The sequence below is a fragment of the Pelagihabitans pacificus genome (assembly GCF_009371985.2).
Taxonomy (GTDB): Bacteria; Bacteroidota; Bacteroidia; order Flavobacteriales; family Flavobacteriaceae; genus Pelagihabitans; species Pelagihabitans pacificus.
On record NZ_VIKU02000010.1, the window covers coordinates 1 to 57,671 of the forward strand.

General features: G+C 42.5%; 45 protein-coding genes (1 of these 45 running past the window's edge). 15 read left to right on the forward strand and 30 right to left on the reverse strand.

Annotation, left to right across the window (positions count from 1 at the left end):
• The 6 genes from FK220_RS19420 to FK220_RS19445 form a co-directional block, all read right to left on the reverse strand.
• Nucleotides 1–464, reverse strand: a 464-nt coding sequence (locus tag FK220_RS19420; protein WP_152576029.1) for a glycosyltransferase, incomplete at its 3' end; no start/stop codon positions are given.
• Between the two features lie 419 nt (nt 465–883).
• Entirely contained in the window at nt 884–2,731 is a 1,848-nt protein-coding gene (gene asnB / locus FK220_RS19425; RefSeq protein ID WP_152576030.1) for an asparagine synthase (glutamine-hydrolyzing), read from the reverse strand.
• Nucleotides 2,732–2,782: 51 nt separating this feature from the next.
• On the reverse strand, nt 2,783–3,901 hold the full coding sequence (locus FK220_RS19430; protein ID WP_152576031.1) for a glycosyltransferase: 1,119 nt from the start codon (nt 3,899–3,901) through the stop codon (nt 2,783–2,785).
• Nucleotides 3,902–3,926: 25 nt separating this feature from the next.
• Nucleotides 3,927–5,009 (reverse strand): glycosyltransferase family 4 protein, encoded by a 1,083-nt coding sequence (locus FK220_RS19435; RefSeq protein WP_152576032.1) that lies wholly within the window; start codon nt 5,007–5,009, stop codon nt 3,927–3,929.
• A gap of 13 nt (nt 5,010–5,022) precedes the next feature.
• The gene (locus tag FK220_RS19440) at nt 5,023–5,958 is read right to left on the reverse strand and encodes an ATP-grasp fold amidoligase family protein (protein ID WP_152576033.1); all 936 of its coding nucleotides are present in this window, start codon (nt 5,956–5,958) and stop codon (nt 5,023–5,025) included.
• Nucleotides 5,959–5,991: 33 nt separating this feature from the next.
• Complete coding sequence (locus FK220_RS19445) at nt 5,992–7,149, reverse strand: O-antigen ligase family protein (protein WP_152576034.1); 1,158 nt, start codon at nt 7,147–7,149, stop codon at nt 5,992–5,994.
• A gap of 94 nt (nt 7,150–7,243) precedes the next feature.
• Here FK220_RS19445 and FK220_RS19450 point away from each other — a divergent pair, with 94 nt between their 5' ends.
• The gene (locus FK220_RS19450; protein WP_152576035.1) at nt 7,244–8,314 is read left to right on the forward strand and encodes a sugar-transfer associated ATP-grasp domain-containing protein; all 1,071 of its coding nucleotides are present in this window, start codon (nt 7,244–7,246) and stop codon (nt 8,312–8,314) included.
• Nucleotides 8,315–8,346: 32 nt separating this feature from the next.
• Here FK220_RS19450 and murJ read toward each other — a convergent pair whose 3' ends face one another.
• The 6 genes from murJ to FK220_RS19480 form a co-directional block, all read right to left on the reverse strand.
• A complete protein-coding gene (gene murJ / locus FK220_RS19455; protein WP_152576036.1) occupies nt 8,347–9,681 on the reverse strand; it encodes a murein biosynthesis integral membrane protein MurJ in 1,335 nt (444 codons plus the stop codon).
• A gap of 12 nt (nt 9,682–9,693) precedes the next feature.
• Nucleotides 9,694–10,788: a glycosyltransferase family 4 protein gene (locus FK220_RS19460; protein ID WP_152576037.1), complete on the reverse strand. Its 1,095-nt coding sequence runs from the start codon at nt 10,786–10,788 to the stop codon at nt 9,694–9,696.
• 19 nt (nt 10,789–10,807) lie between these two features.
• The gene (locus FK220_RS19465; protein WP_152576038.1) at nt 10,808–12,091 is read right to left on the reverse strand and encodes a nucleotide sugar dehydrogenase; all 1,284 of its coding nucleotides are present in this window, start codon (nt 12,089–12,091) and stop codon (nt 10,808–10,810) included.
• Nucleotides 12,092–12,102: 11 nt separating this feature from the next.
• Nucleotides 12,103–13,431 (reverse strand): UDP-glucose dehydrogenase family protein, encoded by a 1,329-nt coding sequence (locus FK220_RS19470; protein WP_152576039.1) that lies wholly within the window; start codon nt 13,429–13,431, stop codon nt 12,103–12,105.
• 2 nt (nt 13,432–13,433) lie between these two features.
• Nucleotides 13,434–14,432, reverse strand: coding sequence for an SDR family oxidoreductase (locus tag FK220_RS19475; protein WP_152576040.1), 999 nt, complete (start codon nt 14,430–14,432; stop codon nt 13,434–13,436).
• A gap of 137 nt (nt 14,433–14,569) precedes the next feature.
• The gene (locus FK220_RS19480; RefSeq protein WP_152576041.1) at nt 14,570–15,598 is read right to left on the reverse strand and encodes an NAD-dependent epimerase; all 1,029 of its coding nucleotides are present in this window, start codon (nt 15,596–15,598) and stop codon (nt 14,570–14,572) included.
• A gap of 403 nt (nt 15,599–16,001) precedes the next feature.
• Here FK220_RS19480 and FK220_RS19485 point away from each other — a divergent pair, with 403 nt between their 5' ends.
• Nucleotides 16,002–17,738: an Ig-like domain-containing protein gene (locus FK220_RS19485; RefSeq protein WP_152576042.1), complete on the forward strand. Its 1,737-nt coding sequence runs from the start codon at nt 16,002–16,004 to the stop codon at nt 17,736–17,738.
• A gap of 73 nt (nt 17,739–17,811) precedes the next feature.
• Here FK220_RS19485 and FK220_RS19490 read toward each other — a convergent pair whose 3' ends face one another.
• Nucleotides 17,812–23,286 carry a galactose oxidase-like domain-containing protein gene (locus tag FK220_RS19490; protein ID WP_152576043.1) on the reverse strand — a complete coding sequence of 1,825 codons (5,475 nt, stop codon included), beginning with the start codon at nt 23,284–23,286 and terminating at the stop codon, nt 17,812–17,814.
• Between the two features lie 981 nt (nt 23,287–24,267).
• Here FK220_RS19490 and FK220_RS19495 point away from each other — a divergent pair.
• From FK220_RS19495 to FK220_RS19510, 4 genes are read left to right on the forward strand one after another with little or no spacing between them, the layout of a single operon-like run.
• Complete coding sequence (locus FK220_RS19495) at nt 24,268–25,356, forward strand: DegT/DnrJ/EryC1/StrS family aminotransferase (RefSeq protein WP_152576085.1); 1,089 nt, start codon at nt 24,268–24,270, stop codon at nt 25,354–25,356.
• Nucleotides 25,353–27,290, forward strand: a complete 1,938-nt coding sequence (locus FK220_RS19500; protein ID WP_152576044.1) for a polysaccharide biosynthesis protein — start codon at nt 25,353–25,355, stop codon at nt 27,288–27,290. The genes FK220_RS19495 and FK220_RS19500 overlap by 4 nt, the downstream gene beginning before the upstream one ends.
• Nucleotides 27,291–27,335: 45 nt before the next feature.
• The gene (locus tag FK220_RS19505; RefSeq protein ID WP_152576045.1) at nt 27,336–28,109 is read left to right on the forward strand and encodes a polysaccharide biosynthesis/export family protein; all 774 of its coding nucleotides are present in this window, start codon (nt 27,336–27,338) and stop codon (nt 28,107–28,109) included.
• A gap of 43 nt (nt 28,110–28,152) precedes the next feature.
• Nucleotides 28,153–30,525 carry a GumC family protein gene (locus FK220_RS19510; protein ID WP_152576046.1) on the forward strand — a complete coding sequence of 791 codons (2,373 nt, stop codon included), beginning with the start codon at nt 28,153–28,155 and terminating at the stop codon, nt 30,523–30,525.
• A gap of 1 nt (nt 30,526) precedes the next feature.
• On the opposite strand, the gene FK220_RS19515 is transcribed toward FK220_RS19510, so the two are convergent.
• Nucleotides 30,527–31,267, reverse strand: a complete 741-nt coding sequence (locus tag FK220_RS19515; RefSeq protein ID WP_152576047.1) for a tyrosine-protein phosphatase — start codon at nt 31,265–31,267, stop codon at nt 30,527–30,529.
• Nucleotides 31,268–31,561: 294 nt separating this feature from the next.
• Between FK220_RS19515 and FK220_RS19520 the strand changes: the two genes are divergently transcribed.
• The 5 genes from FK220_RS19520 (at nt 31,562) to FK220_RS19535 (ending at nt 34,444) form a co-directional block, all read left to right on the forward strand.
• Nucleotides 31,562–33,139, forward strand: a complete 1,578-nt coding sequence (locus tag FK220_RS19520) for a protein adenylyltransferase SelO (protein ID WP_238719123.1) — start codon at nt 31,562–31,564, stop codon at nt 33,137–33,139.
• 6 nt (nt 33,140–33,145) lie between these two features.
• Nucleotides 33,146–33,439 (forward strand): peptide methionine sulfoxide reductase, encoded by a 294-nt coding sequence (locus tag FK220_RS19525; protein WP_238719124.1) that lies wholly within the window; start codon nt 33,146–33,148, stop codon nt 33,437–33,439.
• Between the two features lie 7 nt (nt 33,440–33,446).
• Entirely contained in the window at nt 33,447–33,938 is a 492-nt protein-coding gene (gene msrA / locus FK220_RS19530; RefSeq protein WP_152576048.1) for a peptide-methionine (S)-S-oxide reductase MsrA, read from the forward strand.
• 46 nt (nt 33,939–33,984) lie between these two features.
• Nucleotides 33,985–34,116: a hypothetical protein gene (locus tag FK220_RS20225; protein WP_262887917.1), complete on the forward strand. Its 132-nt coding sequence runs from the start codon at nt 33,985–33,987 to the stop codon at nt 34,114–34,116.
• A gap of 73 nt (nt 34,117–34,189) precedes the next feature.
• Entirely contained in the window at nt 34,190–34,444 is a 255-nt protein-coding gene (locus FK220_RS19535) for a hypothetical protein (RefSeq protein ID WP_152576049.1), read from the forward strand.
• Here FK220_RS19535 and FK220_RS19540 read toward each other — a convergent pair.
• Both FK220_RS19540 and mnmE read right to left on the reverse strand, forming a co-directional pair.
• Nucleotides 34,436–35,818, reverse strand: coding sequence for a transglutaminase-like domain-containing protein (locus tag FK220_RS19540; protein WP_152576050.1), 1,383 nt, complete (start codon nt 35,816–35,818; stop codon nt 34,436–34,438). The two genes, FK220_RS19535 and FK220_RS19540, sit on opposite strands and share 9 nt — an antisense overlap.
• A gap of 213 nt (nt 35,819–36,031) precedes the next feature.
• Entirely contained in the window at nt 36,032–37,420 is a 1,389-nt protein-coding gene (gene mnmE / locus FK220_RS19545) for a tRNA uridine-5-carboxymethylaminomethyl(34) synthesis GTPase MnmE (RefSeq protein WP_152576051.1), read from the reverse strand.
• A 129-nt stretch (nt 37,421–37,549) separates the two neighbouring features.
• Between mnmE and FK220_RS19550 the strand changes: the two genes are divergently transcribed.
• Together FK220_RS19550 and FK220_RS19555 are read left to right on the forward strand one after the other, a co-directional pair.
• On the forward strand, nt 37,550–37,996 hold the full coding sequence (locus tag FK220_RS19550; protein WP_166205014.1) for a hypothetical protein: 447 nt from the start codon (nt 37,550–37,552) through the stop codon (nt 37,994–37,996).
• Between the two features lie 76 nt (nt 37,997–38,072).
• Nucleotides 38,073–38,444 (forward strand): DUF4870 domain-containing protein, encoded by a 372-nt coding sequence (locus tag FK220_RS19555; RefSeq protein WP_152576052.1) that lies wholly within the window; start codon nt 38,073–38,075, stop codon nt 38,442–38,444.
• Nucleotides 38,445–38,526: 82 nt separating this feature from the next.
• On the opposite strand, the gene FK220_RS19560 is transcribed toward FK220_RS19555, so the two are convergent.
• From FK220_RS19560 to FK220_RS19585, 6 genes are all read right to left on the reverse strand, one after another.
• Nucleotides 38,527–39,615, reverse strand: a complete 1,089-nt coding sequence (locus FK220_RS19560) for a hypothetical protein (protein ID WP_152576053.1) — start codon at nt 39,613–39,615, stop codon at nt 38,527–38,529.
• Between the two features lie 348 nt (nt 39,616–39,963).
• Complete coding sequence (gene dnaN, locus FK220_RS19565; protein WP_152576054.1) at nt 39,964–41,082, reverse strand: DNA polymerase III subunit beta; 1,119 nt, start codon at nt 41,080–41,082, stop codon at nt 39,964–39,966.
• 134 nt (nt 41,083–41,216) lie between these two features.
• Entirely contained in the window at nt 41,217–42,881 is a 1,665-nt protein-coding gene (gldG, locus tag FK220_RS19570) for a gliding motility-associated ABC transporter substrate-binding protein GldG (RefSeq protein WP_152576055.1), read from the reverse strand.
• Nucleotides 42,878–43,612: a gliding motility-associated ABC transporter permease subunit GldF gene (gldF, locus tag FK220_RS19575; protein WP_152576056.1), complete on the reverse strand. Its 735-nt coding sequence runs from the start codon at nt 43,610–43,612 to the stop codon at nt 42,878–42,880. The genes gldG and gldF overlap by 4 nt, the downstream gene beginning before the upstream one ends.
• Nucleotides 43,613–43,620: 8 nt before the next feature.
• Nucleotides 43,621–43,917, reverse strand: a complete 297-nt coding sequence (locus FK220_RS19580; RefSeq protein WP_152576057.1) for a putative quinol monooxygenase — start codon at nt 43,915–43,917, stop codon at nt 43,621–43,623.
• Nucleotides 43,918–44,748, reverse strand: a complete 831-nt coding sequence (locus tag FK220_RS19585) for an SAM hydrolase/SAM-dependent halogenase family protein (RefSeq protein ID WP_152576058.1) — start codon at nt 44,746–44,748, stop codon at nt 43,918–43,920.
• Between the two features lie 142 nt (nt 44,749–44,890).
• Here FK220_RS19585 and FK220_RS19590 point away from each other — a divergent pair, with 142 nt between their 5' ends.
• Both FK220_RS19590 and FK220_RS19595 read left to right on the forward strand, forming a co-directional pair.
• Entirely contained in the window at nt 44,891–45,844 is a 954-nt protein-coding gene (locus FK220_RS19590) for a PhoH family protein (RefSeq protein ID WP_152576059.1), read from the forward strand.
• Between the two features lie 225 nt (nt 45,845–46,069).
• On the forward strand, nt 46,070–47,038 hold the full coding sequence (locus tag FK220_RS19595) for a phosphoribosylaminoimidazolesuccinocarboxamide synthase (protein ID WP_152576060.1): 969 nt from the start codon (nt 46,070–46,072) through the stop codon (nt 47,036–47,038).
• Here FK220_RS19595 and FK220_RS19600 read toward each other — a convergent pair.
• The 8 genes from FK220_RS19600 to FK220_RS19635 form a co-directional block, all read right to left on the reverse strand.
• Nucleotides 47,035–47,688 carry a 3'-5' exonuclease gene (locus FK220_RS19600; RefSeq protein ID WP_152576061.1) on the reverse strand — a complete coding sequence of 218 codons (654 nt, stop codon included), beginning with the start codon at nt 47,686–47,688 and terminating at the stop codon, nt 47,035–47,037. The two genes, FK220_RS19595 and FK220_RS19600, sit on opposite strands and share 4 nt — an antisense overlap.
• Entirely contained in the window at nt 47,688–49,607 is a 1,920-nt protein-coding gene (locus tag FK220_RS19605; protein WP_152576062.1) for a DUF294 nucleotidyltransferase-like domain-containing protein, read from the reverse strand. The genes FK220_RS19600 and FK220_RS19605 overlap by 1 nt, the downstream gene beginning before the upstream one ends.
• A 131-nt stretch (nt 49,608–49,738) precedes the next feature.
• Entirely contained in the window at nt 49,739–51,163 is a 1,425-nt protein-coding gene (locus FK220_RS19610; RefSeq protein WP_152576063.1) for a purine-cytosine permease family protein, read from the reverse strand.
• Nucleotides 51,164–51,175: 12 nt separating this feature from the next.
• Nucleotides 51,176–52,321, reverse strand: coding sequence for an alpha-hydroxy acid oxidase (locus FK220_RS19615; RefSeq protein WP_152576064.1), 1,146 nt, complete (start codon nt 52,319–52,321; stop codon nt 51,176–51,178).
• 6 nt (nt 52,322–52,327) lie between these two features.
• A complete protein-coding gene (locus FK220_RS19620) occupies nt 52,328–53,698 on the reverse strand; it encodes an FGGY-family carbohydrate kinase (protein ID WP_152576065.1) in 1,371 nt (456 codons plus the stop codon).
• A gap of 7 nt (nt 53,699–53,705) precedes the next feature.
• Nucleotides 53,706–54,986, reverse strand: coding sequence for a TIM barrel protein (locus tag FK220_RS19625; RefSeq protein WP_152576066.1), 1,281 nt, complete (start codon nt 54,984–54,986; stop codon nt 53,706–53,708).
• A gap of 67 nt (nt 54,987–55,053) precedes the next feature.
• A complete protein-coding gene (locus FK220_RS19630; RefSeq protein WP_152576067.1) occupies nt 55,054–57,153 on the reverse strand; it encodes a bifunctional aldolase/short-chain dehydrogenase in 2,100 nt (699 codons plus the stop codon).
• Between the two features lie 123 nt (nt 57,154–57,276).
• Nucleotides 57,277–57,671, reverse strand: partial view of a GntR family transcriptional regulator gene (locus tag FK220_RS19635; protein ID WP_152576068.1) — the 3' end only. The gene runs 628 nt beyond the window's last position; only the last 395 of its 1,023 coding nucleotides appear in the window; its start codon lies beyond the right edge, outside the window — the gene reads right to left on this strand; the stop codon is at nt 57,277–57,279.

Below are 57,671 nucleotides of genomic sequence, written 5' to 3' on the forward strand. Positions count from 1 at the left end.
TTCAAAAAATGCTCTTTATCGAACTCGGTGAGTATGGTCACCATATCGGCTTTGGGATAAAGATAGTTCCAACAGAAGCTTTGTGCCCGGTTGTTATAGGCAAGATGGTTGTTGTGTTCCGATACGATGACTTTAATGTTGTAAATTTTTCCTATTGGTATGGAAATATAACCATAAAGGTCTATATGAGAACTAAGGATATCCGGACGATTGCTTTTTTTCCGATAAAATGACAAAAAGTTTGAGAAACCATTAATCAATTTTGATTTGAAAAGAGGATGCTTATGCAACCTAACCCGTTCGATGGTATCGTTCAATTCATAGTGGTCGGGTCCCCAAAGTGAAATTATCCTTACCGAGTATCCCTTATCGGCCAGATAATTTGCAAGGATACTGATTACCCTTTGGGCGCCTCCCGCCTCCATGGAACCAGTTAAAAAGTCTATTTTCAAAATAGGGGTCATAATTACGTTTTTCGGAAATTTACAGGTGATCTTTCTACTATAAAAATGTTTTTGTAGTGCTAAAGGCTTTTTTCCAATGCGTCCAAGCGAAACAATCAAGATTAGTTGCTTTCAGTGAAAACCTTATAGGTGTCAAACCGCTACTAGGTTTGTTGGTAGTAGTATTTCTTTTTGTTGTTTTCATAGCTGTTGATTCAAAGAGTGGTTTTTTTGATATAGAGGTAATTATAAAGATTTAATTTAGTCCTATTTGGGGATTTCATAGCCGGTCATCAATTTTAATATCCTTTTGCTATTCCAGTCTTTCTTTAACAAACGCCTCACCACTAGTAAAAGAGCTTTATAGAACAATGGCAATTCAGGAGTGAGTGCTTTGATCGGTCTGTTATGAAATCAGCGTTTTTTAATATGGACACGTATTATTTTAGTGCGAATCTTGCATTATTTTTCAACCATTGTTTTAGGATGAGAAGCCTCCAAATTATAGGATAATTGTTCGCTTTTGCCGTCATATGCATATTGATGATTGATTTTACTTCTTGTTGGTCTATAGAGGGGATTTGACGTAAACCCGTATCATTCAATTCTGATAAGACGTAATCTTTCAATTCGTTTCGAAACCATTCTTTAAAAGGCATCGTAAATCCGGATTTGGGCCGCTCAAAAAAGGTCTTGGGTACATGGCGGTAAAGAACATCCTTTAATATCCGTTTTTGATTTCCCTTTTGAAATTTGAAATCGGTAGGTAACATTCGGGAAAATTCAATGATTCTATAATCCATCAAGGGAGACCTTATCTCCAAAGAGTACGCCATAGAAGCCCTGTCCACTTTTGTATTAATATCCGAGTTTAAGTATGTTTTAATATCAAAATCAGAAACTCTTTCATAAATATTCTTGCAGGTGTGGTATAAATATTTGGCTTCAACTAAATTGGCAGTATCAGTATTACCGTTCGCCCATGTACTGTTAAGACCGGAAACGGTCGATAAATAGGCCAGATTTATATCTTTCATTCCCATGATACTTCCAATAAATTGTAATTTGTAATAAGGAACTTTTTTTAACAGATATGCAAATGCCAATCGTATGCGAGAAGGTGCCCTAAATGCTTTTTCGATATACGACATCCAATTATATCTGTGATATCCTATAAATGCTTCGTCCCCAGCATCGCCAGAGAGCGCAACCGTGACATGGTTTTTGGTGTATTTTGAAAGTAACATTGACGGGATGGCTGAAGCATCGGCAAACGGCTCGTCATAATAATAGCTGAAACTGTCGATTAAATTTAAACCCTCTCCGTAGTCACACTCAATAACATGATGTTCGGTATTTAGATAATCGGCAACCTTACTCGCGAATTGACTCTCATCAAAGCCCTGTTTATTAAACTTAACCGAGAAAGTCTTTACCTTTTCCGCCGTCGTTTTTGTCGCCAAGGCTGTAACCAAAGAAGAGTCTATGCCACCGGATAAAAATACACCTACGGGAACGTCTGCAAAAAGCCTTAATTTGACAGAGTCGCTAATGAGCCTTTCGAGTTCTGTTTGTGCTTCTTCATATGTGCCAGGGAATGTAGAGGTAGCCTTATAGTCAATGTCCCAAAATCCATTTGACTCAAATTCTCCGGTTTTAATCCTGAATGTGAATACATGTCCCGCTCTTAGTTTTTTAACTTCATTGAAAATAGTAAAAGGATCCGGTACGTATCCCCAGGAAAGATACTGCGAAATGGAATCTTTGGAGATACTAAGCTTGTCGTTGAATTGTTGAATACTCGAAACCTGACTGGCAAATTCAAAATTTTTACCCGCGTGATAGTAGTAAAAAGGTTTTTGACCGAGTCTGTCGCGAGCACCGAACAATATTTGTTGAGCCTGGTCAAAAATGACGAAGGCGAACATGCCATTTAGATGGCTCACACAGTCTTTTCCATATTCTAGATACGCTGCACAAATAACTTCTGTATCGCTAGTAGTTTTAAAGAGATATCCTTTTTGCTCCAGGATTTTCTTTAGATATCTGAAATTGTAGATTTCTCCATTAAAGACGATATGAATATTGTCATTGTAAGTAAATGGTTGATTGGATCGTTTATCTAAGTCAATGATGGAAAGACGGTTATGCCCCAAAATTACCTGACCGTTGTCTAGCTCAAAAAGTTGGGACCCGGATTGATCAGGTCCCCTGAAAGCGATTCTTTCTAATTTTGATTTTACTTCCTCCGCGCTATATGGGATCGTAGTTCCGTAAATTCCACACATAAAGTACTTTTTTAAAGATTAAAGATTTTTCGGGGAAAATCATCATAACAATCAATTTGTCATTTTTGATGAAATTTCATTCATAAATCCAGGAATATTCCGATTTTTTAGAAAATCATCAAAAATTTGCCTACTGAAACCATCATCCCTTCTTAAACACTCTTTCAAGGCAGAAGCCAGAGATTTGATATCGTCGGGTTTGCATTTGACAACGCCTTCTATTTTATCAATTCCTCCAGCGCAAATCGTGCTCACCACATTTGAGTTTTGCGACATCATTTGCAATAAAACATTGGGAAAACCTTCTATTCTAGAAGATACTACACACGCTTTGGCCAGTCTAAAATATGGATAAACATTTTTCACATGACCCAAGAGGACAACTCTTTCCTTCATATTGAGATCGTTAGCCAATTCTTCAAGCTTATTTCTTTCGGGGCCTTCTCCCAGAATCAATAGATTTAGATTTGGAAAATCAGACCGTATTTCATTAAGTGCTTTAATTAATACATCAAATCCTTTCAAAGAAATTAATCGCCCCGCAGTTACCAAAAAATCATGATTGTTAATTTCAGGAATTTTTTCCATTTCCTTTTTTGCCATTTGGTCTACCATTGTAAGATTGATGGGATTATGCAATACGACAATCTTAACTTTTTTCTGAATCCATGGAAGGGCCTGAATAAGTTGGGTTTTCATAAAATCGGTTTGGCAAATAACCAGATCTGCCTTGGAATACCCTAAATTATAGGAAGCCTTGTACATCTTTAATTTAAGACCTTTTAGTCTATGGAAGATAGAGGTTGATTCTCTGACCACTAAACGGGTTTTTTTTAAAAATCCAATTTTTTTCGTGAATCCGAGCAGTCCATTAATTAAAGTTTGTGAAGCTAGGATATGTACTATTTTATGTTGCCGAGAATATTTGATTAAAACAGAAATTAGGTTGATGTAGCCACGATATAGATTTTTAAAGGGAAGATATGTTATGGCACACCTTGTTTCCAAATTACCCCAAAGACCTGTATTTTTTTTCGTTAATATAATTATCGCGCAGCTTAAGCCATTAGCTGATAAATAGTCGGCTAGATTATATAAAAGCTGTTCCGATCCCCCTAAATAGTCCGAAGGTAGGACTATGAGCCAGTCAATATTACTTTTCTCTACCATTTAAAAGTGGTGCATGTCTAAAAATTTAATTTTGCATGAGCAAAATGTCCTGAAAAAGATTGTTCCATTTCTGACCTACTCTCTCAATCGAGAACTTATCCAATGCAGTAGAAGACCTTTCACGTAGGCCATTCCTTAAATTGTCATCCAATATTAATCTTTCTAATCCTTTCGCCATAGCGTCCTTATCCTGATCTGCTATTAAAAGCCCGGTAACGTTGTTCTCTAAAATTTCAGAAGGCCCCGATATACAATCGTAGGATATACAGGCCAGTCCTTGTGACAAGGCCTCCAAAAGCACCATAGGCAAACCTTCATACCTTGATGAAAGAATAAAAATTTCAGCATTGGATAAGATTTCCTTAATATCACTTCTAAAACCGGTGAAAATCACTTGATCATAAATTCCGTATTCGTTTGCCATGTTTTTTAAAATCTCCATGCCGTAATTGCCACCACCAACAATTTTCAACTTCCAATCCACATGATTTTTTAGTACTCTAGAGGCTATTTCAATAAGATTGTCAAAACCTTTGTGCTCATATCTGTCGAGATTTCCAACTGCTACAATAACTTTTTCACGAATATTTGTGGGGCTTTTGCCTATGTCGAAAGAACAAGGATTTTCCATTACTACTACCTTTTTGTTTCTTGATTTAAAAAATGCCAAATCAAATTTTGTCAGAATCGTGATGGCATCTGCATATTTGTACAAATTGTTCCACAAAAATTTCATCGGAAAATCTACATTCTGATGCAGGTGGTTCATATGCTCCGAGTTAATTACCTTGATGTTATACATGCGGCCTACAGGAATAGATGTATACCCCATCAATCCTATATGGGAGTTTATGATATCCGGCCTATTCTTTGACTTGAAGTAAAACTTGAGTAAACTAAAAAAACCTCGTATGATGGCAGGTTTAATCAATCCTTTTTTGTGAAATCTAATTCGCTCAACGCGTGGGTCGAGTTCATAGGCGTCACCATCAATGAAAGTTATTATTCTAACGGTATGATTGTGCTCGGCAAAGTAATTGGCGACAATGCTCACTACTCTCTCAGCTCCACCGGCCTTTAATCTGCCGATCACAAAATCTATTTTCATTGCGAATGCTTTTCTAAGACTTAGAGAGAGTTAATTTTTGACCGAGTATCAAATCCCATTTTTTCGGTAAAATGGGTTGATACCCGCCATCGTGGTGAAAAGTCAATTCTCCAAAATAAATCTTACCGTCAACATCATACAGATCTACCCGTACATAGTCAAATCCCTTGGATAGTTCTTCTGAAAGTGCTATCATCTTTTCTAATGTCTTCGGTTTGGGTACATCCTCTTCACTGGGATCGGTATATACGCCTCCCCCCTTGGGGGAAGACCATCGATAGGGTTCACGTTTCCAATCTTTAGAGTACCAATTTCTGTAATGATTTTTAGTGCCCCTGCCAATATCGACCTGTATCATCTCAACCTTTGCGTTGAAACAGTGAAGTTTATAATCCAAAGGGATATCACCGTTCCTGTCCTGCAATAATTTTTCAACGATTATCCTGGGTTTTATATTCTTGTATTGCCATTCCTTAGATGCTTTGTAGTAATTGGTTTTTAACCTTGCCTCAAGTTTCTTTTGAATTTCGGCCCAATTTGCCTTTGATTTTTCCTTTAGAATAATGCCGCCGCCACTATCATGGTTCGTTTTGATAATGAAGGGAACATCGGGGAGGTTCTCAGGCACTAAATCATTTACGTTTTTCGTATGAAAATATAAGGGAACCAAGTACTCACTCCCGATTCGGGATGATACGTAATCGCGCACGGCATATTTATCGGCGCACTGTGTATGCAGCGGAGAACGGTCATTGATTTTCAGCCATTGAATTTTTTCATTTAAGGTTTTGGGATTTTTTAGATTTGGTTTCTGTCCGAAATTTTTTTTGTAGTTGATGGCAATATTGATGCTATCGGGTAAAAAAATATTCTTAAAATTGTGGTAACAAAAAATCAATATTTTACCCAGTTGTGTATGGTGGTAAATTCTTTTTAGGAGTCCTGTCATTCTCTATTTGGTGTTTGAGATAAATAGTTTTAATTACTCATGAAGAAAAATTTCATTAAGAGGTTTTTTCTCAATCACCTTTTTTTTGTCCTTGTTTAAGCGTAATTGTAGGTAAAGGAACATCGATATCAAAATATTAAAATAGTTGGTAAAATATCCGTGCCCTACCATTAGGGCTATAGTTACAACGCAGGCGATGTAAAAATATTCTGGATGAGTTTTGAAAAGCAAGAGGCTTTTAAACATCAAATAACCATAAAGACCTATAAGCAATAGGAAAGGAAAAATACCAGCTTCCCCTAGGGTCATCAAATAGGAGTTGTGCACCCCGGGTAGTCCCGCTTTTTTTATCTGTAGTTCTTTATAGCCGTTGCCAAGAATTGGTTTGTCGATAATCATATCGGTGTAGATAGCCCACGTCTCTGTCCTCGCATCTTTTTTTATAGTTTTGGTTTGTACCTTATCGGAAATGAAAATACTTTCTAATGCTCGAAATCGCTCGGTATTTAGGGTTAGTTTGTTGGAAAAGATAAAAAATAAGGCCAATACGGCAAATCCAATAAGCGGAGTCTTAATATTGCTTTTATCCCTGTAAATGGCAACAATACTAATGATTAACCATATCACAATAAAAGTTCTCGAAAAAGTAAGTATCCCCGCCAAAGTAAAGAGTAGCTGGCCTGCTATTCGCAGCCATTTGGTTGTTATCACATAACTAAGGGCGTACCCTACCGAACATATAGTCCCAGCGAAATTGGGATTCAGATAAAAACCACTAAATCTACCGTACGTCGGATAGAAATTGGCATTGGCAAAAGGGAAAACTACCGCATTTATAACGATACTGATAGCGCCGAGCAGTAGAATTATATAAATCTCAGTTTTGGTGGTCCTGTACAGAACTTCTCCGGCACATATGACGACGATTAAAAATTTAATAAATTCCTTTAAAAATTCCGATACACCGGGTCCGGTAAAATGAATGCTACAGATAGTAAAATATAGAAGCCCTAACAAAATGAACGGGAAAAAAAGTTTATGTTTGTTTTTTACCAACAAGAAAAACACTAACAATAAGAACAAGGAAGCATAGCTGCTTAGAGAGCCATAACTCGCACCAAAATAAGCAAGAAAATAGCCTGGAAGATTCCAAAGAAATAACACTAGAATGGTAAGTCTAAGAATGTTCATTTATTCGTTCTTCTGCTAATCACTAATTTTTAAACCCAACCCAATGACCAAATAGGAAAAGAGTCAAACACTTCAACAAAAAAGCTAGGTTCTCATGAAAATATTATCCCTTTTACTTTACCTGTCCTTAAGGATTTATAAAAAAACAACTAGAATATCACACAATATTACATGGAAAAACAAAATAAAAAAACTAATAGCGGCAAAAGGGACCAAAAAACTGACTAACACTGAAATAGAAGAGATTCACTTGTATTTTAACGGTTATGACTTGCAAAATATCAGCACACAATGGCATCAGTTTTATTCAAATTGTAACGGGAAGTTTTCTGCTGCTTATCTTCCTGAAAATATCTTCTATATCGAAATGGAACCAAGGCTTAACAGAGTTTCTTATTTTCCTTCCCTAACTGATAAGAATTTATTGGAAAAGCTGTTTCCCACTGTTCAGCAACCAGAGACTGTCGTTAAAAATATTAATGGTTGTTTTTATGGAAATGGTCAAGTAATTGAATTGGAAACAGCACTCTCGTTGTGTGATATTGGCAAAAGACTAATCATAAAACCCACTTTAGAGTCCGGTGGAGGTAAGAATGTCTCACTTTTCACCAGTGACAACGGAATCACCGATGCCGGTCAACGTCTAAAACAGCTTTTTGCTGAATACGGAAAAGACTTTATTGTACAAAAGGTAGTGCCACAACATGAGGTATTAAAGGCACTTAATCCTAGTTCCCTTAATACCCTCCGAATAATGACCTATCTGGAAGATGGAGCGGTTCATATTCTATCTACGATCGTTCGTATTGGAAGAAAAGGTTCTTACACCGATAACGGCACCACCGGGGGGATTTCATGTGGTATTCAAAACAACGGACAATTCAATGATGTGGGATATCAACTATCAGGCGATAGGTTTTACGAAACAGATAGTGGAATTAGGTTTAAGGATATGAAACTGTCGTTCATGAAAAAGATTTCAAGTACAGTGGTCAAGTTGCATCATGAAGCCCCTTTTTTTAAACTTATTTCGTGGGATTTGGCCATTGATGAATCTGAGCAAATAGTTCTTATTGAGTACAACGTAATGGGACAAGGGATAAACTCACATCAGCTAAACAATGGCCCCGTCCTAGCCCCTCTTTTAAAGACGTTACGAACTTAATTTCTCTCGACTCAGGATATAAGGTTGGGAGTTTAAATCCTTGATTGCTTGTAGGTATAGTAAAAAAGAATGATATTTTTCAAAATGATTACAATAGTAGTACATAAGGCAATCCCAAAAACACCGTAATATTGCATTAAGATATAATCCAGGATTATATTTAGAATCAAAGCCCCTAAGGAAACGTAGGCCATGAAGGCATTTTTATTGATACTGGTTAAAAAGTTGACGACCACCATTCCACAAATTGAGAAGGGCAGGTAGATAAGAAAGATTTTTTGAATGTTCGAAACAACCTCTGTGTCGTCTGATGTGAACTCTTTCCTTTCAAAAAAAAGCGCTACCATAAAATCGGTCGCAAGGATACCCAAAACTATACAGACTACTACTCCGACAAATATTAATTTAAGCATTTTGAACAAGGTCTTAAAGGTCTTTTCCTTGTTTTTAGCTAATGATTTTGAAAAATAGGGTAGCAATACATTAGTAAGGGCTATGACTAGAAGTCCACTTAAAAAAGCGGGTATTTTCCGTCCGTAGTTAATTGCGGCAATAGAACCAATTACCAACTGTGCCGCAAAGTATTGATCAACAACAACGTTCATCCCGGTTAAAAGACCAGATGATACCTTTGCCGGTACTTGCGCAAACATAATTCTTGCGTTTGCATTATTTAAATCGGGCCATGAAATATTTATAATTTTCTTTTGAAAGCAAACTATTATTAAAAAAAGAAAACTCACTATTGCACCTGCTAGAGTGCCCACAGCCAGCACTTTGTCTCCGAGAGGTTCCTTAAAGAAGAAAAGACAGACTATAATTGTTATTGGAAGAAATAGACTTTCAAAAGAGGAATATTTAAATTCATCATTTATGTTTAAAAGACCACTCAATAAAGACGAGAACCCCCATAACGCAATGCATGGGAGCAAATAATAAAACTGGGATTTTATAAGATTATAGTATTCGGTAGTGTGTCCTGGAAAAAAGAAATCCAAATAAGTATCCGTGAATAAAAAAGCAATCAACATGAAAGCAGCTGATATAAATGCCGTGACAAAAAAACCCGTGCCCTGGAAAGAACTTATGTTGTTCTTTGTATTTAGCTCTGCAATATAATTTGGGATAAAAACACTTTTGAATGCTCCTAAGAAAACATTGTTTATGAAACCGGGAACAATAATGGCGATAAAAAACGTATCTAGAAAAACCGATAATCCGAAACTGGATGCGATGAGGGTTTCTTTGTAAAAACCGATACCCTTAATTAAAAGTGTAATGCTACCGACAAGAAGAATGTTCTTTACAACAACGTTGTTTCTAAGAGATTTTAGAGATTCTTTAGCCTTTAGAAACTGCGTCTTCAAAAGAAATTGGTTTTATTTCGCTAATGTAAGCAAGTCTTCCCATTTTGAAACAATGCGATCTGCCTGGTACTTTTGGGTATAAATGCTGGCAGCATTCCCGATGCGCTTTATTTCCTGTTCATTATTCATTAGAAATATCAACTTGTTTTCGAGTGCTTTAATATCGTTCACCGGAATTAGATATCCGTTCTCACCATCGGTTATCAGCTCGCGCGGTCCGGTAGGGCAGTCGGTGGAAATACAGGCCAAACCGAAATGCATAGCCTCGAGCAATGCATTGGGGAATCCTTCAAAAATGGAGGTAAACGCAAAAATCTTACTGTTACCATATAGCTCTTCAATATTTTCAGAGGTGCCCAATAACTCAATTTGACCAGACATGTTTAAATCATCAATGAGGCTTTCCAAAATTTCTTTCTTTTCTCCCTCACCAACAATATGAAGTTTCCAATCCTTAGGGCGAATATTTGCGAAAGCTCTTATAAGAATGTCTTGAGCTTTTTGATCGGAAAGGCGACCTACGTTTAAAATGATGTTTTCCCTACCAATCCCATCGGTCTTTTTAAATGAGGGATTGATGGGGTTGGGGATAATTTTTAGACGATTTTGACGTATAAATTTTTTATAGAACTCCTTAATACCATCAGTTTGAACAATTAGAAAATTGGCTTTTGGATAAGCAAATCTCCTGAAAATTTTCCAGTACCTAGGTATGGAGTTATCTTCTAAATAGGGGTTGTTTCTTTCGCTTATTAGTACCGGAATGTTGCGCGTTTTGGAAGCGATGACCGCAAGAATATTAGCGGTGGTCATAAAACCGATGCATACATCAACCCTATCTTTTTTTAGGAAATAACCTATCTTTCTAATTAATAATAAGTTTGAGGAAATCGCCTGAAAGGGATTTTTACTAGGTTCTATTTTCGCGGTACAATTCCTTATTTTTATTTCTTTGTCAAGGTCATAAAAAATAGGCGCATCAATAAATGTAATTATGATGACATTGTAAGTTCGGACCAACGAGTTAGCAAGAATCGAAACCACCCTTTCAGCCCCTCCGGAGGATAGCGAGTTTATTACAAAGGCAATTGTTTTGTTATTTTTCACTAACTCAATTTGAGTCCATTTATAATCTTCCCGAGACAGATTGTTTTAGAATTCCTTTCACGTCATATAGAATTCCATTTTTCAATAGCAGCTCATCAAAATCAAGGCCTATAAATTCTTTGTGTGCAACGGCAAGGACAATGGCATCAAATTTTATCGAGTCGGGCAATTCTTTTGTAGTGGTCAGCCCGTATTCATGTTGTACCTCAACGGGTGAAGCCCAAGGGTCATAAATTGTTAAGGCGGTGCCGTAACTCTTTAGATTCGAAATCACATCAACGGCTTTTGTGTTACGGACATCCGGACAATTTTCTTTGAAGGTAATACCTAAAATCAGAATGTTGGCCCCTTTTACCTTGATATCGTTTTGAACCATTAATTTCACAATTTCACCAGCGACATATTTTCCCATACCATCGTTCATGCGGCGACCGGCCAAAATAATTTCAGGATGATAGCCATATTCCTGCGCTTTTTGTGCGAGATAGTAGGGGTCAACTCCTATACAGTGACCACCAACAAGACCGGGTTTGAATGGTAGAAAATTCCATTTTGTACCAGCTGCCTCCAACACGTGATGGGTATCGATACCCATAAGGTTAAAGATCTTGGCCAATTCATTTACAAATGCAATATTGATATCACGCTGTGAATTTTCAATGACCTTTGCCGCTTCGGCAACCTTTATACTTGGTGCCAGATGTGTACCAGCCGTAATGACCGATTTATAAAGCTGGTCTACTTTTTTCCCCACCTCTGGCGTGGATCCAGAAGTAACCTTTAGAATCTTTTCTACAGTATGCTCTTTATCTCCAGGATTGATTCGTTCAGGGGAATATCCTACAAAAAAGTCTTGATTAAATTTGAGACCACTTACCTTTTCCAGGACCGGTACGCACTCATCTTCGGTTACTCCGGGATATACGGTAGACTCGTAAATTACGGTATCTCCCTTTTTCAAAACTTTTCCCACCGTTTCACTCGATTTATAAAGCGGTGTCAATATGGGTCGATTGGTACTATCTACGGGAGTGGGTACCGTAACTATATAGTAATTGCAATCCCTTATGTCTTTCAATTGACTGGAGCAATATAGCCCTACATCCATTCGCGGAGTTATCTTCAGTACTTTTTGCAATATTTCATCTTCCACTTCTAGTGTACTATCCTTGCCCGATTGCAATTCCTTAATGCGATTTTCGTTGATGTCAAACCCAATAACTGGATACTTCGTAGCAAAAAGTCGGGCCAAGGGCAGACCGACATATCCCAAACCGATAACTGCTATTTTAATAGAAGACATATGTTCAATTTTTATTTTTTTCCAATCTGGAAATATTCAAAACCTTGTTCCTGCATCCGTTGATGGTTGTATTGATTTCTGCCATCGAATACGACCGGTTGCTTTAATTGCTTTTTCAGCTCTTCGAAATCCGGTGATCTAAACTCCTTCCATTCCGTTAGTAAAATCATGGCATCCGCATCTTGTAATGTTTCGTATTTTGAATTAAAATAGGAAACGTTTTGTTCATCTTTCAAATAGAAATGCCGTGCCTCGTCCATGGCCTTGGGGTCGTAAGCGTTGATTTTTGCTCCCCTTGCTATGAGTTCCTTTATAATGTAGATTGATGGGGCTTCCCTCATATCATCCGTTTCAGGCTTAAAGGCCAACCCCCATACTGCAAATGTTCTATTTCTCAAATCCTCCCCAAACCTATTGATTACCTTGTTGGCGATAACCATCTTCTGTTTGTTATTAACCTCTTCCACAGAGGAAATCAATCTAGCGGTGTAGCCGTACTCTTCCGCAGTTTTCTTGAGTGCCTTGACGTCTTTTGGAAAGCAAGATCCACCATAGCCGCTCCCGGGATAAATAAAACTGTACCCGATTCGGCTATCGGAGCCGATTCCTATCCTTACTTTGTTTACATCGGCACCCACTAACTCACAGATATTGGCTATTTCGTTCATAAATGAAATCTTAGTAGCCAGCATGGCATTGGCAACATATTTGGTCATCTCCGCCGACCGAACGTCCATCGTAATCAATCGATCCATGCTACTTCGAAAGAATGGGGCATACAATGCCCTCATCTTATCTGTTGCTTCGTCGCTATCGGAGCCAACTACCACTCGGTCTGGCTTCATAAAATCGTTGATGGCATCACCTTCTTTCAAAAACTCCGGATTGGATACGACATCGAATTGAACTTCGAGACCCCGGTTCTCCAATTCTTGGTCAATGGTTGCTTTTACCTTGTCTGCCGTTCCTACGGGTACAGTGGACTTATCCACAATAATTAAAGGATGTGTCATGTGTAACCCAATTTCCTTAGCTACTTGCAGCACGTATTGTAGATCTGCGGAACCATCATCACCCATAGGCGTTCCTACGGCAATAAAGGCTATATCGCATTTTTCCAAGTTCTTTGAAAGATCCGTACTGAACCTCAGGGTTTTATTCTTTAGGTTTCTTTTCACCATGGGCTCCAGACCCGGTTCATAAATAGGGATGATACCTTGTTCCAGATTTGCAATCTTTTGGGCATCAACATCGATACAGGTGACCGTATTGCCCATTTCGGAAAAACAAGTGCCGCTTACCAAGCCGACATATCCCGTTCCTATAACAGTTAAATTCATTGTTATCTATAATTTTCCCAGTACCATTCAACCGCCTGTTTGAGGCCGTTTTCAATTCCATATTGGGGGTTATAGCCCAAGAGTCTTTTTGCCTTGTCAATAGAAGCTAATGAATGAGGCACATCACCCTGTCTGGGGGGACCATAAATTGTTTCGATATTACGGATTTCCGAATCAAATACACCGAGATTTTTCTTTAGGAGTGTAATCAGTTCATTAAGGTCGGTGCGTTCTCCATAAGCCACATTATAAACGGTGTTTACCGCTTTTTTATTGTCATTAACAATCGACAGAACGTTCATTTGTATCACATTGTCGATATACGTAAAATCCCTTGAGAAAGAACCGTCGCCGTTTACGACCGGTGATTCATGTTTCATAAGCCGAATTACAAACTTGGGGATTACGGCGGCATAGGCCCCATTTGGGTCTTGTTTACGTCCAAAAACATTGAAGTATCTGAGTCCTATAGTCTCTAAACCGTAGGTCTTACTAAAGACATCGGCATATAATTCATTGGTATATTTTGTAATTGCATAGGGGGAAAGCGGTTTCCCAATATGCTCCTCAACTTTAGGCAAACTTTCCGAATCGCCGTAGGTCGAAGAGCTAGCGGCATATACAAACCGCTTTATACCCTTATCCCGGGAGGCAACCAGCATATTCAAAAAACCTGAAATGTTAACGGCATTACTGGTTATCGGGTCTTCAATAGATCTTGGCACGGAGCCAAGTGCGGCTTGGTGTAATACATAATCTACATTTTCGCACGCTTTGAGACAATCATCAAGATTACGAATATCCCCTTCTATAAACGTGAACTTTTTTTCGGCGTGTAGATGAGCAATATTTTCTTTTTTTCCTGTTGCGAAATTATCTAAACAAACCACGGGGTTTCCATTTCCAAGAAGTGCTTCACATAAATTAGATCCGATAAAACCAGCTCCTCCGGTGACCAAAATCTTATGTTGGGGATCTAGTTTCAACAATGACAAGTCCATTAATTAAATTTTAAAGCTGCAAAGATGGGCAAAAGAAAATTAAAATTCATAATATTTCATATCAGGAGTAATTAAATCCGACAAAATCATCCCGTTCATATTTTGATGGGGATTTAAGCGAAGATATCCTTGTTATACTATGAGCAATGTAAGTTGTAATACTGCTTATACCAGCTAATAAAAGAAACAATACCTTTTTTAATGGGAGTATTGGGACTGTAATTATAGTCGCGAATTAAGGTATCCACATTGGCCCAAGTCTTTTCCACGTCCCCTGCCTGCATGGGCAATAACTCCCTTTTAGCTTTAATTCCCAGTGCTTGCTCTATTTCTTCTATGAAGTCAAGTAGTCTTACTGATTTGTTGTTTCCGATGTTATAGACCATGTGTGCAGATGGTCGCCCGGCAGTGCCTTTCTCCAGGATGCGGACCACCCCTTCCGTGATATCATCGATGTAGGTAAAGTCTCTTTCCATGTTACCTTTGTTAAAAATCTTGATGGGGTTGCCTTTGATAATCGCATCCGTAAACAGAAACATTGCCATATCCGGTCTTCCCCAAGGGCCATACACGGTAAAAAATCGCAATCCTGTTGTGGGAAAACCAAACAAATGTGTATATGTATGCGCCATGAGTTCGTTACTCTTTTTTGTTGCTGCATATAGACTTGCGGGGAAATCAACCCTATCACTGGGTTCGAAAGGAACTTTATTGTTCAATCCATAAACGCTCGAGCTACTTGCGTATACCAAATGTTTTATTTGATGGTGTCGACAGCATTCTAAAATATTTAGAAAACCGACAATGTTACTATCGACATAGGTTTCGGGATTTTCCAGACTGTACCGTACCCCAGCCTGGGCAGCTAAATTGCAAACCACATCAAAATTCTCAGTTTGGAAGAGTAGGGGGAGGGTATCCCGATCTTCCAGTGTTAAGCGGATGAATTTGAAGCGATCCCCGTAAATGTTGCTGTCGCAGGAGTTCTTGAAAATACGAGCGTTTTCTTTTTGTATTCCTAACTCCTGTAGACGATCATACTTCAAATTCACATCGTAGTAGTCGTTGATGTTGTCGAGTCCTACGACCTCATGTCCCTTTTCGATAAGTTTTCTCGAAACGTGGTATCCAATAAAGCCGGCCGCTCCGGTAACTAGTATTTTCATGGCCTTAATAATAAGCTACAAATATCCAATTTTACATTTCCAAATACACTAATTGAATCGTTTTTATTCAAACATTTACATCAAGGCCTTTGGAGACTTAAGAGGTCCAACCAAACAAACCTCCACCATCTTGTTTTTGATGGGTAGAAATTTGTTTGAAGAATTGACGAATGCGCTAGTTTGGATGTCCCGATTATGTTAAAAAATGTTAAGAAAAAGTGCACTTCAACGAATTTTTGAGTTTGTGACGTCCAAAAAAGGAAACCATTACGTACCACTGTTTGTATTCAAAAAACTCATTTCGGTTGCAGTTCAACGAAAAAAACAGGTTTTTACCGGTAAATTTAAAATTATTAATATTTTTGTTAACCCAAATCTTACACATTTAAAATCTTAACCTACTATGAACATCAAATCCCCCTCCCCTGTTGTTATGCTCTATTTTTTTGTCTTTTTTGTAAGTATTTCTTGTACAAAAGACTCTGATTTACTTTCTGATTATGTATCAACAGAGTTACAGCCAGATCTCGTTTTCAAAACTTTTGTAGTGGATGATCGGTTTTCCACAACCCCAGAAACCAGTATTACGGTGGACGTACTAGAGAACGATACCTTTTCCGATGAGGCCAATGTTAAAATTATCGGGGTTTCGGAACCAGCCAATGGCACCGTTGAAATTAATGAAGACAAAACGATTACCTATACACCCAATCCACCTGATGAGAACGATACGACTGCAGATACTACGGATACAACCGATACATCCGACGATACTACCGATACCCCTGAAGATACTACGGATACGACGGAAGAAACTACCGATACATTCACCTATACCACCGAGGTCGTTAACGAAGATGAAACGGTCACTGTGGAGGAGGGAACGGTTACTGTGGAGATCATTGACTATGGCGAACTCAAAGCTTTTCCATCAGCTTATGGTTTTGGAAAGAATACCACAGGTGGGCGTGGCGGTTATGTTGTAGAGGTAACCAATCTTAATGACCGTGGAGCAGGAAGCTTGAGAGAAGCTTTAAAAATGACCGGCACACGAACTATAGTTTTTCGGGTGGGTGGAACAATCAATTGTAGTTCTTATCTGGATATTCCACAAGGCTCTGGTAATGTGACTATCGCAGGTCAAACAGCCCCTGGGGAAGGAATACTTATCAAAGGAGCAGAGTTAAGGATAAGTGCATCCAATGTGATTGTACGCTACTTAAGGATAAGACCCGGTAGTGGTACCAATGGCAGTAACGAAGATGGAATAAATATTTCAGCTTATAACGGGGATAACTTACAGAATATAATCATTGACCATTGCAGTATCAGCTGGGCGCGCGACGAGAATTTTGCTTTGGTCGGAGGATTTTCCGGTTCAACTATTAAAAATGTTACTCTTCAAAATTCGATTATTTCGGAAAGCGGCTATGGTGCGTTAAATTATAAGGGTACTTCAAATATAACCTACTTCGGTAATTTGTTTGCTTTAAATTCCGAAAGAAATATACGAGCGAATCATCCGGTATCAAATGCATTGGATTTTGAAATGATTAATAATTTGGTGTACGGTGGTAAATGGCGCACAAACGTGAGTTTAGGATCAAAATTTTCTGCAATCAACAATAAATATAAGGCTTCGAATCAAGTGGATTCCCGTGGCTCCGTTTCCGTACACGGTGAATCTGATGGTACTGGGGAGGCCGGGGAAACATATGCATTCATAACCGGAAATATTCAAATTTCAGGGCAATCGGAATACAGTGGAAATCTAAGTAACTATCTAAAATCATCTGCTTTCTCCGATTCCGGAACGGCTGCAGCAGCAATTCCTGCTAACCAATTGGAGGCAAATCTTTTGAACGTGGTAGGCGCCAGTTTTCCAAGAAGAGACGCTGTAGACACTAGAATAATTGATAGCTATAATGCCGGTAACGGATCGTTGGCAAGCAATGGCTCTTACCCGCAAATTCCAACCGTCTCCTCAGAAGAGTTGGATAGTGATAAAGATGGTATGTCTAATGAATGGGAAAAATCTGTCGGACTAGACCCGAACAATCCTGACGACGGGAACGAAGATCGAAACGACGATGGCTACACCAATTTGGAAGATTTCTTAAACCAAGTGGATTTTGATTGAGTAGTTTTACGAAAAAAAAAAAGAGGTCGTCCGACTAATTTTGGACGGCCTCTTTTTTTGGATACAGCAATCGCTATCTTAATTTGATCACCTTTTTAATAGTACTCTCCCCATTTTTACTTCTGGATATATTTACAATATAGGTTCCGCTGCTCAATGTGCCAATATCGAACCGAACCTCTTCTTCATGATCTGATGGCACCATGTTCCTAAGCGCCAGTTTTCCGTAAATATTATAGAAACTTATAAAGATGGTTTCGTTCATGAAGTCGTTTAGAACAAAAGTTATATTACCATCCCTCACAGGATTCGGGTAAATAACAATGTCCTTCAAAACCGCATCCGGATTGGGATTACCCGCTTCCACATTGATTGTAAGTTGGGCCGAGCAACCATCAACCGAAGTAAACGTATAATCGCCTGCTTGATCCATGGTAATAGTGCCAAGATCTAGAATCCCGTTAATGACGGTAGTATCTGGTTGTGTTATCGAAAAATCGATACCGTTCTCCAGAATTCCCAGTGACACGGACGTACCTTCCGATACTGTTATAGTTTCAGCACCATTGGAACTAACTCCGTCAATCGTGTATACCGGCGTAAATCCGGTCGGGCATGGCTGATTTATTTCATCTACTGTTACCCTCAATGTGGTCTCGCAACCACTATTTGAACGAAATATATATACACCACCCTGTGCAACGGAAATACTCTCGATTGTTAAGACCCCATCGTTTGGCGTGCCTCCTGGAGGTTCTATCGAAAAATCAATCCCTGTTTGTACAATCCCTAAGGTGACCATAGCCCCCTCTTCAACGGTAATTTCCGAATCCCCAGATCCGGCCGTACCGTCTACCGTGTATTCCACTGTGAAATTATCGGAGGTACATGGATTTTCTTCCACAGAAATCTCCAAAAATTCGGTACAGCCTTCCTCGGAGGTAAAGGTATAAAGACCAGCTTGCGCCATGCTAATACTTCCTAGGTCCAAATCACCATTACTGGTTGCGCCACCAGGCTGCGTAATTGTAAAATTGACGTTATTTTCAACAATGCCTAATTGTACTGACGACCCTTCTGTAATCGTAATTGTTTCTTCACCACTTCCAGGATTCGAATCAACAATATACTCCGGAGTGAAAGGCCCGCTAGGACAATTGACCTTGAGCGTAAGCGTAGTACTACAGTTCTGTTCGGTAGTAATAATATAATCGCCGCTATTTGAAAAGTCTACGACCCCCAGCACATAATCCCTCTCTCCGCTATACACCTCATTTCCCTCATAGGTGACCGAAAAGTCAAGTCCGTTTGGGAGCATGCTTATAAGTACTGCATCCCCAGTATCGGCAATCACGGTAATCGGTTGTTCATCCGGGGCCGAAAGATAACTCTGACCACCATCCAAGGACCATTCGGCCATAAGATTTGAAGCATTACAATCCGGGTCGGTAACATTCAAGGTGATGGTGGTGGTACAACCCCGTTCGGTCGTGATAAGATAATTTCCACTATCGGCTGGGCCCACCATTCCAAGATTGTAGTCGAACTCACCCGCATACACCTCATTTCCATTATAAGAGATGGTGAAATTAGTGCCATTGGGGACCATACTCAAAAGCACATCGTCTCCGGTCAGGGCATTAACGGTAACGGGTTGTTCGTCAGGGGCTTCGATATAACTCTGTCCGCCATCTAATGACCACTCCGCCCTGATATTCGAAGCGTCACATTGAAGGTCGCTGACGTTTAAAGTAATCGTAGTGGAGCAGCCCTGGGCGGAGGTAATAATGTAATCTCCACTATTGGTGGGGCCAACAACGCCAAGGTCATAGTCAAATTCCCCCGAATAAACGATATTACCCTCATAGGTTACGCTAAAATCTATTTGGTTGGGTACCATGCTGATAAGGACGTCATCACCGGTATAGGCCGTTACTATGAGACTTTGTTCGTCTGGCGCCTCGATATAGGTTTGTCCGCCATCCAAAGACCATTCCGCCCTAATGGTGCTAGCATCACACAGGGGATCGGTTACGTTCAACGTAATCGTAGTGGAACAACCCTGAGATGAGGTTATGATGTAGTCCCCGTTATTGGCAGGACTTACAGTTCCCAAGTTATAATCAAACTCTCCCGAATACACGACGTTACCTTCATAAGTAATTGTAAAATCGATTTCGTTGGGCATCATGGTGAGGAGCACTTCATCGCCCGTTGTCGCCTCAACGGTAACGGGCTGTTCGTCCGGTGCCTCGATATAGGTTTGTCCACCATCCAAGGACCATTCGGCCCTGATGTTGCTGGCGTCACAGACTGGATCGGTCACATTCAATGTAATAGTCGTGGAGCAGCCTTGGGCAGAGTTGATGATATAGTCTCCATTGTTCAATGGACTGACCGTTCCCAAATTGTAATCGAACTCGCCAGAATAGACAATATTACCCTCATAGGTAATTGTAAAGTCAATTTGGTTGGGCACCATGGTAAGAAGCACTTCATCGCCCGTTGTTGCCTCAACGGTAACGGGCTGCTCGTCCGGAGCTTCAATATAGGTCAAACCCCCATCCAATGACCATTCGGCCCGGATGTTGGTCCCGTCACATACTATAGCTTCTACCGCTAAGTCAATAGCAACGGAACATCCTTCTTCCGACTCGAGAATATATACCCCAGCTTGATCAAGGGCGATTCCGTCTAAAATCAAATTGGTCAAATCAGTCTCGCGTGACCCGTTAGGTAGAATTACATCAAATCTTAATAACGCATTCCCGGGATTACCTCCAATGTTATTGGGTAACAGGCTGAGTCGAACATCGTCACCCGCCGTTGCGGTTATTGAAACACTCTCGCCTTCAGCCCCACTATTCCAAGTAGTGCCGCCATCCAGTGACCACTCTGCACTGACCTGGGTGTCACCTGGGTCACAGTTTCCGGTAACATTGAGGTTAATCACGGTGCTACAGCCATTAGCAGTAGTTAGCACATATTGGCCTGCATCGGCGGAAGATACCAGACCATTATTGTCACCATTTTTTGTACCTGTATCTATTTGATACCCGGTAGTTTGGGTAAAATCGGTGACCGAGCTAAAAGTGTTTCCGTCAATTTCAAAAGTGGTAGCAAAATATTCACCAGTGGTTTGCGCCCTTATATAGACTTCGACACCTTCTGGGGCATTGATATTATTACCTGCTATCCAGTTACCGTCTCCCAGCTTAAATTCGGCCGTTATGGTGCCCGGGGGGCAGCTTTCCACACCGGGAAGTCCCACACCCAATTCGTAAAATGTCTTTATTTCCTCGGGTCCTAAAGCTTTATTATATACTTTTAGTTCATCAATTTTACCATTGATCTCATCGGTGACACCACTTTCGTTATAATTGTTGTTTATCAAAGTGCTGTTGGTGGCCGGATCTCTAAATTCATAAAAACCAGACGATGTAAAGGAGGAAAAATTGGGTGTGCTTGGGTCAAGGTTAATGCTTCCTGTGACCTGTTCAGTACAGATTTCAACACCATTTGCATAAAGTTTAGCGGTATCTCCATCATAAGTGGCAGCAATATGTACCCACTGATTTGCAGGGGAATAGCCCGAATAGCAATCCACAACTCCGGAAGAGGTTTGAAATGCCCATTTATACAAACTATTGTGAAATCCAAAAAATAAGGAGGGGTAGTCGTGGGCCAATATGCCCACATTGTATTGAATATCGTTTCTATTGACCCAGGCCATGACCGTGATAGATTCGTCTATGGCATCGAATGATGAGTCATAGGGCACATCGACAATGGTATTGCTCTGAAATTCGAAACCGTCCATCTCAACCGCACCCCCAAAAAGACCATCTGGGGTCCAGTTATCGGTACTTGGCACCTTGGTTGCCGCGTTATCGTCTACGTCGAAAATAGTGGCATCATTACCATTATTGGAACTGTCAAATGCCGTTGAACCCGATGTCTCTTCGAACTCGAGATGTAAAACAAGATTAGGGTTGTCTTCAAGAGGAATGGCATTTCCAATCCTGATTGATCTGGCTATACTTGGAACGCCATTGGTATCCAAGGCAAACAACATATAATAACCAGGTGGCAAAAGGTTTCTATCCGGTATGGCAACGGTATAGTTGCCGGCACTACCGGTATGGGTAACAGGAATTCTTCTTTGTTCGTTGTTGGTGCTATGTGTGACCGCTGATGACCGAATCAGGACGAATTCGCTGATGGTAGCGCTTCCAGTAACAGATATATTGGAATTATAATCGGCTTCGTCTGGCGCAGTACCAATCGTTGGTCTTGTAGCCAAGGCACCCCCCGATGTGAATAGATAGGGTGGGCTATAGATTTCGGCATTCGGATGGTTCACACAACCTGGGGTAATATCGCAAAGCCCCCCACCACCAACAAAAACACGGCCATCGATCAGTAATATGGCAACGCTGTGATACGTTCTCGGAGTGTCCATATCCGCTACCGGAACAAAAGTATTGGTGTCCGGGTCGAACAACTCCGCGGTAAGTTGCGCTCCATTATCGGAAAATACTTCCGCATGGTCTATACCTCCCGTTATCAACACTTGGCCATTTGGCAAAACGGTGCTGTTATGCATGGTGCGCTCGAAATTAAGGTCGCCTACCGGTGTAACCTGGGCCGTTGAGGTATTAATGTCGATGATGTAAGCATTGTCTTTACCGGGATGATCACTATCATACGATTGTGCGCCACCTGTCTTCAGTATTCTACCGATGTCGAACATTACCGTATTCCCTTTCATAGAGTAGGTATCATTGCCCCTTTGACCGGCAGGGGTTATTGAACCTCCATTAGAAACATCTATCCAGTTCATTTGTTCACTGGGGCCAGCGTGAAAGATCCTTCCATCAGGGGCCGGCCACAACCACAAATGGTTATCTATTCTGTACAACCCCCGCAGTTCGGTATTCAAGTCGTTTTGCACCCAAATATCCTCACCCTTTATCCCTGGAAGTAAGATCCATCCCGTTTCGGGAGACCATAACTCGGCATCTTTGTTACCATTTATGGTGGTACTCTCACTCCAAGACCCTCCCAAGGTAAATACCGAACCATCTGCAAGGGTAGTGTTTCCCTGGTAACCTCGACGAATGTTCATATCTGCTGCTACGCTCCATAGACCTGTGTTCGGATCGTAGATACTCGTTCGCTCACTGCTGGTACCACCTGCCGCTAAAATTCTGCCATCCGGTAAATTGTTGATCCCGGGGCAGAACATATCATGATCGGTATTGGATGTGGTATGCCCCAGGGCCTGTCCTGAGGCGCCCATAAACGGATCGAATAATTCGGTATAGGTCATTCCATCTTCCGTCTCGGTATAGGTGTCCCTATACTTAGCTGACCAAGTGATCAAACGACCATCAGGAAGATTTGCTGCAGCAACGGGAACAATGCCAAAAGGAATGGTTTCGCTCCATTGTCCAACCTGTCCTGGATTTTGCGCCCCTACATTCAGGGCAAATAAGAAGATTAATAAGGGAAACCGAACTTTTAAGAGTGTGTAATTTATTTTCATAGCGTCAATGGGGTTATCATTATAAATTCAAAATTATGGTGTAAAGCAGATAAATGCGTAATAAAACGTTAAAAACAAGCAATTACTCGACTAATAACAGTTGAAATTTAATTTACCCTACATTCGATCAAGATTAATTCGGCATATCGAATTGCACTTAATCTACTGAGGGACTACTCTTTACATTACTAATTATTAATAAATTTTATCGTCGTTTTTAACAAAATGAGGGCTGCTGGATACGCCCCTGTTTGTGACCAAGCAATCAAAGTAACAGCCCATTCCTTGACGGCTTATCCTGTGTAACAGTGAACTATTTTTTTGTGCGTTAAATGGTTTCAACGTTGATTTGATGAGGGGATAAAGGTACTCCATAAAACGACGATCTGAATAAAACTAAAGGTAGGTCGGTATTCAATTCCGAAAAATGATCTACGTCAGTTTATAGAAGTGATTTAAGTCAGTCTGCTTGCAAAATAATAATCGTATTTTCAGCAAAGCTTTTGTTGTATAAGCCTGAAATATTTCATTTTTGAGCCATGGTCTCTGTTGATTGCCAAATTTTTGTAAATTAGGGCATAAAGTTTATAGATTTTGAGCCCCCCCCCAAATAAGATTATGGCGGGCATTTAGCCCAACAAGTTAAAGTTGAAAATTTTAGCAAAAGGATTAAAAAATACTGTCGAGCAAACGATACGGAGTAATCAAGTTCTGCTTCCAAAAAAATGCATTGGAGGCCTGTTTGGGAAAGAATTGAGTATGAAGGCCTTGTGAAGTTCAAGAAAGAAGTGCAAATATAATCGTCAGATAGGGGTATTTTGGTAGTTTACCGAGATTTTTCAATGTTAAACGAAATATATAGGTTTTCTATTTGTTCCGAGGAAAGTATGTTTATTTTTACTCGATATTTCCTCTTAAATCTAGAGACTTTTGGACACAAAAACCATTGGTAAAGTTAAAATCTGGTTGTCGGCGCCCCATATGGGGGGTACCGAGCTTCACTATGTCCAAGAGGCATTCAAAACCAACTGGATTGCACCTTTAGGTCCAAATGTGACCGGTTTCGAACAAAGATTGGCAGACTTTTTAGGAGAAAACGTCTATACCGCTGCGCTTAGTTCAGGTACCGCTGCAATTCATTTGGGCCTTAAGCTATTAAATGTGGGCAAAGGAGATTTGGTGCTATGTCAAAGTTTTACCTTTTCGGCCTCCGCGAATCCAATAAAATATCTGGGAGCCGACCCGGTATTTGTCGATAGTGAGAGTGATACCTGGAATATTTCTCCGACACTTTTGGAGGAAGCGATAAAAGAGGCTATATCGAATGGTAAAAAGCCAAAGGCAATCATTGCCGTACATCTTTATGGAATGCCGTATAAGGTTCAAGAAATCAAAAATATTTCCCAAAAATATGATATCCCCATTCTGGAGGACAGTGCAGAGGCTTTAGGGAGCATGTACCACGGGGTCAAATGTGGTTCCTTTGGAGATATTGGCGTCCTTTCCTTTAATGGGAACAAGATTATTACCACTTCCGGGGGAGGTGCGTTGGTTACCAAGAGTTCGGAAATTAAGGAAAGAGCCATCTTTTTGGCCACGCAGGCCAGGGATAAAGCACCGCATTATCAACATTCGGTTATAGGTCATAACTACCGAATGAGCAATGTACTCGCCGGTATTGGAAGAGGGCAGATGGAAGTGCTGGAAGATAGGGTACTCGCTCGAAGAAAAAACCATCAAATTTACAAGGATTGCTTACAGCACCTTGACTGTTTGCAGTTTTTGGAGGAGCCGGTTGGGTTTTTCTCAAACAGATGGTTGACATGTATATTGGCCGAATCATTTGAGATGAGAGAAGCCATTAGAAACTCTCTCAGTGAAGAAAATATCGAATGCCGACCACTTTGGAAACCCATGCACCTGCAACCGGTTTTTGAAAACTATAAAAGCTACGTCAACGGGGTTTCGGAGAACTTGTTCGAACGTGGGCTGTGTCTTCCCAGTGGTTCTGATTTGACGGAACAGATATTGAAAAGAATAACCGATATCATCATAAAAACCGTTTCATGATACAAAAATACATTTCCCATAATGCTAGTAGATATGCATCAAAATGGCTTGTATTGGCCATAGATGTGGTATCGGCCTGTATCGCCTTCTTTTTGTCCTATTTCATCAGGTTTAACCTATCGTTCAATTTCGATGTGGAAAAACTGTATGTACAGTTGCCGGTAGTGGCGGTAATTTCCTTAATTTCTTTTCTAATCGTTGGATCTTACAAGGGGGTGGTCCGACATACAGGTGTTCGCGACGTCTATAATATTTTTAATGCAATCTGCCTTTCCAGTATTTTAATGATCACCGTGGTTTTGATCAACAAAGAGTTCGGTTTTTTCGAAAACTTCACAATCTTCCTCGGTATCATCGTTATTCACAGTCTGCTAGCCTTTATCGTTCTTACGGCATCACGTTATGTTTTCAAGGCGATTTATGAAAATCAGTTGAATCAAAAGCTTAAGGTGAATAAAAACGTGTTGATTTACGGTGCAGGTGAATCCGGAATCTTGACGCACAATGCCCTCACAAACCACTCAAAGAACCGATCAAGGGTCGTTGGTTATATGGATGGCGATAGCCAAAAGGCGGGAAAGAAAATTAATGGGGTCAATGTTTTTCACAAGGACGCTATTACCGGCGATTTTATAAAAAAGCACAACATCTCGGAAATAATCTTTTCGATTCAAAATATCGACCCTAAAAAATTGAGAGTACTGGTCGAGGGGATGGTTGAGTTTGATGTACAGGTAAAGATTGTGCCTCCAGTGGAGGATTGGATCAATGGCGAACTAAGAGCTTCCCAAATAAAACAGGTTCAAATTGAAGACTTACTTGACCGAGCCCCAATAAACATCAAGAACGAGAAGATTGAAATGCAGTTGAAAAACAAGGTAATTCTGGTTACTGGGGGTGCGGGATCCATAGGAAGCGAGATTGTAAGACAGATTTGCAGTTATGACTATAAGGGTCTTATTATTGTCGACCAAGCAGAATCGGCATTATACGATTTACAGCAGGAACTAAAACAGAATGGCTTTCATAATTTTATACCGTTAGTAGCGGATATAAGGGATAAGAACCGGTTAAACGCTATTTTTCAGGACCATAAGCCCAATATTGTTTTCCATGCGGCCGCTTATAAACACGTTCCTTTGATGGAGCATAACTCTTATGAAGCGATAAAAGTCAATGTAGCGGGTACTAAAACTGTCGCCGATTTATCGGTAAATCATATGGTAGAGAAGTTTGTATTTGTATCCACTGATAAAGCGGTCAACCCGACCAATGTGATGGGAGCGAGCAAGCGAATTGCAGAAATGTATATCAGTTGTATGGAGCAACAGAAAAAGACCAAGTTTATTACCACCAGATTCGGAAATGTTCTTGGTTCAAATGGGTCGGTGATTCCACTGTTTAGAAAACAAATCGAAAAGGGAGGGCCATTGACCCTTACCCATAAAGAGGTTACAAGATATTTCATGACGATTCCGGAAGCTTCGCAACTAGTGTTGGAAGCCGGTGCCATGGGCGAAGGCGGGGAAATATTTATTTTCGATATGGGCGAATCGATTAAAATATTCGATTTGGCCAAGAATATGATCAAACTGTCCGGCCTGAACTATCCAGACGACATTGATATAAAGATTACGGGTTTAAGACCTGGGGAGAAATTATACGAGGAATTATTGGCTAATGGAGAGAACACCTTGCCGACGTATCATAAGAAAATTAAGATCAGTAAGGTCAGGGAACTCGATTACGCAGACGTACGTTCCAAAATCGACGAGCTTTGTATTACAAACATGTTTTTTAGCGAAAATACCGTAAAGCTGATGAAAGTTATTGTTCCAGAATTTGTCTCAAAAAATTCGGAGTTCTGCAGTCTAGATATAAAGGAACAGACCAAGGTCGGCGATAAGGCTTCCTTAAAGGTGGTCGGATCATAATTTTTTAGTAATCTTGCACTCTAAATTTTACCCTAACATATCATTATGAAATATAAGCTTTCCTCCGTTACGTATATCCTTTTGTTGCTTTTTGTAATGGTGTTATCTTCCTGTGCTTCAAAAAAAGACATCGTTTATTTTCAAGATGCCAGTGATTACGAGACCATACGTAGTGGTAACACACATACCAATAAATTTAAAATCGATGACGTTATAAGCATCCATGTTTCCACCTTAGATCCTCAGGCAAGCCTACCTTTTAATCTTTTTAAAGGTGCAGAAGAGGGAGGCATACGACCCGAGCAAGTAGATTATATCATCGATAAAAATGGGGAGATTGATTTTCCTGTCATAGGAGCAATCAAGGTTGTAGGCCTGTCACCGGAAGAAACCAAAGTTCTATTAAAGGAAAAGCTCTCGGAATACTTGGTAGACCCTATTATCAATATAAGGTTGAAGAACTTTACGGTTACCGTCTTAGGTCAGGTAAATCGACCGGGAACCTACCCGGTTTTGGGAGAACAGATTACTGTTATGGAAGCTTTGGGTCTGGCAAACGACCTAACTATTAAAGGAAAGAGGGATAATGTTTTGGTCATTCGTGATTTCAATGGAACAAAGGTGTATAACCGAATTGATTTGACAAAAAAGGAGGCGTTAAATTCCCCGGTTTACTACTTGACCCAAAACGACATTGTTTATGTAGAGCCCAATAAATCGGCAATTACCTCCTCGGCACTTGACAACAGGGCTTCGATTTGGGTTTCAATAGGTTCGGTACTTATTACTTCCACTGTGCTGATAATAACCAGGAACTAATGGCGTTTTATCTTTAAGTTCACATCATCAAAAAAATCCCTGAATGAATACTGACGCACGTGACTTTTCTGCCAATAATGTAGATTTAAAAGAGATCTTAAGTACGTACACGAAACATTGGAAATGGTTTGTGTTATCGGTCATCATCGCTTTGATGTTCGCCTTCGTTTACATACGGTACGCTACCCCTGAATATGCTGCGAAGGCGAAAATTCAAATTCTAGAGGATAAAACCTCTTCCACAGAATTATCCGCTTTTCAAGATCTTAGTTTAATAGGAGGTGGTAAAAACAAGGTGGAGGACGAGATTGAAATCTTGAATTCCCGATCCAACTTTATTCAAGTGGTAAAGGATTTGGGCCTTAATGTTCAGGTGATTGCCTTGGGAAACGTCAAAGACTCCGAAATCTATACCAACCGGCCCATCAAAATCAACTTCATATCCAATGATTCGATTATCGATAGGTCCAGTGCAGAATTCTATCTGGAGTTGTCATCAGATACCACATTTGGGCTCAGCATGGAGGCCGATGCACCCGTAAAGATATATTCTTTTGGTAAAAGTGTCACAACGGATATTGGTGATATTATTATCACTCCCAATCTTCCGTTTTTTAATAGGTATAAAGGACAAAGGATAAAGGTAGTGGTAAAACCACTTTTTGTCATTGCTGAGATGTATCAAAGGAAAATTGTTGTTACACCGGCACAGGAGTTCTCGAATATCATGGATATTACGCTAAACGATGCCGTAAAAAAGAAGGCGGTCGATATCATAGACGCGTTGATACGTACGTATAATAAAAATGCAATTGAAGATAAAAGGGCTGTTGCAGATAAGACTTCGGAATTTATCAATGACCGTATTGAATTGATATCCGGGACTCTTACCGCTGTGGATGAGGATGCACAGGAGCTGCTCACAGAAAAGGGAATGACCGGTGGCGGACTTGAAGTGGGTGCCGCGGTTCAGGTGAGTGCCGCAAGTAGACAGCAGTTGGAGAACGCTCGCGTACAATTACAAATGGTCCGTGGTATGAAGGAATACGTAAATCAGGAAAGCGGTTATGAGGAAATGCCTGTAGTCGATGTCGGGAGTGGGACCATCACGGAAACAACCGCTAAGTATAACCAACTTGTAGCTGAAAGGAAACGGTTGCTAAAGAGTGCTGACGAGAAGAACCCGATGATTGTTAACTTAGACCAACAATTAGATGGTTTAAGGTCTACGATGCAGTCCAGTTTAACGGCAATGGAGAGAAACGTTGGAATGAATGTAGGTACCCTTCAAAATCAGATGGGGAGAATACAGGGAACGATTTATTCAGCCCCTAAAAATCAGAGGGAGTTACGGAATATTACAAGACAACAGGAAACTACGGAGGCCCTGTATCTTTACCTGCTTCAAAAGAGAGAGGAATCTCAGATATCAGCAGCCTCAAGTCCCGCGAAATCAAAAATTGTTGACAATGCTTATTTGGTCGGTAGTGCGCCGGTAACTCCTAAAAAGCCATTAATTTTGCTTGCTTCTTTGATATTGGGATTATTAGTGCCGTTCTCCCTTATTTACGGAAATGATTTACTGGATAACAAAATACATAACAAGGTCGGGTTGGAAAAGATGTTAACCGATATTCCCGTACTTGCAGAATTGCCAAGACTGGGCAAAAAGGATCAAACCCTTGTACGGAAGGAAGACCGTTCGGTTCTTGGTGAATCACTCAGAATACTAAGAACCAATCTAGACTATCTTATAAAGTCGAAACATGGTGGGAAAAATAATGTGATTTACGTAACCTCCAGTGTGCCTGGGGAAGGAAAAACGTTTTTGTCCTCTAATCTGGCAATGATTTTCGCAAATACCGATAAAAAAGTCATTTTGATAGGAGCTGACATAAGAAATCCAAAGTTGTATACCTTCTTTTCGAGTAAAGATGTCGATAAGTTGGGCAAAACCGGACGTAACAAAGATTCAGGACTTACGGAGTTCCTTTACGACGATTCACTGACCTCAAAGGACATCATTAATCCAATGTTGGCATATACCAACACAATAGACGTAATCTATTCCGGGAAGATTCCACCAAATCCCTCAGAGCTGTTGATGAGCGATAGGATGAAAGACCTTCTGACAGAAATGTCGCTTAAATATGATTACGTCATAGTTGATACGGCACCCCTGATGGTAGTAACCGATACGTTACTCATAAGTGATTATGCCGATCATATAATCTATGTGACAAGAGCTGGAATGACAGAGACAAAAGTAATTGACTTCCCAATGAAACTCAAAAGGGAAGGTAAATTGAAAGGTCTTTCTTTTGTTGTAAACGATGTCAAAGAGTCTAATTTGGGGTATGGCGGTAAATACGGTTATGGCTACGGAAAATCCACAAAAAAATGGTGGCGATTTTAGGTTAATAAAAATTATAAATCGTTTTTTCAATTAAGGGAATCAAAGATATGGCGGTTTTAGAGCCAATTTTTAATTCCTTTAAATTTTTTAACTGATTCGGATTATGCACATCCGAAGCCAAGAAATCGATTAATCCCTCGTCGATAAGTTTGAGCGCTTTTCTTTGCACTTCTTTCCCATAGTATTCCCCAAGTGACAAGAGGTTTAATTGAAATAATAAACCCTGTTTTTTATATTTTCTGTATTTCTTGGAACCACTTTTAAGATACACATATCGTTCGGGATGGGCTAAAATAGGGAAGTAACGTTCCGAAGCTATTTTTTGTATGGCGCTATCAAAATTGATCGAAGGCTGTAAGTAAGACATTTCGATTAACAGGTAATTCTTCTTTATGGGAATGATTTCGCCCTTTTCTAGAATTGTCTCAAAATTTGCATCGATCATATGTTCGGCCGCCGCATTAATTGCCACATTGGTCAAGTCATTTTTGAGCAATTCGTTTTTTAATTTTAGCAACGACTCGGCAATAGTATGCTGGTTGTTTGGATAATAATTTTGCATAATATGGGGGGTGGCAACAAAATCTTGAACCCCAAATTCTTCGAATCCTTTTATAAGTGCAATCGATTCCGTGGTATTTTTGGCTCCGTCATCGATACCTGGGAGAATATGGTTGTGTATATCCACAAACCCATTGAGCAGGTCTACTAGAAATCTTTTTTTACTGAAAATGTGGAACATGGTTTTCAATTCTGACCGTCAAAAATAGTATTATTCTTAGTAGAAAGTCTAATTTCTTTCAAAGCATTTTGTTTTGAATAGGTAGGGTGAAAAATGTAGCTTTTGGTCCATGTAATCTAGCACGGCAATGCAATAAAGGCGTTTTGGGTGAACATATATGTTGTGTGTGCCTAGGTGGTTTGTAAAAGGCTCGTTGAAGCCGTTCGATCATCCAGTTCTATAAATGGTCAATTTATTGACAATGCTTTGCAAGAGAATAAAGGTAGTTCTTAACTATCTTTGCACTCCATAGAAATGGAACAGATTTTGACCTTGAAACTCAATATAAAGGATACATTCAACATGGAACTTCCGGCGGACCCCGAATTGGGAAACGCTAGGCGACAGGTCCGACATGCCTGTTTTTCGTATGTGGTCCCTAAAAAGCCATCCAATCCCTCCTTAATCCATTATTCACCCGAAATGGTAGAGGCCATTGGCCTTGGGCAATCTTTTGAATCACAAGGGTTTTTGGAGATTTTTTCAGGAACTAAGGTATTGCCAAACACAAATCCATATGCTATGTGTTATGGCGGGCACCAATTTGGCCATTGGGCCGGGCAACTTGGCGATGGCCGTGCCATTAATCTTGCCGAAGTGGAGCATAAGGGTAAAAATTGGATGTTACAATTAAAAGGGGCAGGGGAGACCCCTTATTCCAGGACCGCGGACGGACTGGCAGTGCTTCGCTCCTCCATTCGTGAATATCTCTGCAGTGAGGCCATGTTTCACCTGGGCATACCCACGACCAGGGCCTTGTCATTGGTCCTAACCGGAGATCGAGTCTTACGTGATGTCATGTACGACGGTAATCCCGCTTATGAAAAGGGTGCAATCGTATGTCGGGTAGCTCCGTCTTTTATCCGTTTTGGAAATTTTGAAATATTGGCGGCCCAAAAGGATGTGAAAACGCTCAAAACTTTGGTTGACTTTACCATCAGACACCATTATTCGCATTTGGGAACCCCATCAAAAGGAGTTTATCTGAGGCTTTTCAAGGAAATAGCTATTCGAAGTATGACGATGGTAATCCACTGGCAGCGGGTAGGCTTTGTACACGGGGTGATGAATACCGATAATATGTCTATTTTGGGATTGACCATCGATTACGGACCCTATGGCTGGTTGGAGGGCTATGACCATGGGTGGACTCCCAACACCACCGATAGCACTAACAAACGCTATCGATATGGCGCACAACCACAAATAGTTCTTTGGAATTTGTTGCAATTGGCCAATGCACTTTATCCCTTAATTGGGGAGGCGAGCCATTTGCAAGACATCTTAAAGGAGTATCAGGAGGAAGTGGAGATGGCTTATCTAAATATGATGAAATCCAAACTTGGGCTCACTGAAATCGATTTGGGCGACAAAATCTTGGTAGAGGAACTAGAGAAGGTGTTGCAGCGTTCTGAAACAGATATGACCATCTTTTTTAGGCAACTTGCCAAAATTAAAAGGAATGGTGGTTCAGACGGGTTAAAATTAGTGGAGGAAGCCTTCTACATGCCGGATGAAATCAAGGGAGAGCTGAAAACCCAATGGCAGGTATGGTTTTCCAAATACATGGATCGCTTACAAAAGGAGAAAAAAAATGATGCCGATCGATCGAAACACATGAATCTTGTAAATCCCAAGTACGTTTTACGGAATTATATGGCACAATTAGCGATTGATGCGGCCGACGAGGGAGATTATTCCGTATTGAATGAACTTTTCGATTTACTCAAACGACCTTATGAAGAACAACCCGAGCAACATAAGTGGTATGCCAAGCGTCCTGAATGGGCACGACATAAGGTAGGATGCTCGAGGTTGTCCTGTAGTTCCTAAGCTGTAATGGAAGAAGGAAGTAGCGGACTATTGGATAAAGCAAGTATGGTTTTTAAAGCGATTTCAAAGTTGCCGGAAGGTTATTCGGAAGGAACATACCGCAACAGGAGCTATGGCATCACCAAGGAGATTTTCAATGGCGGAAAATCATTCAAAGTGTATGGCAAAGAGTTGGGCGGTTCCGATTTTATCAGTCTCAACTACTATTGTACCGCATCAGGGGGACTTTTGAAACCGTGTGAAATGAGTAAGGAAAAGGTGGTTACTTTTCTAAGGAACGTACAACTTAAAATAGATTGAGAACTATATGAATACAAAGAAAGCATACATCGCGGGAGGTTGTTTTTGGGGAATGGAAGATTTGTTTCGTGTCCGTCCGGGAATTCTGGATACAGAGGTAGGATATATCGGCGGGGAGAATGATTACCCGACGTACCGTAACCATCCCGGACACGCCGAGGGTATCGAATTGACCTATGATTCCGAAGTGACCTCTTTTAGGGAAATTTTAGATTATTTCTTCCGTATCCACAATCCTACCACCATGAATCGGCAAGGAAATGATATTGGCAGTAGCTATCGTTCCGCTATATTTTTTCGGAACGAGGAAGAAAAGAAAACAGCACAGGAAATAATTCAAATCGTCGAGGATTCCAATAAATGGGAAGGCAAGGTTGTAACCACTTTGGAACCTTACACAGCGTTTTGGCCTGCAGAACCGGAGCATCAAGACTATCTGGTACGCAACCCCAATGGATATACCTGCCATTTTGAGCGGTTTGCCGAGCCTTTTATATAGGCATTTTTGGCTGATATACTAGATAGGTTTCCAAAAAAAACGAAAGGTGAATGGCTCCAAATGGCTGTTGGCCACTATGGAAATGACCAAGACCTTTGCGCTTTTTGTGGATGGGATTCAATCGTTATCATCTTCTTTTTTTGAAGTGACTTTGGCCCGAATAAAGGAGTTCGGGTAAAATTCGGTATCTTTAAGTGGTTCCAATGGTTCCCCTAGCTAATTCATTTATTAATCCTTAAAGCATATATATCATGCGCCGATTAAAAGAACTCAAACACGTTGTTTTGGTAATGCTCTTGTTTGGCTTTATAGCAGCCGGATCCTTAAGCTCCTGCAGGGAAAAGAAGCAAGAAAGTACGGAAGAACAGAGCGAGCATCCCGAAGGTGAAGAACATCCTACAGAGGAAGGGGCTACCGGGGAAGAGCATCCTGAAGGTGGGGAACATCCCGAGGGAGAAGAACACCCGGAAGGGGAGGAGCATCCCAAGGATTCCATATCAGGGTAAATCCGCCAAATCTTTGGAGGTTTCCTGGTCGCTTTTCCTACGAAACGAAAAAAATGTTTTAGGAAATGCGGGGGCATTTCCTATTTCCATAACCGGGTACGCCAAAAAGTTAATCGATCCTGAATGGGGTCCAGGTGCTATCTGAAGGTCCCGTCCCCGGCTAAATTCGATACGATTGGCCGGATGACGGCCAAAATAATACGTGGCAAGTGCCGTGTACTTATTGGCCTCGCTGATATCGACCGGCCACCATTTCCCCTCGGCGAAAAATTCTGCCCAACAGTGATAACCATCGATGCCCCCTTCGTTCCTGTCCGAAGGGATTGAAGCACCAACGGCAAATCGTGAAGGTATTCCGGCAGATCGAGCCAGCGAGATAAATAGGGAATGGAACTCGGTGCAATTTCCCGTAAGTGCATCGCACGCATAGACGGCATCCCCTGTTCCATATTTGCCCGCCTTGATATAACGCATATTGTCGATCACATAATCGTATAATGCCCTGGCCTGCATGATGGTACCTTCGTTACGTCTGTTGCCGATAATGGAATCGGCGAGTATCTGAAATCGGTCACCCACAGGCATCAGTAAACTGGCATTTAGATAGTTCGTAGGGGATGAATTTTCTTCATAGGGTTTTTTCTCCTGTCTTGTCACATTATAAACAAGTTTCATCTTTTCTCCGCTATGCTCGGGGGAAAGCTCCATATATACGATGGAATTGCCGTACTTCTTTTCTTTTAGCATTTGGTGTTCCACCGGAGCGCTAAGGTCTGACAATTCAACCGTTTGAAATCGATCGCTTTGTGGAACAGGAATCCATATTTTTGCCGATTCCTTCATTTCAGGGAGGGTTACTTCGTAATAGAATTCAAAGCGGTCTTCTCCTTCTACCACTCCGAGTAAATCATTGGTTGCATTTTGTACAGGCACCCGATACCAGGTTTTGTTCTTGCGTTGTTTCCAGGTATAGAAAGGTTTGCCATTCAATTTATGAAGGGTCGTTTCAGTAACGGTCATGGTGCCGGGGTCCCCATCCAAGAAAAAATCCACATCATAAACATCACCGCTTACATCGGCTAGGTCAACACAGGCAAAATGGCGGCGAGGCCCCAAATTTGAAAGGTATTCGGTATGAACGCGTACCAACTGTAGCCGCAGTTCCTTTCCGTCGGCATCCATATTGAAATATCCGCCACCTTCTTCTACCTTTTTGGCAATATTGGCTTTAATACCTTCCTCTATATCGGCGGTGACCACTTTTGGGATGTTTTTTTCCGCAAGGGTCTTCTCTCTTTCCTTCTGTTTGGTGCTTGAATTACAGGCCATCATCAAGGCCAGGATACACAGATGAACTATGTGACGGTGTCTCATATTGGATTCGTTTTATAGGTATTTGAATTTACGATAATTCCACCGTTCTCCCAATAGCCATGATTATCCCAGGATTTTGCCCTCTTTTGAAAAAACCCGACTTGGGGAGCGCTTACAAGGCAAAAGCCATGAAAAAAGGTAACTACTTAAAAGAAGAGACGGGAAAATTGGCTAAATAAACCATTGATTTATCGCAAAATGAATTCACAGAAGTTATTTCCCGATGCAGAAATTGGCAAAGATATTTCCCAACAGGTCGTCAGATGAGATTTCACCGGTGATTTCGCCAAAATGGTACAGCGCCTGCCGAATGTCGATGGCCAACAAATCCCCTGAAACTCCTTCAGCCAATCCCGATTGCACCTTTTCGACTTCTTCCACAGCCTTCAAAAGGGCATCGTAATGCCTGGCATTGGTAACGATGGTCTCGTTGTTCCGCAAAGCTCCGGTATTCACGAATTCTAGTAGCTTTTCCTGCAGGTCTTCTACCCCGGTTCCTTTCTTGGCAGCGAGTAGTAACGCATTTGGAAGTTGCTCCCGAAGGTGATTCGTTTCTTCCGACGAAAGGGCATCCATTTTATTGGCGACCACGACAAGGTGCGTTTGTGGATATTTATTCCTAATTTTTTCGATTTCTATCTTGAGGCTAGCCCCGTTTTCCTTAAATCCGGTTGCATCGATTAAATAGACGACCACCTGTGCCTTTTCAATTTTCTCAAAAGTTCTTCGGATACCCATGCCTTCGACCACATCCTCGGTATCCCTAATACCCGCGGTATCGATGAACCGAAAGCCAATACCTCCGATACTTATTTCGTCCTCTATCGTGTCGCGGGTGGTTCCTGCTATTTCCGATACCAAGGCCCGATCTTCATTCAATAAAGCGTTTAACAAGGTTGATTTACCAACGTTGGGCTCGCCTACAATGGCAACCGGGATTCCATTTTTGATGACATTACCTACTGAAAAAGAATCGATCAAGCGTTTTAGGACATTCTGGATTTTCGTCAATAGGCTTTTGAACTGCTCTCTATCGGCAAATACTACATCCTCCTCGGAGAAATCCAGCTCCAATTCAATGAGAGAGGCGAAATTCAGTAATTCCTCGCGCAATCTTTTGATTTCATCGCTAAAACCGCCCCGCATTTGCTGCATAGCGATTTGATGGCTCGCTTCGTTGTCGGACGCTATTAGGTCGGCTACCGCCTCTGCCTGACTTAAATCCAGTTTTCCGTTCAAAAAGGCACGGAGGGTAAACTCCCCGGCATCCGCCGATCGACAGCCGTTTCTTAAAAACAACTGAATGATCTGTTGTTGAATATAGGGAGAACCGTGACAGGAAATTTCAACGACGTCCTCACCAGTATAGGAATGGGGACCCTTAAAAAGCGATACCAATACCTCGTCTACGATTCGCGCGCCATCAACGATATGGCCGAGATGAACGGTATGGCTTTTTTGCTGCGACAACCGCTTTCCCCGAACCGATCTGAAAAAGTGGGCGACCACCGCGATGACTCCCTTTCCGGAAATACGGATGACCGCAATCGCACCTGTACCGGAAGGTGTTGCTAGGGCAATAATGGGCTCGGTTGATAGCATACGGTCGATTTTCCTGCAAAAATAGTCAAAAGCGAGCAATAGGCGAGGCGAACCAACTTCGACCCCAAACCCACAAAATCGGTATAATTTCATATATTGGATGTCCTAATAGCCCAGTAGCAGGAAACTATGAAAAACATAATATATACTATCGCAACACTATTGCTCTTTAGCTTCATGGGGTATGCTCAAGAAGTTGAATCTGCCAAAAATCCAGTTGAAGTCGCCAAAGAGGAGCAAGAAAAACAGGAAAAAGAACTCAAGGAGGCAAAAAAGAAGCAAAAGGAAATCGAAAAAAACGAAAAAGAACTTAAAAAGGCTGAAAAAGCACAAAAGAAAGCCGAAAAGGAAGCGAAAAAGAGTGCGAAACTAGCCAAATCGATTGCCTCAAAAAGAAAAGCAATTGATAAAGGAGAGGCTAAAATCTTAAAATTGCAAAATAAGTTGAGCAAAGGCAAGAGCAAGGGAAAGCTCTCTCCAGTCGATGAAATGGAACTGAATAACAAAATCAATAAATTGAAACTGGATATTGTTAAGGAGAAGGAGAAACTGGCTAAGCTGGAACGAAGACAATAAGTAGTACTCCATTTTTTGTAACATTTCGGGGCAAATCACGTCGTATAGGTAGTAACCCCGAAAAATTAACAGAAAAATGGAACTCATCAATCAAAAAACAAACACTGCGCTCAGAACCGATAACCAATTATTGGTCATCGCGCATCTCTCACAATTATTAACGTATGTCACAGGATTTGGCGGACTCATCGTACCGCTGTTTATCTGGTTGACCTCAAAAGACTCCGTGGCTGGAATGGATGAACATGGAAAGGCTATTGTAAACTTTCAGCTGAGCATGCTATTGTTCACCATTTTGAGCATACCGGCCATCCTATTGTTCGGCCTGGGAATTTTAAGCTTGATTTTTATCGGTATCATCGTCTTTATACTTCCAATCGTAAATGCCGTAAAAGCAGGTAATGGTGAACGTCCGAGTTACTTCATGACAATTCGTTTTGTTTCATAACCTATCTATCGCTTAACAAAAAATTAAAATGGGCCCAACACTGTTGGGCCCATTTGTTTAACTGGTTCTTACTATGAGTGTCCTAGTCCTGACAGACTACTGCATGGGCGATTACATAAATTTCGCCTGATAGGTCATCGGCAATACTATATTGCCCAGGAGCCACGGTGAGCTTTCCTTTTTTATCGGTTGGGAACATTTCCGTACCTGCGTACGTATGTGTTTCCTCAACATCATAAGCGGCATCGATGTTATAGACCACATCGACTTCACCGTTTGCATAGCTAACATCCACAGTTCCTACCAGTTCCCCTTTGTTGGTATCACATTGTCCGGCGCCTGCATACACTTCGTATGTATAATCTCCTTCCGCCAATGGGCCTATGGTCCATCCCCAACGGTTAAAACCGTTTCCTATAAAGCAGGTTTGGCCATCGTTTCCTCTAGCGAAGGCGGTTTCGCAACCAGCTCCGGTTTCGCATTTCGTAGTAAAGTTAAAATCCAAGATGTGGGATTTACCGGTTTCATTGTGAATGGCAAAAGCCCATCCGCTGACCCCAAAGTCGTCACCTACATCAAACAAGGCACCTCCAGGACCAACTTGAAAGGCGTAAAGCTGATCTGCCGGTCTGTGGGTAATAGTATAAGCCCCGTCCCGTTCTCCACATCCGGAGGCGGTCATACTGCTTCGTAATTCGTCTACTATATAATAGTTCAACAATTCGGCAATGACCTCCGAACAGCTAAGGAATTCAATTTCATCCTTAAAGAGTCCGCCACCGGCGTTCCACTCTTCTAGATTCTTTTTATCCTTTAACCAAAGGTCGATGTTTGCCACGCAGCCGTTGAGCTCTGTATCACCCTTGATGTTAATGGTGCCATCATCATATTCGGTGTAGGTCATTTGGTATTCATCACTCACCGAAAAAAGCCCTTCCGGCCCACCTTCACCTTCTTTAGGCCACCAAAAACTGGATGCAGCATAGTCGCTATAGCCACACCGGTCGGCGTTGATCACTAGACACTCTTTGAGAATTTCAGGACCTTTGGTTTTGTTTTTCTTTGCCTTCCCGGCTACGGCTTCGATCGACTCTTGTTCGCTGATTTTTTCCACCTCGCAAGAGAAAAATAGTAGACTAGTTACTAGCACTAGTTTGGTAATGTTTTTCATAATTACAATTATTTAATGGTTATAGGGGAATGGTATAGTAAATATATGAAAAACAATGAGTTACAGTATCAAATATCGATGAATCACAGGATTTTCGGGCATAGGAATCTTTTTCTGAAGAGAAGACACCATCTATTGGACAGGGGGCGTCATAAGTACAACCGAAGTGTGTAAGACTTATCTGGCAGCGTATAAAAAAGGTAGATTCTAAAAGTTTATCAAAAATCGGAACTGGAAATTTACGTTCAGTACAATAGTGTAGAAACGAGTTAATTCTTATAAGACAAATCGATCCAAACCGACAAAAATGGTAATTTCTTGAGTGTCGCCCTTTCGTCGGGATAAATACTAATTATTCAACATTACCGGCATGACCAGCATGGTCACGTGTTCCCCTTCATCAAGTCCGTCAATAGGGGTAAGGATTCCGGCCCGATTGGGCAGGCTCATTTCCAGGGAAACCTCGTCAGAATTAAGGTTGGTCAACATTTCCGTCAAAAAGCGGGAGTTGAAACCGATTTGCATGTCATCCCCTAAATACGAGCAAGTCAAGCGTTCTTCGGCCTTGTTGCTGTAATCGATATCCTCGGCGGAAATATTCAGCTCCGCCCCTGCGATTTTAAGCCGTATCTGGTGGGTGGTCTTGTTGGAGAAAATGGAAACCCTTCTAACAGAGCTCAAAAACTGATTTCTGGAAATCGTTAGTTTGTTCGGGTTTTCCTTCGGGATCACCGCTTCGTAGTTGGGATACTTGCCATCGATCAAGCGACAGATGAGCTCGGTGTCGTCGAAAGTAAACTTGGCGTTGCTATCGTTGTACTCGATCGTAACTTCCGATTCACTACCCGCAAGAATTCCCTTTAAAAGCGTCAGTGGTTTTTTGGGCATGATGAATTCTGCTACTTGAGAGGCACTCACATCGTTTCGTTGGTATTTTACAAGTTTATGTGCATCGGTCGCCACAAAGGTTAGACTCTCTGGTGAGAATTGAAAGAACACCCCGCTCATTACGGGTCGCAAGTCATCGTTACCAGCTGCAAAAATAGTCTTGTTGATTGCGGTAGCCAAAATATCCCCTAATACGATAGTGGAACTGGGATTAGCCAATTCCACTGCCTTTGGAAATTCGGCCCCGTCGGCATAGGCCAAGGCGTATTTACCGTGGTTCGAGCTTATTTCGACCGTATTGTTGTCTTCAACCACGAAGGTCAAGGGTTGTTCAGGGAAGGTTTTCAAGGTCTCCAAAAGCAGTCTTGCGGGTACGGCAATGACACCTTCATTGTCCGAATCGACATTTAGTACAGAACTAATAGTAGTTTCCAGATCGGAAGCCGAAACCGTTAACTTGTTTTTGTTTAAATCGAATAAAAAATTATCCAAAATGGGGAGGGTGTTGCTGTTGTTAATGACACCGCCCAAAACCTGAAGCTGTTTTAAAAGATAGGTGCTGGATACTATAAATTTCATTTGCCAGTTGTTTATTTCAAGTTGCGGTCTATCGAGTCAAATAAAATCGTTCCGAAAAAGAGCGATTCTTCAAAAAATCAAGACAAACAAAGATATTTTAATTGTGGTTTTTACCGAAACAAACTTATTAACATCTACATACCGTATTTCCGTTTTCTCCAATAGTTGAAACCCAGACCGAAAATGAGGGTCAAGACCACTGGTAGTACGATGTTTAGTAGCTGCCATTTGGTTTTTTCGGCTGCGATTTTATTACTGTCCAGAAAAGGAATGCTGACTTTCTTGTTACGAATGTTTATAAGTCCATTATCGTCCAGCATATAATTGATGGCGTTCACCAAAAATTCCTTGTTACCGTAATAATTGCTCGTCCATTTATCATATCCCAGCTCTAAGGGTCTACCGTTGCGAACTTGATTTTTGATGACATCCCCATCGGAAATGACCAACATTTTATTTGCGGGCCCTTTTTCCAAATCTTTAGACAGTTTTACGGGTTTGACCCGATTGCGAAAGGCCGAATTGAAATCCCCTTCGATTAAAACCGCCATAGGCTGGTTGCCATTGTTGAACAATTCTTTTTGAGGTGGTTGGTTGATCATGTCCAGACTAATCTGTCTTGGTGCATTATCTGTTTTCGACAGGGGAGAACTCTGTAGTAATACGGTTTTTGAATAGGCATTGGACAAGGTATCGATAGAGCCCGAAAACTGAAATCGTATCGCTTCCAAATTGTTGTTGATGGGGTGGTCGTCCCCGGATCGCACCATGGGATTGTACAGCCAAGGTACCGGTTCGTATTGTGAGGCATTGCCTTCCCCCGTGGCCAATACGATTTGCGTAAAATACATATCATTGATGAGGTCGGGGTTCAAACGAACACCATATTGAAAAAAGAAATCCTTTAAGTTCAAATTTCTCGGCAGGGCGAGCGCAGTTCCGTTCTCATTGAACAGGCTGTCGATTTCCATATTGACCTGGTCAATGAGCCAAACCGACTTCCCACCGTGCATGATAAACTGGTCCAGGACGTATTTTTCCCCATCGGTAAAGACTTCTGTCGGTTTGGCGATCAAGGCCAGGTCGTAGCCGTTTAGCTGGTCCAGCGTCTTTTGCGGACTGCTTTGCACCGAATCCAAGGTAATCGCACCGATATTGTAATAGTCCCGAATGGTCGTAAGGAAATCAGCCAGGTAGATATCGTCTAATTCCCCGTTGCCTTTGATGACGGCAATTCGTTTCTTTTCTTTTATAGCGCTTTTGGTAAAGGCGTCGGCGAAGGCGTACTCGAGGTGTTGTACGGAATTGTTTACCCGTTCTTCGGTGGTTTCCCCTTGTTTGTTCTTGAGCAAAGGAACCTTGATAGTGGTATTATTGTAATTCACCATGGCCCAAGGGAAGATGATTTCCTGGGAGATCTTGCTGTTATCGTTAACCGTTACCCTAGTGGGGGTCAGCCCTAGGCTTTGCAGTTCTACGATGGTGCCGTCGATTTGTTCGACACCTTCCAAAGGGTCGACAAAGCTATATTTAATGTTGTTGTTTTCGGAAGCGAATTCTTCTAGAATCTGTCGTACCTCATTCTTTAGTTTGATGAATTCGGGCGGTAGGTTTCCCTCTAACAGTACATCGACAATCACCGGGCTCTCAAAAGAGGCTACTGAATTGACCGCAGGTTTTGAAAGGGTATAGCGACCATCTTCGGTCAAATCAAAACGGGTATATAGAAAATTAGCCACTAGATTGACGATGATCAATATGACGAGGGCTTTTAAAAAGGTCAGGAGTTTATGCTTCATCGCCGGTTCGTATTTTTCAGTTGAACAACGGTTAAAAAGAGAAAGAACCCTGCCAGCGAAATGAAATAAATAAGGTCTCTTGTATCCAACACCCCACGCGCGATATTGTCAAAATGCGCACGCATACCCAGATTTTCGATAAAAACCGATGTTTCACCTTCACTTACAAGGGAAGACAGTCCTTCAAAACCATAGTAAAGGGCCAAACATAACAGAATTGCCAGCACAAAGGCGACAATTTGATTTTCGGAAAGGGTAGATGCGAACACTCCTATGGCGGTGTAGCAGGCAACCAAAAAAATGGTGCCAAAGTAGGAACCTATCACCAGCCCCATGTCCAAATTACCTACGGTTGTACCCAAGTTCGAAACGCTATACACATACAACAGCGTTGGTGCGAGCGCGATCAAGGCCAAAACGAAGGTGCCCAGAAACTTTCCCAAAACAGTCTGCCAAAGGCCTATGGGCTTGCTAAACAACAATTCCAAGGTACCTAGTTTTTTCTCCTCTGAAAAACTCTTCATCGTTATCGCCGGTATCAAAAACAGGAAGACCCATGGTGCCAGTAAGAAGAAGTTGCCCAAATCGGCGAAACCATAGTCGAATATATTGAAAGGCCCTCGAAAGACCCAAAGGAACAATCCGTTAAGTGTTAAAAACAGGGCAATGACCAAATAGCCGATGGGCGAAGTAAAGAACGATTGTATCTCCCGTTTAAATATGGCCAACATGCATCAATTTAGTTTAAGGTTACTATTTTGTTCACACTCCAGGCTTCGGGGCGTTCGGCAAACAACAGCTTGGTCTTGCCCCATACCGATTTGAAAAGAGACGACTTTCGATAGTTCTCCAAACATCCCTCATTTTCCCAATAGCTATAGGTAAAGAATACTGAAGGATTCTTGGTGTCTTGATAGAGTTCCAGCAACTCGCATCCCTCAAAACCCCGTATGTCATATTTATGTGTCTCGAACAGTTGGCCAAAACTAGCGATATTTTCCTTTTTGAAGGTCATTTTTACGATTCGTACCAGCATTTAAAGAAAGTTTATGGTAACCATATCCCGATAGTCTAGTCCCAATAAGGTAGAAGCGCCACCTACCGTGTTCAAATCGCTTTTATAAATGGCCAGTTCTATATAGTTCGATGAATTAAAAAGTGCCAAAAGGTCCCCGGCACCCCGTCGGTTGTTCCTATCGAGGTTAAAATTGATAATATCGCTATATCGATGATAGATCTTTTTTATTTTAGTGGTACGTGCGTTCAGCTCGAAATCCCTTCCTTTTCTGTAGGCATCGAAAAAATTCTTGTGAATATTCGTGACCACATTGCCGTAGTTATCGATATAGACCACGCTTCCGACGATTTTGTTACCGTTATCGGTGACCGTAGGGGTGTACTCTTTTAGCTGCTTAAGCTCATTGAATACTTTGCCCACTACTTCCAAAGTGCCACCGCGGGCCAAATGACAGGCCACTTTCACAAAAACATCCATAACGGGAAATGAACCGTGCTCTGGATTGGGAATATTGATATGCACCACCTTTTCAGGATTGACTTCTGACGTAATGAGCCCAATAACCCCTGTATTGGCGGTGATGAAGTAGTGGCCGTCGACCAGAACGGCTATATGCTGGTTTTCCGGAGTAGGTTCGGCATCGACCCCAACAATGTGAATGGTACCCTCGGGAAAGTTTTGGTAGGCGTTTTTGAGGATGTAGGCGCATTCATGAATGTTGAACGGACTTATACCATGTGAAATATCAACAATCTTGGCGTCGGCTAGCTCTTTGTAAATACTCCCTTTTAAAGCACCTACGAAATGGTCTTTCAGCCCAAAATCTGTAGTTAACGTAATGATTGCCATGCAGCAATGTTGATATGTTTTTGGAATACCGAACTAATTTTTTACTTATGTTTGTCCGGTATAATCAATGGTAAAATTATAACAAAAAAACAGCCTTCTAAAATTTATCTTTTTGCCTCAACCCTAAAAACAACTATATTTTTTGAACGAACTTATCCTAGAGCTTACCGAGATTAGTCCGAGAGATTTTTTTGGACAACGAAACCAAAATATCGACTTGCTAAAAAAGTATTTTCCAAAGCTGAAAATTGTGGCGCGTGGAAGCAAGATCAAGGTCTATGGCGACGAAGAACTTTTGGAGGAATTCGAGCGCCGTTTCGATATGATGACGGCCCACTTTATCAAGTATAACAAACTCGATGAAAATGTGATAGAAAGGGTGCTTACGAGTAATGTGGCTTCAGACTATGACACACCCGAAAACAGCGGGGAAACGCTCGTTCATGGGGTGAATGGAAAACTCATCAAGGCACAGACCGTGAATCAACGCAAATTGGTCGATGCCAGTATGAAGAACGATATGGTCTTTGCCATCGGTCCTGCGGGTACCGGCAAAACCTATACCGGGGTGGCCCTTGCAGTCAAGGCCCTAAAAGAAAAGCAGGTAAAACGGATTATTTTGACCCGACCGGCCGTTGAGGCCGGGGAGAACCTGGGATTCCTACCAGGCGATTTAAAGGAGAAATTGGACCCCTATATGCAGCCCCTATACGATGCCCTACGGGATATGATCCCTGGTGAGAAGTTGATGCATTTTATAGAGAATGGCACCATCCAAATAGCCCCCTTGGCCTTTATGAGAGGACGGACCCTGGACCATGCCTTTGTAATTCTTGACGAAGCACAGAATACTACCCATGCACAAATGAAGATGTTTTTGACCCGTATGGGCAAAAGTGCCAAATTCATTATAACCGGGGATCCCGGTCAAATCGATTTGCCTAGAAGGGTGATTTCCGGACTGAAGGAAGCCTTGTTGGTACTTAAGGATGTGGAAGGTATATCAATGATTTATTTAGACGATAAGGACGTAATCCGCCATAAACTGGTCAAGAAGGTAATCGATGCCTATAAAAATATAGAACATCAGAACTAGGTTCGGAATATGGAATTGGAAACAAGACCTACAAAAATGAAGTGGTGTTTGTCAAGCGGAGTCGAAACCACAAAGGTTCTGAAATTGATGGGAGCGAAAAAGCAAGGAAAGTGCCAGTTCGGAATATGGCCAACACCTTAAGCTTGCAAAAATGCCATCGGAATAATCCAATAAAACAGTAACCATAACAGCACGCAATCGCTATCCCCTGAAGCCAAGACCACTATGAAAAACACCATTACGGATACCAATTTTAATTTCCCTGGACAACAAAGTGTATATAAAGGCAAAGTGCGGGAAGTCTATGCTTTGGAAAATGATTTGCTGGTAATGGTCGCTACCGACCGTCTATCGGCTTTTGATGTAGTAATGCCCAAAGGTATCCCTTATAAAGGTCAGATTCTGAACCAAATTGCAACGAAAATGATGGCCGCGACAGCGGATATTGTGCCCAATTGGTTGTTGGCGACACCCGACCCCAATGTGGCAGTAGGACATGCTTGTGAGCCTTTCAAGGTAGAAATGGTCATACGCGGCTATCTGTCAGGGCATGCCGCCAGGGAATACAGGGCGGGAAAGAGGATACTTTGTGGTGTGTCGATGCCCGATGGGATGCAGGAGAACGATCCCTTTCCGGAACCGATTATTACGCCTGCTACCAAGGCCGAGAAGGGCGACCATGATGAGGATATTTCCAAAGAGGCGCTTTTAGAAAGAGGTATTGTTTCCCCAAAAGACTATGAAGTGCTGGAGAATTATACGACGGCCCTTTTTCAAAGGGGAACAGAGATTGCGGCTGGGAGAGGACTGATACTGGTCGATACCAAATATGAATTTGGAAAGACGAAAGATGGAAAAATCGTACTGATCGATGAAATACATACCCCCGATTCGTCCCGTTATTTTTATGCGGAGGGTTATCAAGAGCGACAAGATAAAGGGGAGTCCCAGAAGCAATTATCGAAGGAATTCGTTCGGCAGTGGCTGATCAGCAAGGGCTTTCAAGGCCTAGAGGGCCAACAGGTCCCGGAAATGTCCGACACCTACATCGAAACGGTATCGGAACGGTACATCGAATTATACGAGAATATTACTGGGGAAACTTTTGTCAAGGCCGATATCAGCAATATTCAGGAGCGAATCGAACACAATGTGCTCGATTATCTGAAAAGCCGTACCGGGGCGATACGCTAACGCAATAATCTTTTGAGCGTTAGGTCCTTCTTTCCATTAATTTTACCCAATATTTTGAGGAAGGCCAAGGCCGTAATATAGGCATCGCCCAAGGCGGTATGACGATCTCTTTTGGAGATGTCGAACTTGTCGGCAAGCTCGTCCAAGGTATAATGTTCCTTTTGCTGTAAAAGCGGTGATTGAATCAAGGTGCGCTTATAGAGTACCGCCGTATCGATCAGCTTATTCCTTAGTTTCGGTAGTCCGTGTCTTTTAAGTGCCCGGTTGATCATTGTGATATCGAATGCGGTATGGTGGGCGACTATGACCGCATTGCCTACATAGCACAGAAAACGTTGTAACGCCTCTAATTCGGTGATACGTTCCTGGGCCTCATCCCGTAAAATTCCATGGATTTCCACATTGGCGGCATGGTAAAAGTGCTGCTCCAAGTAGACCTCAAAAGTTTGATCGACGGCAATGGTATTGTTCAGGATGGTCAACGCTCCAATCGATAAGATGCGGTCATTGTCGTAATCGAATCCGGTGGTTTCGGTATCCAACACGACAAAACGGACTTCCTCCAATCGCTCCGATAGCCGCTTCCCGAACGTTGTTTCATACGTTTCCCAAAATTCGGGGTAATGCCTTTTCTTTTTGAACGGATTCATCAGCCCAGCAGATTTGATACCTGAAAACGCACCCGAACGAGCTCTTGCAATTCCCGAATGGTCTTAAAGGTTCTCTTTAGCTTCATTTTTTCTTCCTTATTCAGGCGGTCCAAGGCAATGAAACGCCCCGAATCATTATGTAACAAGCCTTGTTTTGTTCTAAATTTGAGCAATGCCTTGACCGCATAGGAACAGGAGAGGAAAAATTCCCTCTGCTTCGGTTCGAGCTCGGCCAGTTTTTCAAATCGCTCCGCGGTGCTATTAATGGATTTTATTTGATGTGATAGTACCAAAACCCTTGCTGCGTCGACCAATGGCATCAACGCTCTTCTCTTAAGGTCGAAAAAGTCCTTATGGGCCCCATCCTCCTCCACCAAAAACTGTCTAAAAAAGCCGGTCGGTGACGGACTCTGCAATGCACCACTGGCCAAGTGAAGAAAAAAAATGGGATATTTCCCGGTACTTGCAAATATGTGTTGGGTCAGTTGCTCCACAAGAGTACGATCGCCATAAGTGAGGTTATAATCAAAAAAAATAGAGGAAAGCAGCACTTCGTCAGGTCCCGGATTCACGATCCAATGCAAAACGCGGTCTTTCCATTCCGTAAGGGAAAGGCACCAGTGTGGATTGGAGGCCATCATCTCCGCCGGACAATAGTCATATCCGATATCCCTCAATCCCTCGGTCACCAATCTTGCCAAGTTCAAAAAATAGTCCTTGGTCTCCGAAAGTCGTTCCTGGGGAACATCTTCAAAAATGATCGCATTGTCCTGATCGGTATGCAACAATTGTTCACTTCTCCCTTGACTTCCCATTGCTAGCCAAGCAAATTTGACCGGTGGAGGTGCGTCCATTTTTTTCAGCGCCAAGAGTATCACCTGTTTGGCAGAGGCGTCGTTGAGTTCCGAGATAATTTTCAGGATCAGTGTGAGCGGAATATTTTGGTCCAGATATCCTTTGAGTAATTGGGTTACCCGAAATCGAATGGGCTTTAGCTTTTTGATTTTCCGTACCCTTTTGATCGCTTTTAGCAATACGGCTGGGTTGTTCCCCAGCTCCAGCATCAAATCGTGTTTGGAAAGGATGCCCACCGCCTCGGTATTCGGGGTGCCATCCTGGGTGAGGCACAGATGGCTGATATTGCTCTTCATCATAGCCATCTGGGTCTGCGCGATGGTCATCTTTTTGGGATAGGTAATGACCGGGGAGCTCATGATGCTGCTCGCTGGCGCCGTAATGGGAAAAAGACCGGTGGCAATCTTGTTGCGGAGGTCCTTATCGGTAATGATCCCAACGGGTAGCTGTCGCTCCACTACGAGCATGGCACCCACCTTTTTCTTGGTCATCTTCCTGGCAATCGATTTGATATCCGTTTCCGGTGAGCAGGAGACGATTTTTTTTGAATAGGCAATGGGTTGTAAATCGAAAAGCATCGGATGGGCTTCCGTGTTCCTATTTTCCTTTTCACCATATAAGTTACCTTGATGCCTATTTGCATAGGGATTTCTCGTGTTCGACGCAAAACTCTCGATCAAGAAATTCCCTACTTCTTCGTAGGTTTGGGTCAGTGGTTTAAACGCATTTATGGGAATCGCATACAGAATGCTTTCCTCGTAGGCCACAGCCTCCATTTTGTAGTTTTCGTTTGCCATCAGTGGCCGCAGGCCAAAAATATCCCCTTCATCGCACAGGTCGACAATCGTTTTGTCCGGCCTTTTCCGCAGCAGAACCGCTCCTTTATGGACTACGTAAAAGCAGGTATGGGGCACCTCTTCCTCTTGGAATACCAGACTGTCCTTTTCCTTATAAACAATGGAAATTTCGGTGGAAAGCTTTTCAAGGTCTTTTTCATGAAGCTCGTTAAAAGGAGGAAAGTCCTTGAGAAAATCCGCCACCCTTTCGGAAATAGTATTCTTCATCGACTGGTATTTAACGTTAAAGTTAGTCGACTTCCTTGGTATTGCAAAGAAAACACTCGCTATTGCATTTGAACGCTATTCAAATCCATCAGGAACCTGAGGTTGCAGTGGTTGGAGGTAGTTGGCCGTCCTCAGGTCGAAGTGCCGAGCGGCCTTCTTTGTAAAAACTTACTAAATATCAAGAACAAGATGCCGCAAAGTACCCAGGCCGGAAGCGTCACGAAGGATAAAAACACTTCGAACCGTATGGAGATAAAATAAAAAAGCCCAAAACTGATGGCCCATGCCCACAGTACCGACTTATTGTAATTGATCTGTGCAATCTCGGCGTAATTCCGTACGATACCTGCCCGTTCGTGAAAAAAATGCTCGAACACGATGACGGCACCAACAGGAGCCAAAATGAATCCGTAGAGCGCCACAAAGTCCAACAATTTCATCGCAAAGGCTGGGAATAGTCCCGCCACCGTGGCCACGGTTCCCGCAAGAATCGTTACCCAGAAGGTAGACGCCTTGGGGATAATCGCCTGAAAGGCGAGTCCGGCCCGGTAAATGGTCGGGTTGGCGGTTGTCCAGCCCGCAAGCACCACTGCAATGATTCCAAAAAGGCCGATGGCGTTATCGGCCAAAGGTCCCGGAGCAACCGGGGGGGCTTCACCGTTGGACAAAAATGCCTGGGCCTCGGGGGATTTTAAGTACACCGCGTACAGTAGGGCCGCTGCAATCCATGCCATGTAATGGCCAATATACATTCCCGCTGCGGTCGTCCACCCGGAACTGGCTTTTTTTGCAAACCGGAAAACCGAAAGGTCCGACATGCCGATATGCATGGCGGCATTGGCGAACCAAGACCAGATGACCACATGCCAGAAGGTATATTTAATTTGTCCGGGAAAGGGATCGGACCCCGAGCCCCAAATGTTCCAAAAATCGGAAAAGCTTTTTACGCCGAGTTGGTTCAGCGCGACGATACCGCAAGCCAAAAAGGCCAAAACAATCAGGGGAGACATCCAATTCGCTGCTTTTGAAACAGTGTCATAACCCTTGGAGGCTACTAAGGAAATAACAGCTCCCACTGCGAGCACTACCAGGATAAAGGTAGGTCCGTTGGGTAGGGTATCGGTCAGTTTCGGCATTTCCATATCAAAAGGAATCCCCACGGCCGTCGCCGAAACCGTAATCATAGCCCCTGCCAGAAAGCAAAAGAGGATGCCGTTGGCCAAATTATAGCCGACGACCAGTTTTCTCCCACATATTTTTTCTAATTGATAATAGAGGGTCAACCGATGTTTCACCGCAATCTCTGCCGTAAGGAATCGCCAGCTAAGTACGGCCATGAGATTGCCCAACAACAACCCAATGATCAAATCAAAGGCACTTACACCGGCGGTCAGGAATAGGGGGCCGATGGTAAACTCGGTTCCTGCGGCATGCTCCCCGGCATACATCCCCAAAAAGCTTTTCCAACTTTTTAGTTTTGATGGGGGAACCCGTTCCCGTTCGAACTCACCGCCTGCAAGTTCCTCTATTTCTTCATCAATGTTATACTGGCCCATAATGGTCGGTGGTTATATCAAATGATTCGGTAGGTCTTCGACCCGTTCACAACAGAGTTGGTCCATTACTTGTTTGAACTGTGTCTTTAACATACCGATGGTATGGTCACCTCCTTGGGTTCCCAAGGCCCCGACACCGTACATAAAAGAACGTCCCATAAAAGTGAATTTGGCGCCGCTCGCTATCGCCCTTGCAACATCCGGACCTGATCGGAGCCCACTGTCAATCATAATTTCGATTTGATTACCGTAGGGGCCGGCCACCTCTTGAAGGGTGCCAATGGTCGATTGGGCTGCATCCAACTGGCGGCCACCATGGTTGGAGAGGATTATACCATCAAACCCCATTCGAATCGCATCTTGGGTATCTTGCTCCGAGGCGACGCCTTTTAGGACCAGTTTTCCTTTCCATTTATCCCGTATGGGTTTTATTTTTTCCTCGTTTAGGCGTCCTGAAAAGGTTTTGTCCATAAAAGCGCCGAGCTGTCTAAGGTTCAATCCTTCCGGTGTGTAAGGCTTGAGGGTCTCGAAGGTAGGTTGACCGTACTTTAAGGTATGAAATGCCCAAGTAGGTTTCCCCAAAATTTGGAGGATGTTGGAAACGGACATTTTTGGTGGTAACGCCAAGCCATTTTTAAAGTCCCTCGGGCGAAATCCAAAAGTGGGTACATCGCAAAGCAATACCAATACCGGACAACCGGCCGCCGAGGCACGGTCGATAATGGAATCACGAATAACATCATCTACGGGATTGTACAATTGGAACCAAGCGTTTCCTTCGGTGATTTCGCTGGCCTTTTCGATATCCATGGTCGTTACCGTACTCAGGATAAAAGGAATATTATGTTTAAAGGCCGCCTTTGCCAAGATCGCAGGGGAGTTGGGCCACATCAATCCCTGGAGGCCCACCGGGGCGATGCCAAAAGGGGCATCGAACTCCATTCCCAGGATTTTGGTCTTGGTCGAACTGGTACCGCGATTCCGAAGATATCGGGGTTGTAACTGCACTTTTCGTATCTCAGCGGTATTTCGCGCAAGGCTCACATCCTCGTTGCAACCCCCATCGAGATATTCAAAGGCAAATCGCGGGATACGTAATCGTGCCTTGTCTCTTAGGTCATCAACAGAAGGATAAGCGGTATTGAATGGGGGTGCCATAGCAAATTATTTAGTGATAAAAGGTAGGTGTTTTTTAAGACTGTAGTGCTTTTTGAGGAATTTTCGATCCAGTCTTTTATCCGATATAACCATCGCGGCACCAAGGGCGGAACCGAGGGATGCGTCGGTAGTTTGCACTTTCATGTCGCCCAAATAACGCGAGAGCAGTTTTATAAAACAATCGTTGTTGCTAAATCCTCCGTCGACATACAACCTTTTAATTTTAGTATGGCCCTGTGCCATTTTGATACTTTTTACCTGAAGCTGTACAAGTTTCACCATTAAATGATGGTATGCCTCCTCGAAGGAGTCATAGCGAATGTCGGTAGCTACCGGCATGGTATCGGTGGCCAGCACTTCCCATTTGAACGAGGGCTGCAGCCCCTTAGCGATGTTGGCATAGATGGCCTCATCAAACCGCACTTTTTTGTGATAGTCCTTTGAAAGATGGAAGTGTTCGGAAAGCTTAGCTACCTGAATGGTGTATTCGTTTCCTAAAAAAAGGCGGGTCGCGCGCACCGGCTTGCCATCGACACCTAGGAAATCAATACAATCATCTTTAATGCTCGTCTGTTGTAGGGATTCTTGGGAAAAAGGATTCATGGTAATACTCCAAGTTCCCGTGGAAACCAATAGAAACTTTTTCTTGATGCTGCGTATATAAGGCAAGAGGGCGGCAGAGCTGTCATGGATACCCGTCCCGAATCGGATGCGCTTGCCCTTATAGACTTTATGGATACTCGTCCGGGCGGAAACAATCGGAGGAAACAGGCTATGTAAGCCTTCCTTATAAATCCATTCGTGGTAGTCTTGCTTTCCGAAATCCCATAGGGCCGTATGGCAGCCGATACTGGTATATTCACTTAAGGGTATCCCGGTAAAAAGGTAACTGATATATTGCGGAAGGTGTAACGAATAGCGAATCTTTTTAAAGATTGCCGGTCTGTTTTGTTTCAACCAATACAGTTGCATTCCTGAATTGAGCATGCCCAAGTAGGGAGCTCCGGTATTCTGGGTAAAGGTTTCTTCGGGACCGTATTGCCCAAAAAAAGATTGCTTTATACCTTCTTCAAGCGGTTTGGTGTAGTTATACAGGGGGGTAAGCACTTCCCCTTTCCCGTCCAAGTGTACCAAACTGGCACCATAGGTAGAAAAGTTTACGGCCCTAACATCGTATGTTCTTTCTTGTAGAACGCGGTTAATAACACTTCGCAGCCATCTTTGTACGGCCTTGAGATCTTCCGTTATAAATCCGTCTTCATCCTCGATGGGCTCGAACGAGGCGTATTCCCGATATACTTCCTGGAACGTGTCGTCAAAAAGAAAGAACTTTTTGTTCGTTTTTCCAATATCGAATACGGCGGTTACTTTTTTCATGGTATCTCTATAATCCAGTGGCTACGGATTCCGTACCTCGCTCATCGACCAAGGTTTTTCTGATTTTCAGGTCGCGATAGGCCTGCAGCGGGTACAAAGCGCCTCCTGCTTTCAGTCTCGTTTTTTGTAGTAACGGCCTTATGTCGGTGCGATAGGCTGCCTGTAGCATTTCTTGACAACCAACCACATCATGTGCTTCCTGTGCTTCACGGAGCGCTTTCTGGTCTACCAACAAGGCCTTTGCATAGGCTTCTTGAATGGCCTCTAGGGATTGCATCAAATCTTCCAGCGGATCTTTAATATTGTGGCTTGCATCGATCATCCAGGAGGGGTAGGGGTTTTGTGGATTGTTGTTCATGCCGTACACCAATTCATTGAAAATCAAGAAAAGGGCGTAGGGTTTGACGCTTCCCACCGTGCTATCGTCATCCCCATACTTACTATCGTTAAAATGGAAACCGCCCAATTTGCCTTTGAGCATGAGAATGGAAACGATTTGTTCGATATTGGTATTGGGCAGGTGATGTCCCAAATCTACTAGGGTATACGCTTTCTCTCCACAGGCATTGGCGAGCATAAAGGAGGTGCCCCAATCCTGTATAACGGTGCTGTAGAAATTTGGCTCGTAGGGTTTGTACTCGATAAAGAGTTTCCAGTCCTCGGGCAAATGGGAATAAATTCGCTTCAGGCTGTCTTCGGTATACTGAAGCGATGTCTGAAAATTATTCTGTCCGGGAAAGTTGCTACCATCCGCCAACCAAACGGTTACGCTTTTGGAACCGAGACGCTTACCGATTTCGATTACTTCAATATTGTGTTGGATGGCCTGTTCCCGAACGGCTTTCTCGGTATTGCTCAATGAACCGTACTTGTAGCTTTCGGCATGGGTTTTTTGGTCTTGGAAGGTATTGGAATTTACCGCATCGAAAACGAGGCCATGGGACGCGGCCCTTTCTTTAATTGCCGAGTAATCCTCTGGAATATCCCAGGGTATATGCAGGGAGATGGCCCCAGCGGTTTGGGTGAGGGCGTGCAAGATCCCTACGTCATCCAGTTTTTGTTCCAAACTGGAGGGTTCCCCTGGATAAGAAAACCGGCCAAAACGGGTTCCGCCCGCTCCCAACGCCCAACTTGGAATGGCTACTTGGAAGTCGCAGAGCTGCTGCACCAGATCCGCTACGTTGATATCTTGCCGAGTGAGGTTGTTTGCCAAGAAATCAAATTGTGATTCGTGGTCGCTTAGGGACTTTTTATTCTGTTCCTGTATACGCTCGCTATTCAGTCTCATTTGAATGATTGCTGTAAATGCCCACGGACCAATGAACGTGAACAGTTTCTAAACTAATGAAATTGTTTTATCTGACAAAGGCATTCGCCATGCCCCCGTCAACATTGATGATATTACCCGTGGTTTTTTCCAAAATAGCGACACAGGCGAAAACACCGTTCGCTATGTCTTCCGGATATATTATCTCGTTCAACAGATTTCGCTTTGCGTAGAATGACGGGAGTTCCTCAACGGCAATACCATAGGCTTTGGCGCGTCCCTCTGCCCATTCACCCTCCCAGATTTTACTGCCTATGATCACGCCATCGGGGTTAACCGTGTTCACGCGTATCCTGTCCTTTCCCAACTCGGCAGCCAATAAGCGGGCCATGTGCTGTTGGGCTGCCTTGGCGGTACCGTAACCCACATTGTTGGGTCCCGAGACCAAGCCATTTTTACTGGCGATGGAAATGATATCACCTCCTAAACCTTGTGCCCGCATGATGGCAACCGCTTGTTTTGCGAGTTCAAACTGACCTTTGACCAAAACGTCTTGAAGAATATCCCAGTCTTTTTCCGTGGTTTCTTCCAAGGGTTTGGAAATCGCGAGACCGGCGCTGTGGACTACGATATCGACTCCACCGAACTGCAAACAGGCTTTTTTAAAAGCCTCGGAAATCGATTCCTTTTTGGTGACGTCGCAAACAGCATAACTTGCAATATCCGGGGCGTAAGTGTCGACTGCTTCCTCCAAGCGATCTTCGACGATATCGGTGAGGACTATATTGGCACCTTCGGAGGCTAATTTATCGGCAATGGCTTTTCCGATACCACCGCCTGCACCGGTCACCAGGGCCACTTTTCTGGATAGTGGTTTTTCCTTGGGCATTCGCTGCAGCTTGGCTTCCTCCAACAACCAATATTCGATATCAAAAGCTTCTTGTCGGGGAAGCGAGGTATATTCCGAGATGGCTTCGGCCCCCCGCATGACATTGATGGCGTTGATATAGAATTCACTTGCAACCCGGGCGGTCTGCTTGTTCTTGGCAAAGCTGAACATCCCCACTCCCGGATAGATAATGATGACCGGATTGGAGTCGCGCATGGCAGGACTATTGGCGCGCTTGCAGGTTTCATAGTACCCTTTGTACGCTGCCCGGTATTGTACGAAATCAGGCCTTAGTTTTTGAAGGATGGCTTCGGTATCCGATAGGTTTTGATCCGAATCGAGTCGAAGAACCAACGGCTGTATTTTAGTTCTTAAAAAGTGGTCTGGGCAGGAGGTCCCCATCGGGGCCAAACGTTCCAAATCGTGGCTGTTAATGTATTGCATGACCACATCGGTGTCGGTAAAATGGCCGATCATTCGCGCTTCTGAAGAACACAATCCCCGTAACAAAGGCATTAATCGCGCGGCTTTTTCCTTTCGTTCCTTTTCTGGCAACGATGCGACTTTTTGTCCGCCGAAAATTCGTTTCTTCCCTTTGATTTTCTTTTCGATGAATTCCGAGGCCATCTCGATGACCTCCAAACTATTGACATAGCATTCGTAGGAAGTGTCTCCCCAGGTGAACAGACCATGGCTTCCAAGTACAATCCCCCGTATACCAGGGTTTTCCTTCAGGCATTTTTCCAACTGGAGCCCTAAATCAAAACCAGGACGCTGCCAAGGTACCCAACCCATGGTATCGCCCCAAATTTCTTGGGTTACCTTTTCACTGTCTTTAGCCGCCGCCACCGCGATGAGTGCATCGGGATGCAAGTGGTCGATATGCTTAAAAGGAAGCAATCCGTGCAAAGGGGTGTCGATGGAAGGGGCTTTACTATCCAAGTCGTAAATGCAATGGTTGAATAGGCCCACCATCCGGTCTTCATCATGAAGGCCCTGATATACTTTTTTAAGGTCTCTTAGTCGATTGGTATACAAGCCGGCTATACCGGCCTTGGTCAGGGTACCAATATCACCACCGGAACCTTTGATCCACATCACTTCCACTTCCCTATTGGTCAAAGGGTCTTTTTCAATGGTTTTACAACTGGTGTTTCCGCCGCCGTAATTGGTAATTCGCAGATCGGCCCCAAGGATATTGGAGCGGTACAGAAAAAGCGCTACTTGATCATCGCCCATGTCCGCTGCTTTTTGCCTATCCCACAAATAGTTGACATGTTTAAAGCTTTTTGTTTTCATTGCTTATTTTGAAGTCTTTCGTCCAAAGGTATTACTTGGATCGGTAAAAAGTGTTCTGCACCGTTCTGCTATTCGATTTTGGCGCCGGAAAATCAGGAAACATGGTAAGTGGCTCAAAAAGAATCAGAGCGATTTTCTGGGAATTACGTAAAAAGGATTGTCGAACTGTCGTTTTTCGTTGTTCAAAATCAATTGGGCCGCTTGCTTGCCCAACTGGGCAAAATCGGTTGAAATCACGGTAATGCCGTCTAGCACAATTTCCTTTAAAGGGGTATCATTGTAAGAGATAATACCCACATTCTTTCCCAAGGTTAGATCCGCATCCTTTATTTTTTTAATAAGGTCGACCAAATCGTTCTCAGTGAGCGTAATATAGGCGGTGAGGGGCGTTATTTTTTCCTTTGCGATATCTTCAAAGACCTCGAAATCATAGGCATATTCGTTACAAAATTTAACAAACCCTTTTTTGATTTCAAGAGGATGGTAGGTGTGCTTGCGTCGAAGTAGTTTTACCCTCC

Coding starts and splice junctions, on each gene's coding strand:
- msrA (WP_152576048.1), top strand. CDS start 33,447: ATGAATACAAAGAAAGCATACATCGCGGGAGGTTGTTTTTGGGGAATG.
- FK220_RS19510 (WP_152576046.1), top strand. CDS start 28,153: ATGAATACTGACGCACGTGACTTTTCTGCCAATAATGTAGATTTAAAA.
- FK220_RS19550 (WP_166205014.1), top strand. CDS start 37,550: ATGAAAAACATAATATATACTATCGCAACACTATTGCTCTTTAGCTTC.
- asnB (WP_152576030.1), bottom strand. CDS start 2,731: ATGTGTGGAATTTACGGAACTACGATCCCATATAGCGCGGAGGAAGTA.
- FK220_RS19560 (WP_152576053.1), bottom strand. CDS start 39,615: ATGAAAAACATTACCAAACTAGTGCTAGTAACTAGTCTACTATTTTTC.
- gldG (WP_152576055.1), bottom strand. CDS start 42,881: ATGAAGCATAAACTCCTGACCTTTTTAAAAGCCCTCGTCATATTGATC.
- FK220_RS19440 (WP_152576033.1), bottom strand. CDS start 5,958: ATGACAGGACTCCTAAAAAGAATTTACCACCATACACAACTGGGTAAA.
- FK220_RS19615 (WP_152576064.1), bottom strand. CDS start 52,321: ATGGCACCCCCATTCAATACCGCTTATCCTTCTGTTGATGACCTAAGA.
- FK220_RS19450 (WP_152576035.1), top strand. CDS start 7,244: ATGAAAATATTATCCCTTTTACTTTACCTGTCCTTAAGGATTTATAAA.
- FK220_RS19555 (WP_152576052.1), top strand. CDS start 38,073: ATGGAACTCATCAATCAAAAAACAAACACTGCGCTCAGAACCGATAAC.
- FK220_RS19585 (WP_152576058.1), bottom strand. CDS start 44,748: ATGGCAATCATTACGTTAACTACAGATTTTGGGCTGAAAGACCATTTC.
- FK220_RS19435 (WP_152576032.1), bottom strand. CDS start 5,009: ATGAAAATAGATTTTGTGATCGGCAGATTAAAGGCCGGTGGAGCTGAG.
- FK220_RS19605 (WP_152576062.1), bottom strand. CDS start 49,607: ATGAAGAATACTATTTCCGAAAGGGTGGCGGATTTTCTCAAGGACTTT.
- gldF (WP_152576056.1), bottom strand. CDS start 43,612: ATGTTGGCCATATTTAAACGGGAGATACAATCGTTCTTTACTTCGCCC.
- FK220_RS19480 (WP_152576041.1), bottom strand. CDS start 15,598: ATGAAAATACTAGTTACCGGAGCGGCCGGCTTTATTGGATACCACGTT.
- FK220_RS19540 (WP_152576050.1), bottom strand. CDS start 35,818: ATGAGACACCGTCACATAGTTCATCTGTGTATCCTGGCCTTGATGATG.
- FK220_RS19490 (WP_152576043.1), bottom strand. CDS start 23,286: ATGAAAATAAATTACACACTCTTAAAAGTTCGGTTTCCCTTATTAATC.
- FK220_RS19520 (WP_238719123.1), top strand. CDS start 31,562: ATGGAACAGATTTTGACCTTGAAACTCAATATAAAGGATACATTCAAC.
- FK220_RS19495 (WP_152576085.1), top strand. CDS start 24,268: ATGGGGGGTACCGAGCTTCACTATGTCCAAGAGGCATTCAAAACCAAC.
- mnmE (WP_152576051.1), bottom strand. CDS start 37,420: ATGCTATCAACCGAGCCCATTATTGCCCTAGCAACACCTTCCGGTACA.
- FK220_RS19505 (WP_152576045.1), top strand. CDS start 27,336: ATGAAATATAAGCTTTCCTCCGTTACGTATATCCTTTTGTTGCTTTTT.
- FK220_RS19475 (WP_152576040.1), bottom strand. CDS start 14,432: ATGGACTTGTCATTGTTGAAACTAGATCCCCAACATAAGATTTTGGTC.
- FK220_RS19535 (WP_152576049.1), top strand. CDS start 34,190: ATGCGCCGATTAAAAGAACTCAAACACGTTGTTTTGGTAATGCTCTTG.
- FK220_RS19515 (WP_152576047.1), bottom strand. CDS start 31,267: ATGTTCCACATTTTCAGTAAAAAAAGATTTCTAGTAGACCTGCTCAAT.
- FK220_RS19625 (WP_152576066.1), bottom strand. CDS start 54,986: ATGAGACTGAATAGCGAGCGTATACAGGAACAGAATAAAAAGTCCCTA.
- FK220_RS19580 (WP_152576057.1), bottom strand. CDS start 43,917: ATGCTGGTACGAATCGTAAAAATGACCTTCAAAAAGGAAAATATCGCT.
- FK220_RS19500 (WP_152576044.1), top strand. CDS start 25,353: ATGATACAAAAATACATTTCCCATAATGCTAGTAGATATGCATCAAAA.
- FK220_RS19525 (WP_238719124.1), top strand. CDS start 33,146: ATGGAAGAAGGAAGTAGCGGACTATTGGATAAAGCAAGTATGGTTTTT.
- FK220_RS19470 (WP_152576039.1), bottom strand. CDS start 13,431: ATGAATTTAACTGTTATAGGAACGGGATATGTCGGCTTGGTAAGCGGC.
- FK220_RS19595 (WP_152576060.1), top strand. CDS start 46,070: ATGAAAAACACCATTACGGATACCAATTTTAATTTCCCTGGACAACAA.
- FK220_RS19430 (WP_152576031.1), bottom strand. CDS start 3,901: ATGGTAGAGAAAAGTAATATTGACTGGCTCATAGTCCTACCTTCGGAC.
- dnaN (WP_152576054.1), bottom strand. CDS start 41,082: ATGAAATTTATAGTATCCAGCACCTATCTTTTAAAACAGCTTCAGGTT.
- FK220_RS19600 (WP_152576061.1), bottom strand. CDS start 47,688: ATGAATCCGTTCAAAAAGAAAAGGCATTACCCCGAATTTTGGGAAACG.
- FK220_RS19465 (WP_152576038.1), bottom strand. CDS start 12,091: ATGTCTTCTATTAAAATAGCAGTTATCGGTTTGGGATATGTCGGTCTG.
- FK220_RS19610 (WP_152576063.1), bottom strand. CDS start 51,163: ATGGGCCAGTATAACATTGATGAAGAAATAGAGGAACTTGCAGGCGGT.
- FK220_RS19445 (WP_152576034.1), bottom strand. CDS start 7,149: ATGAACATTCTTAGACTTACCATTCTAGTGTTATTTCTTTGGAATCTT.
- FK220_RS19630 (WP_152576067.1), bottom strand. CDS start 57,153: ATGAAAACAAAAAGCTTTAAACATGTCAACTATTTGTGGGATAGGCAA.
- FK220_RS19485 (WP_152576042.1), top strand. CDS start 16,002: ATGAACATCAAATCCCCCTCCCCTGTTGTTATGCTCTATTTTTTTGTC.
- FK220_RS19620 (WP_152576065.1), bottom strand. CDS start 53,698: ATGAAAAAAGTAACCGCCGTATTCGATATTGGAAAAACGAACAAAAAG.